59 protein-coding genes (1 of these 59 running past the window's edge) are annotated in these 57,671 nt (G+C 46.6%); 32 read left to right on the forward strand and 27 right to left on the reverse strand.

Annotated elements, in window-relative coordinates:
* Nucleotides 1-11: 11 nt before the first annotated feature.
* The 5 genes from DU481_RS08815 (at nt 12) to xth (ending at nt 5,245) form a co-directional block, all read left to right on the forward strand.
* On the forward strand, nt 12-197 hold the full coding sequence (locus DU481_RS08815) for an integrase core domain-containing protein (protein WP_350133951.1): 186 nt from the start codon (nt 12-14) through the stop codon (nt 195-197).
* 38 nt (nt 198-235) lie between these two features.
* Entirely contained in the window at nt 236-610 is a 375-nt protein-coding gene (locus DU481_RS08820) for an allophanate hydrolase-related protein (RefSeq protein WP_502889931.1), read from the forward strand.
* A 197-nt stretch (nt 611-807) separates the two neighbouring features.
* Nucleotides 808-2,730, forward strand: coding sequence for a DNA repair helicase YoaA (gene yoaA / locus DU481_RS08825; RefSeq protein ID WP_350133845.1), 1,923 nt, complete (start codon nt 808-810; stop codon nt 2,728-2,730).
* A gap of 59 nt (nt 2,731-2,789) precedes the next feature.
* A complete protein-coding gene (locus DU481_RS08830; protein WP_350133847.1) occupies nt 2,790-4,475 on the forward strand; it encodes a hypothetical protein in 1,686 nt (561 codons plus the stop codon).
* Nucleotides 4,476-4,477: 2 nt separating this feature from the next.
* Complete coding sequence (gene xth, locus DU481_RS08835; RefSeq protein WP_350133849.1) at nt 4,478-5,245, forward strand: exodeoxyribonuclease III; 768 nt, start codon at nt 4,478-4,480, stop codon at nt 5,243-5,245.
* A 7-nt stretch (nt 5,246-5,252) separates the two neighbouring features.
* On the opposite strand, the gene DU481_RS08840 is transcribed toward xth, so the two are convergent.
* The 3 genes from DU481_RS08840 to glnA form a co-directional block, all read right to left on the reverse strand.
* Entirely contained in the window at nt 5,253-5,702 is a 450-nt protein-coding gene (locus DU481_RS08840; RefSeq protein WP_350133851.1) for a DUF4124 domain-containing protein, read from the reverse strand.
* Between the two features lie 37 nt (nt 5,703-5,739).
* Entirely contained in the window at nt 5,740-6,189 is a 450-nt protein-coding gene (locus tag DU481_RS08845) for a DUF4124 domain-containing protein (protein ID WP_350133853.1), read from the reverse strand.
* A gap of 172 nt (nt 6,190-6,361) precedes the next feature.
* Entirely contained in the window at nt 6,362-7,771 is a 1,410-nt protein-coding gene (gene glnA / locus DU481_RS08850) for a type I glutamate--ammonia ligase (RefSeq protein ID WP_090316785.1), read from the reverse strand.
* A 303-nt stretch (nt 7,772-8,074) separates the two neighbouring features.
* Between glnA and recQ the strand changes: the two genes are divergently transcribed.
* Together recQ and DU481_RS08860 are read left to right on the forward strand one after the other, a co-directional pair.
* A complete protein-coding gene (gene recQ / locus DU481_RS08855; RefSeq protein WP_350133855.1) occupies nt 8,075-9,895 on the forward strand; it encodes a DNA helicase RecQ in 1,821 nt (606 codons plus the stop codon).
* Between the two features lie 86 nt (nt 9,896-9,981).
* Nucleotides 9,982-10,167, forward strand: coding sequence for a membrane lipoprotein lipid attachment site-containing protein (locus DU481_RS08860; RefSeq protein WP_350133857.1), 186 nt, complete (start codon nt 9,982-9,984; stop codon nt 10,165-10,167).
* A 93-nt stretch (nt 10,168-10,260) separates the two neighbouring features.
* Here DU481_RS08860 and DU481_RS08865 read toward each other — a convergent pair whose 3' ends face one another.
* Nucleotides 10,261-10,860, reverse strand: a complete 600-nt coding sequence (locus DU481_RS08865) for an FxDxF family PEP-CTERM protein (RefSeq protein WP_350133859.1) — start codon at nt 10,858-10,860, stop codon at nt 10,261-10,263.
* A 477-nt stretch (nt 10,861-11,337) separates the two neighbouring features.
* Here DU481_RS08865 and DU481_RS08870 point away from each other — a divergent pair, with 477 nt between their 5' ends.
* From DU481_RS08870 to DU481_RS08905, 8 genes are all read left to right on the forward strand, one after another.
* Nucleotides 11,338-11,781, forward strand: coding sequence for a hydrogenase maturation protease (locus tag DU481_RS08870; RefSeq protein ID WP_350133861.1), 444 nt, complete (start codon nt 11,338-11,340; stop codon nt 11,779-11,781).
* Nucleotides 11,778-12,380 (forward strand): HupE/UreJ family protein, encoded by a 603-nt coding sequence (locus tag DU481_RS08875; protein WP_350133863.1) that lies wholly within the window; start codon nt 11,778-11,780, stop codon nt 12,378-12,380. Before DU481_RS08870 ends, DU481_RS08875 begins: the two co-directional genes overlap by 4 nt.
* A 23-nt stretch (nt 12,381-12,403) precedes the next feature.
* Complete coding sequence (hypA, locus tag DU481_RS08880; protein WP_350133865.1) at nt 12,404-12,745, forward strand: hydrogenase maturation nickel metallochaperone HypA; 342 nt, start codon at nt 12,404-12,406, stop codon at nt 12,743-12,745.
* Nucleotides 12,746-12,757: 12 nt separating this feature from the next.
* A complete protein-coding gene (gene hypB / locus DU481_RS08885) occupies nt 12,758-13,678 on the forward strand; it encodes a hydrogenase nickel incorporation protein HypB (RefSeq protein ID WP_350133867.1) in 921 nt (306 codons plus the stop codon).
* Nucleotides 13,599-14,792: a Kae1-like domain-containing protein gene (locus DU481_RS08890; protein WP_350133869.1), complete on the forward strand. Its 1,194-nt coding sequence runs from the start codon at nt 13,599-13,601 to the stop codon at nt 14,790-14,792. Before hypB ends, DU481_RS08890 begins: the two co-directional genes overlap by 80 nt.
* A 30-nt stretch (nt 14,793-14,822) precedes the next feature.
* Nucleotides 14,823-15,677 (forward strand): Hsp33 family molecular chaperone HslO, encoded by an 855-nt coding sequence (hslO, locus tag DU481_RS08895; protein ID WP_350133871.1) that lies wholly within the window; start codon nt 14,823-14,825, stop codon nt 15,675-15,677.
* A gap of 173 nt (nt 15,678-15,850) precedes the next feature.
* Nucleotides 15,851-16,243, forward strand: coding sequence for a response regulator (locus DU481_RS08900; protein ID WP_350133873.1), 393 nt, complete (start codon nt 15,851-15,853; stop codon nt 16,241-16,243).
* Nucleotides 16,244-16,258: 15 nt separating this feature from the next.
* Nucleotides 16,259-17,695, forward strand: coding sequence for a sensor histidine kinase (locus DU481_RS08905; protein WP_350133875.1), 1,437 nt, complete (start codon nt 16,259-16,261; stop codon nt 17,693-17,695).
* Nucleotides 17,696-17,782: 87 nt separating this feature from the next.
* Here the strand turns inward: DU481_RS08905 and DU481_RS08910 are convergent, their stop codons facing one another.
* Complete coding sequence (locus DU481_RS08910) at nt 17,783-20,176, reverse strand: DNA internalization-related competence protein ComEC/Rec2 (protein WP_350133877.1); 2,394 nt, start codon at nt 20,174-20,176, stop codon at nt 17,783-17,785.
* A 238-nt stretch (nt 20,177-20,414) separates the two neighbouring features.
* Between DU481_RS08910 and DU481_RS08915 the strand changes: the two genes are divergently transcribed.
* From DU481_RS08915 to DU481_RS08925, 3 genes are all read left to right on the forward strand, one after another.
* Entirely contained in the window at nt 20,415-21,629 is a 1,215-nt protein-coding gene (locus DU481_RS08915) for an ATP-binding protein (protein ID WP_350133879.1), read from the forward strand.
* A complete protein-coding gene (locus DU481_RS08920; protein WP_350133881.1) occupies nt 21,598-22,245 on the forward strand; it encodes a response regulator in 648 nt (215 codons plus the stop codon). Before DU481_RS08915 ends, DU481_RS08920 begins: the two co-directional genes overlap by 32 nt.
* 136 nt (nt 22,246-22,381) lie before the next feature.
* Nucleotides 22,382-23,431: a class I fructose-bisphosphate aldolase gene (locus DU481_RS08925; RefSeq protein ID WP_350133883.1), complete on the forward strand. Its 1,050-nt coding sequence runs from the start codon at nt 22,382-22,384 to the stop codon at nt 23,429-23,431.
* Nucleotides 23,432-23,500: 69 nt separating this feature from the next.
* Here DU481_RS08925 and DU481_RS08930 read toward each other — a convergent pair whose 3' ends face one another.
* Together DU481_RS08930 and DU481_RS08935 are read right to left on the reverse strand one after the other, a co-directional pair.
* Nucleotides 23,501-24,175, reverse strand: coding sequence for a tetratricopeptide repeat protein (locus DU481_RS08930; protein WP_350133885.1), 675 nt, complete (start codon nt 24,173-24,175; stop codon nt 23,501-23,503).
* 83 nt (nt 24,176-24,258) lie between these two features.
* On the reverse strand, nt 24,259-25,008 hold the full coding sequence (locus tag DU481_RS08935) for an ankyrin repeat domain-containing protein (RefSeq protein ID WP_350133887.1): 750 nt from the start codon (nt 25,006-25,008) through the stop codon (nt 24,259-24,261).
* Between the two features lie 330 nt (nt 25,009-25,338).
* Between DU481_RS08935 and DU481_RS08940 the strand changes: the two genes are divergently transcribed.
* The 5 genes from DU481_RS08940 (at nt 25,339) to purD (ending at nt 30,826) form a co-directional block, all read left to right on the forward strand.
* Entirely contained in the window at nt 25,339-26,511 is a 1,173-nt protein-coding gene (locus DU481_RS08940) for an FAD-dependent monooxygenase (RefSeq protein ID WP_350133889.1), read from the forward strand.
* A 169-nt stretch (nt 26,512-26,680) separates the two neighbouring features.
* On the forward strand, nt 26,681-27,685 hold the full coding sequence (gene dusB, locus DU481_RS08945; protein ID WP_107802286.1) for a tRNA dihydrouridine synthase DusB: 1,005 nt from the start codon (nt 26,681-26,683) through the stop codon (nt 27,683-27,685).
* A 7-nt stretch (nt 27,686-27,692) separates the two neighbouring features.
* The gene (locus DU481_RS08950; protein WP_090316832.1) at nt 27,693-27,935 is read left to right on the forward strand and encodes a helix-turn-helix domain-containing protein; all 243 of its coding nucleotides are present in this window, start codon (nt 27,693-27,695) and stop codon (nt 27,933-27,935) included.
* Nucleotides 27,932-29,491 (forward strand): bifunctional phosphoribosylaminoimidazolecarboxamide formyltransferase/IMP cyclohydrolase, encoded by a 1,560-nt coding sequence (purH, locus tag DU481_RS08955; protein ID WP_350133892.1) that lies wholly within the window; start codon nt 27,932-27,934, stop codon nt 29,489-29,491. The genes DU481_RS08950 and purH overlap by 4 nt, the downstream gene beginning before the upstream one ends.
* Before the next feature lie 12 nt (nt 29,492-29,503).
* On the forward strand, nt 29,504-30,826 hold the full coding sequence (gene purD / locus DU481_RS08960; RefSeq protein WP_350133894.1) for a phosphoribosylamine--glycine ligase: 1,323 nt from the start codon (nt 29,504-29,506) through the stop codon (nt 30,824-30,826).
* Nucleotides 30,827-30,832: 6 nt separating this feature from the next.
* On the opposite strand, the gene flgL is transcribed toward purD, so the two are convergent.
* From flgL to flgB, 11 genes are all read right to left on the reverse strand, one after another.
* Entirely contained in the window at nt 30,833-32,044 is a 1,212-nt protein-coding gene (gene flgL / locus DU481_RS08965) for a flagellar hook-associated protein FlgL (protein WP_350133896.1), read from the reverse strand.
* A 24-nt stretch (nt 32,045-32,068) separates the two neighbouring features.
* Nucleotides 32,069-33,973: a flagellar hook-associated protein FlgK gene (flgK, locus tag DU481_RS08970; RefSeq protein WP_350133898.1), complete on the reverse strand. Its 1,905-nt coding sequence runs from the start codon at nt 33,971-33,973 to the stop codon at nt 32,069-32,071.
* A gap of 83 nt (nt 33,974-34,056) precedes the next feature.
* Nucleotides 34,057-35,064 (reverse strand): flagellar assembly peptidoglycan hydrolase FlgJ, encoded by a 1,008-nt coding sequence (flgJ, locus tag DU481_RS08975; RefSeq protein WP_350133900.1) that lies wholly within the window; start codon nt 35,062-35,064, stop codon nt 34,057-34,059.
* A 17-nt stretch (nt 35,065-35,081) separates the two neighbouring features.
* Nucleotides 35,082-36,191 (reverse strand): flagellar basal body P-ring protein FlgI, encoded by a 1,110-nt coding sequence (locus DU481_RS08980; RefSeq protein ID WP_350133902.1) that lies wholly within the window; start codon nt 36,189-36,191, stop codon nt 35,082-35,084.
* A gap of 51 nt (nt 36,192-36,242) precedes the next feature.
* Nucleotides 36,243-36,959 (reverse strand): flagellar basal body L-ring protein FlgH, encoded by a 717-nt coding sequence (locus DU481_RS08985; protein WP_350133904.1) that lies wholly within the window; start codon nt 36,957-36,959, stop codon nt 36,243-36,245.
* Between the two features lie 26 nt (nt 36,960-36,985).
* A complete protein-coding gene (gene flgG / locus DU481_RS08990) occupies nt 36,986-37,768 on the reverse strand; it encodes a flagellar basal-body rod protein FlgG (RefSeq protein WP_090316859.1) in 783 nt (260 codons plus the stop codon).
* A 30-nt stretch (nt 37,769-37,798) separates the two neighbouring features.
* Nucleotides 37,799-38,542, reverse strand: coding sequence for a flagellar basal-body rod protein FlgF (gene flgF / locus DU481_RS08995; RefSeq protein WP_350133906.1), 744 nt, complete (start codon nt 38,540-38,542; stop codon nt 37,799-37,801).
* Between the two features lie 50 nt (nt 38,543-38,592).
* The gene (gene flgE / locus DU481_RS09000; RefSeq protein WP_350133908.1) at nt 38,593-39,867 is read right to left on the reverse strand and encodes a flagellar hook protein FlgE; all 1,275 of its coding nucleotides are present in this window, start codon (nt 39,865-39,867) and stop codon (nt 38,593-38,595) included.
* A 12-nt stretch (nt 39,868-39,879) separates the two neighbouring features.
* Entirely contained in the window at nt 39,880-40,548 is a 669-nt protein-coding gene (locus tag DU481_RS09005) for a flagellar hook assembly protein FlgD (protein ID WP_350133910.1), read from the reverse strand.
* Nucleotides 40,549-40,559: 11 nt separating this feature from the next.
* On the reverse strand, nt 40,560-40,964 hold the full coding sequence (flgC, locus tag DU481_RS09010; protein ID WP_350133912.1) for a flagellar basal body rod protein FlgC: 405 nt from the start codon (nt 40,962-40,964) through the stop codon (nt 40,560-40,562).
* Nucleotides 40,965-40,967: 3 nt separating this feature from the next.
* Nucleotides 40,968-41,378: a flagellar basal body rod protein FlgB gene (gene flgB / locus DU481_RS09015; protein WP_350133914.1), complete on the reverse strand. Its 411-nt coding sequence runs from the start codon at nt 41,376-41,378 to the stop codon at nt 40,968-40,970.
* 228 nt (nt 41,379-41,606) lie between these two features.
* Between flgB and flgA the strand changes: the two genes are divergently transcribed.
* From flgA to pbpG, 5 genes are all read left to right on the forward strand, one after another.
* Nucleotides 41,607-42,302, forward strand: coding sequence for a flagellar basal body P-ring formation chaperone FlgA (gene flgA / locus DU481_RS09020; protein WP_350133916.1), 696 nt, complete (start codon nt 41,607-41,609; stop codon nt 42,300-42,302).
* A gap of 143 nt (nt 42,303-42,445) precedes the next feature.
* Nucleotides 42,446-42,724: an acyl carrier protein gene (locus DU481_RS09025; RefSeq protein ID WP_350133918.1), complete on the forward strand. Its 279-nt coding sequence runs from the start codon at nt 42,446-42,448 to the stop codon at nt 42,722-42,724.
* 126 nt (nt 42,725-42,850) lie between these two features.
* Nucleotides 42,851-43,219, forward strand: coding sequence for an Mth938-like domain-containing protein (locus tag DU481_RS09030; RefSeq protein ID WP_350133920.1), 369 nt, complete (start codon nt 42,851-42,853; stop codon nt 43,217-43,219).
* A gap of 203 nt (nt 43,220-43,422) precedes the next feature.
* Complete coding sequence (locus DU481_RS09035; protein ID WP_090316886.1) at nt 43,423-43,650, forward strand: hypothetical protein; 228 nt, start codon at nt 43,423-43,425, stop codon at nt 43,648-43,650.
* Between the two features lie 485 nt (nt 43,651-44,135).
* Entirely contained in the window at nt 44,136-44,963 is an 828-nt protein-coding gene (pbpG, locus tag DU481_RS09040) for a D-alanyl-D-alanine endopeptidase (protein WP_350133922.1), read from the forward strand.
* A 12-nt stretch (nt 44,964-44,975) separates the two neighbouring features.
* Here the strand turns inward: pbpG and DU481_RS09045 are convergent, their stop codons facing one another.
* Nucleotides 44,976-46,481 (reverse strand): carboxypeptidase M32, encoded by a 1,506-nt coding sequence (locus tag DU481_RS09045; RefSeq protein WP_350133924.1) that lies wholly within the window; start codon nt 46,479-46,481, stop codon nt 44,976-44,978.
* 120 nt (nt 46,482-46,601) lie between these two features.
* Here DU481_RS09045 and DU481_RS09050 point away from each other — a divergent pair, with 120 nt between their 5' ends.
* Nucleotides 46,602-47,039 (forward strand): CopD family protein, encoded by a 438-nt coding sequence (locus tag DU481_RS09050; protein WP_292669571.1) that lies wholly within the window; start codon nt 46,602-46,604, stop codon nt 47,037-47,039.
* A 238-nt stretch (nt 47,040-47,277) separates the two neighbouring features.
* On the opposite strand, the gene DU481_RS09055 is transcribed toward DU481_RS09050, so the two are convergent.
* The 7 genes from DU481_RS09055 to msrB form a co-directional block, all read right to left on the reverse strand.
* Nucleotides 47,278-48,006 (reverse strand): PEP-CTERM sorting domain-containing protein, encoded by a 729-nt coding sequence (locus DU481_RS09055; RefSeq protein ID WP_350133926.1) that lies wholly within the window; start codon nt 48,004-48,006, stop codon nt 47,278-47,280.
* A 316-nt stretch (nt 48,007-48,322) separates the two neighbouring features.
* Nucleotides 48,323-48,940, reverse strand: a complete 618-nt coding sequence (locus tag DU481_RS09060; protein WP_350133928.1) for a PEP-CTERM sorting domain-containing protein — start codon at nt 48,938-48,940, stop codon at nt 48,323-48,325.
* Nucleotides 48,941-49,253: 313 nt separating this feature from the next.
* Nucleotides 49,254-50,189 (reverse strand): response regulator transcription factor, encoded by a 936-nt coding sequence (locus DU481_RS09065; RefSeq protein ID WP_350133930.1) that lies wholly within the window; start codon nt 50,187-50,189, stop codon nt 49,254-49,256.
* Nucleotides 50,190-50,339: 150 nt separating this feature from the next.
* The gene (locus tag DU481_RS09070; protein ID WP_350133932.1) at nt 50,340-50,960 is read right to left on the reverse strand and encodes a PEP-CTERM sorting domain-containing protein; all 621 of its coding nucleotides are present in this window, start codon (nt 50,958-50,960) and stop codon (nt 50,340-50,342) included.
* A 270-nt stretch (nt 50,961-51,230) separates the two neighbouring features.
* A complete protein-coding gene (locus tag DU481_RS09075) occupies nt 51,231-51,626 on the reverse strand; it encodes a lysophosphatidic acid receptor (protein WP_350133934.1) in 396 nt (131 codons plus the stop codon).
* 2 nt (nt 51,627-51,628) lie between these two features.
* Nucleotides 51,629-53,065 (reverse strand): Na+/H+ antiporter NhaC, encoded by a 1,437-nt coding sequence (nhaC, locus tag DU481_RS09080; protein ID WP_350133936.1) that lies wholly within the window; start codon nt 53,063-53,065, stop codon nt 51,629-51,631.
* 7 nt (nt 53,066-53,072) lie between these two features.
* A complete protein-coding gene (gene msrB, locus DU481_RS09085) occupies nt 53,073-53,540 on the reverse strand; it encodes a peptide-methionine (R)-S-oxide reductase MsrB (RefSeq protein ID WP_350133938.1) in 468 nt (155 codons plus the stop codon).
* A 41-nt stretch (nt 53,541-53,581) separates the two neighbouring features.
* Here msrB and DU481_RS09090 point away from each other — a divergent pair, with 41 nt between their 5' ends.
* A complete protein-coding gene (locus tag DU481_RS09090; protein WP_350133940.1) occupies nt 53,582-54,733 on the forward strand; it encodes a class I SAM-dependent RNA methyltransferase in 1,152 nt (383 codons plus the stop codon).
* Between the two features lie 106 nt (nt 54,734-54,839).
* Here the strand turns inward: DU481_RS09090 and DU481_RS09095 are convergent, their stop codons facing one another.
* The gene (locus DU481_RS09095) at nt 54,840-55,085 is read right to left on the reverse strand and encodes a hypothetical protein (protein WP_350133942.1); all 246 of its coding nucleotides are present in this window, start codon (nt 55,083-55,085) and stop codon (nt 54,840-54,842) included.
* 625 nt (nt 55,086-55,710) lie between these two features.
* On the opposite strand from DU481_RS09095, the gene DU481_RS09100 reads away from it, so the two are divergent.
* Together DU481_RS09100 and DU481_RS09105 are read left to right on the forward strand one after the other, a co-directional pair.
* Nucleotides 55,711-57,183 carry a complex I subunit 4 family protein gene (locus tag DU481_RS09100; protein ID WP_350133944.1) on the forward strand — a complete coding sequence of 491 codons (1,473 nt, stop codon included), beginning with the start codon at nt 55,711-55,713 and terminating at the stop codon, nt 57,181-57,183.
* 10 nt (nt 57,184-57,193) lie between these two features.
* A protein-coding gene (locus DU481_RS09105) for a DUF2309 domain-containing protein (RefSeq protein WP_121164843.1) crosses the window boundary here: on the forward strand, nt 57,194-57,671 show its start. The gene runs 2,795 nt beyond the window's last position; the window shows 478 of its 3,273 coding nt (coding positions 1-478); the start codon lies at nt 57,194-57,196; its stop codon lies beyond the right edge, outside the window.

Raw genomic sequence — 57,671 nt, forward strand, 5'->3', positions numbered from 1 at the left:
CTGAGCGGGTTATCCGCACACTGATGGATATGTGGCACAGCAAGATTCACTTTAAAGACTGCGCCGATCGACGCATTCAGCTTCTCCGTTTCATTAATTTCTACAATACCGTTAAGCCTCATAAGAGTTTGAATAATGCCACCCCTTATGAAATACTCAACGCTTATTTCAATCAACCTCTCTGTAAACAACCCTGAGATTTCTTACAACTTAAGATATTAATAATCTAATAATTATGCAAATTAAGCTTGCCGTAAACGGTACGTTAATGAGAGGTTTGGCGTTAAACCACAATCTGCTGGAGTTGGGCGGTGCATTTGTGGAAGAAGCGCTAACCGCGCCTCTCTACCGTCTTTGGTCGATTAACGATCAGCATCCCGCCATGCAACGTTGCGCCAGCGGCGGGCAAATATCATTGGAAATATGGTCTATAGATTCATCCCATATCGGTGAATTATTAAGCCGTGAACCGGCCGGACTCTCGGTTGGAAAAATTCTCTTGGCTGACAACCGGGAAGTATTAGGAATCCTTGGAGAATCCTATCTTTGCGAAGGGATGCAAGAGATAACTCAATTTGGAGGATGGCGGGAATACAAGGGATTGCGTTAATTTCACTCTACGCAGACCTTGAATGATTCATCCTATTTGCATTATCTCCTTCATACTTCACGGCAAAACGAACATCGATCGCTAACCCGTGTGCATCGCAGTATAATGCGTTAAGTTTTTCTTGATCCATTCCCGAGAGTGGCGGTTCCATCAAAGCAGACTGCAAACTGATTCCGGATAGCCATTTTTCTGATTTTATGCTTGATATCAATGCCATTTTTGCGCCCGGCGGCGTGCTCTCCCAACACATTGCAGGTTTCCGCACGCGCACGCAGCAAGTGGAAATGGCGCAGGCGATCGCGGATACGATCGCCAAGCATCAAATTCTGGTGGCCGAAGCAGGAACCGGTACGGGCAAGACGTTCGCTTATCTCGCACCTGCATTACTGGCGGGCGGCAAGGTGATTATTTCGACCGGCACTAAAACATTGCAGGACCAATTATTCAACCGCGATATTCCGACCGTACGCGCGGCGCTGGGAATACCGGTCACAGTGGCTTTGCTGAAAGGGCGAGCAAATTATGTGTGCCACTACCATTTGGAAAGAAGCTTACAGGATACCCACCTCAGCTTTATCAACCGCGATGAAATTCACTATCTGCAACTGATCGAGCGTTATGCCAGCCGCAGTCAGAGCGGCGATAAAAGCGGTTTGAGCGAAGTGCCCGAAAATGCAGCGATCTGGCAAAACGTCACATCCACGCGCGACAGTTGCCTGGGCTCGGAATGTCCCAGTTACAAAAAATGTTTTGTCATGGAAGCACGCAAGCAAGCACTGACGGCGGATATCGTGGTGGTAAATCATCACTTGTTCTTCGCGGATGTGATGCTGCGAGATGAAGGATTGTCCGAGCTGCTGCCTGCCTGTAATACGGTTATTTTTGACGAGGCGCATCAATTGCCTGAAACCGCCAGTTTGTTTTTTGGCGAATCGATCAGTACCGGCCAATTGCTCGATTTGGCCCGCGATGCCAAAGTAGAAGCGGTTCAAGCCGCCGGGGATTTTACCGGATTGCCCGACGCGATCGCGGCAATGGAAAAAGCCGTGCGCGATTTACGCTTGACGATTGCGGAAGAAAATACGCGCTTGTCGCTGGCGGCCGCCATGCAAAATAGCGGTTTTAGTCAAGCGCTGGGCAATATGCTGGAAAAACTGACCACGCTGGTCAAGTTACTGGAAAGCCAGGCGGAGCGATCCGAAGGATTGGAGAATTGCCGCCAGCGCGCGGCGGCGCACTTGTATCTGCTGCAGCGCTGGCGCGATGAAACGGAAATGCAGGAGCATGTGCGCTGGGTCGAAGTCTATCACCACGCTTTACAGCTGAACGCCACGCCATTGTCGATCGCGGAAATTTTCCAAAGACAAATGGCTGCATCGCCGCGCGCTTGGATTTTTACTTCCGCGACTTTGTCAGTAAAAAAGGATTTCAGCCATTACAATAACGAAATGGGACTGACCGCGGCGCAAACGGCGTGCTGGGAAAGTCCGTTCGATTTCGCACAGCAGGCGTTATTGTACGTGCCGCCCGGCCTGCCGGAACCGCAGCAGAGGAATTACACCGATCAAGTGGTTCAGGCGGCGCTGCCGGTATTACGCGCGAGCCGTGGACGGGCCTTTTTCCTTTGCACCAGTTTACGTGCCATGCAGCGTGTGCACGAGTTGTTGCAAGCCACCGAGGATTTCGATTTCCCGTTGCTGCTGCAAGGACAAGGTTCCCGCTCCAATATGCTGGAGCGTTTTCGCGCATTGAAAAATGCGGTGCTCATTGGCAGTCAATCGTTCTGGGAAGGTATCGATGTACGCGGCGAAGCGTTGTCGCTGGTCATCATCGATAAACTGCCGTTTGCGCCGCCGGACGATCCGGTGTTGGCTGCGCGGATTGATAAAATGAACAATGAAGGACGCAATGCATTTATGGAATACCAATTGCCGCGCGCGGTCATTAATCTGAAACAAGGCGCCGGCCGGTTGATCCGCGATGAAGCGGACCGAGGGGTGCTGATGATTTGCGATCCGCGCTTGACTACGAAAGCCTATGGCAAACAAATATGGCAAAGTCTGCCGCCGATGAAACGTACACGCGATCTGGCGGAAGTCGAACGTTTCTTTGCTGTCTGAGATGCCTTCCCACGGCTGTTGCGCTGATTATCAAAATCCAATTATTGATTCGATTAAATATGAAAATTAATTTTGCCTTACGTTGGTTTGTTTTCTTTTTACTGGCACTGGTGCTTTCCGGCGCCAGCGCGAGCACATTGGAGATCCCATTGATTGCTACCGAAAGGGAGCTGCAAAAAGAACTGGCTGTTGAGAAGCTCAATGACATTATCAGCAGCATCAAACTGCGAAAAGATCAGGCGGAAGCAATGTCGAAGGCGTTGACGAAAGCCCGGACGGAGCAGGAGAAAAACAGAATTCAGGCGGAATTGACTGGATTAAACAATGCCATCGCGGAGCAGAAATCGTCATTCGAAATGATTCTGACGGCGGGCTTGGAGCTGAGCAAAGAAGAAGCGTCAGAAAAAAGAGAATTCGATTGGCAGAAAGATTTACTGGAAATCGTCCAACCGATCATGAGCGAATTGCGTCAATTGACCGAGAATAAGCGTAAAACGGATAGCCTGCAAAAGAAAATCGATTTCTATAAATCGCAAATCCGTGTCATCAATGAAGTACTTAAACATATTGGGGAAATCAATAAAGCCGGTTTTGAAAAAGAGGCTTTAACCGAGTTTGAGCGCATCAGCAAAAAATGGAACGATCAATTGCTGGAAAACCAGCATCTTCTGGAAGTTGCGCAATTACAACTCGAGGAGATGATTAAATCGCAATCCGCTAAAGAAATATCCTTGGGTGAGCATGTACAGCAATTTGCGGCGGGACGTGGCGCCACCTTGTTGATGGCGCTGACTGCTTTTATTTCCGTGTATTTCTCGATGCTATCGTTGCAGAAGCTGCTGCACTGGCTGAATCATCGCAAGAAAGAAGAAAGAAGAACCTATTATCAGCGCATCAGCACATTGTTTTATCATTTTCTGATGGCGGCGTTGTCGATCACAGCGGTGTTTTATGTGCTGAGTGTGCGTAACGACCAGGTGTTAATCGGTATTACCGTGTTACTGCTGCTGAGTATCATTTGGCTGCTGAAGAGTTCTATTCCAAGTTATATCAATGAGCTAAGGATACTATTGAATACCGGATCAGTCAGGGAAGGCGAATGCATCAACTATAATGGCATCCCGCTGCTGGTGGAAAGTTTGAATTATTACAGTAAGTTGACCAATCCCATGTTACCCGGATTGGAGCTGCGGCTCACTTTGGCGGAACTGGCCAATTATGTTTCGCGTCCGTACTCGGCAGACGAGCCCTGGTTTCCGTGCCAAAGGGGCGATTTCGTGATGCTTTCCGATAACACCTTTGCCATGGTGAAGTGCATTACTCTGGAAAGCATTGTGCTATCGCAGCCAAATGGCGTAATGCCGATTACGTATAGTATTGCCGATTTCTTGGCCGAGCAGCCTAAGAATTTTTCCCTGGGGTTTACTGTGATTAGCGATTTCGGTATCGATTACCAGCATCAATCGCAATGCACCACCGTAATCCCGGAAATATTATGTGCCGGTATCCACCGCGGCTTGCTGCTGGAATCCTTTGGTCATTCACTGAATAATTTAGTGGTGCATTTCGCTCATGCCAATACGTCGTCGCTGGATTACAAAATTGCCGCTACTTTCGATGGCACAGCCGCGGGAGATCTGTTCGCCATTAAGCGGGCGCTACAACGTTATGCGGTTGAAGTTTGCAATCAACAGCAGTGGGTCATACCGTTTAACCAGCTGGTTATTCATAACGCTAAGGATTAATCATGAAATTAGCAACCTGGAATGTAAATTCGCTCAAAGTAAGGCTGCCGCAGGTAATCGATTGGCTGCAAACGAACCAGCCGGATATGCTTTGTTTGCAGGAAACCAAATTATCCGATGAAAATTTTCCGGCTGCAGAAATTGCTGCGATCGGCTATGAATCGGTTTTTATTGGGCAGAAGACCTATAACGGAGTCGCGATTCTCAGCAAGCAAAAAGGAAGCGAAATTATTACCGCAATACCCGGGTTTGAAGACAAGCAGAAGCGCGTGGTGGCGGCAACCTATGGCGATGTGCGCGTCATTTCCGTGTATGTGCCGAACGGCGACACGGTCGAATCGGAAAAATATCAATACAAATTACGCTGGCTGCCCGCCTTGACCGGATGGTTACGACAGGAACTGAAGGATCATCAAAAACTGGCCATCCTGGGCGATTTTAATATCGCGCCGGAAGATCGCGATGTTTACGACCCGCAATTGTGGCAAGGTAAAGTATTGTGCAGCCAGCCCGAACGCGTGGCTTTCGGTGATCTGTTGCAACTGGGATTGACGGATAGCTTCCGTTTGTTTGAACAAGCGGAAAAATCGTATACCTGGTGGGATTACCGCATGATGGCTTTTCGCCTGAACCGGGGACTGCGCATCGACCATATTCTACTCAGCAATGCGCTCGCAAGTATCTGTACAAGCTGCACGGTTGATAAAGCGATACGCAAGCTGGAACGTCCTTCGGATCACGCGCCCGTTGTGGCCGAATTAACCGCCTGAGCCGGAATTACGGATTGTTGCGGGATACTTCCTGGAGTCCTTTTTTTAATGTCTCCAGATTCTTTTCCCGTGCGTCGATTTCTTCACGCATCCGCTCGACCCGGTTGAGATAGCGCTGGTAATTACGCTCGCTGCCCAAGCGATCCGGAGCGCCGTCTTTGTAATCGCTTTTTAATTCGCCCAAGCGTTTCTCTTCTTCCGTGATTCTGCTTTGTATTTTCTCGCGCTGTTCCTCGAGTTTCATCGCTTCGCGGCGTTTTGCGATTCTTTCTTCGACATCGCCGGAATCGACCGAAGGCACGACCACAATCGGCGGTAAGTCAATTTTTTTAGCGCTGCTCGATGGTACGTTGGAATAAGTCACGTTGCCACGCTCATCGACATGCTTATAAACACCGGCTTGTATCGAATAAGAAAAGAAAGCCAGAACAATCAACAAGAAATTATTTATTTTCATGCATCACCCTATGGACCGGTTGTGATTTTTAGAGCAGTTACAGCCTGGCGAGTTCTTTCTTTAAAGCGGTGATGTTTCTTTGATGCTGGAATAATTTATTTCTTAGCTGCACAACTTTTTCATGAGGATTACTTGCTTCAGCGGCATCGCCGAATTGATCGAGATGCGTTTGCGTATCGACGAAATGCTTTTCTTCGGCCGACAATTCCTTTTGCAGAATCTGGCGGCGTACCGTATCGCGTTCCTTTTGCGTTGTATCTTTTACACGGGGCGCATTTCCACTGGATTGTGACTTGGCCGGACCGGGTTCGGAATTTCTCGAATACGACGCAATGGATATTTTTTCCGAGTTAGGGATGCGGCGGTTGGTAAAAGTGATATTGCCGTCCTTATCAACATGCTTGTAGATGTTCGTTTCAGCAATGGCCTGCGATATAGAACTCAACAAAATAAGGGCGAATAGGATTAATAATGTTCCGGTTTTCATATTTTGCTAGAAGAATGTTGATCACAATTACCGCTACCCGATCAGTCTACCAATGATTTCTCTAACGAAAAGCAAAAAAAGAGCTAATAAATCCTGCTTATTGCGCTTTACGGTTCTATTTTTTCATGCCTACCGATTCCGTCACGATGGCCAAAATCAATTTCAATTAAATTTATAAGCTGTAATACATATCAAATTCAACCGGATGCGTCGTTGTGCGCAGCAAAATCACTTCGTCCATTTTCAGTTGAATATACGCATCAATGATGTCATTGGAGAAGACACCGCCGCGAATCAGAAAATCGCGGTCTTTATCCAGACAATCCAGCGCTTCATCCAATGACGCGCACACATTCGGCACTTTGGCGGCTTCTTCTGGCGGCAGATCGTACAGATTCTTATCCATCGGATCGCCCGGATGAATTTTGTTCTGAATGCCGTCGAGTCCAGCCATCATCAATGCGGTAAATGCCAGATACGGATTGGCAGTCGGATCGGGGAAACGGACTTCGATGCGCCGCCCCTTAGGGCTGCTGGTGTGCGGAATGCGAATAGAAGCCGAACGATTGCTGGCGGAATAAGCCAGGTTGACCGGTGCTTCATATCCGGCGACCAGGCGTTTGTATGAGTTGGTGCTGGGATTGCAAATGGCATTCAGCGCTTTGGCATGTTTCAGAATACCGCCGATGTAATACAGCGCGATCTCGGACAAGCCAGCGTAACCATTGCCGGAGAATAAATTCTTACCGTCTTTCCAGATGGATTGGTGCACATGCATGCCGGATCCGGCATCGCCCACGATCGGCTTGGGCATGAAAGTGGCTGTTTTGCCGTACGAATGCGCGACATTGTGAATGACATATTTGAGCACTTGATTCCAGTCCGCGCGTTTAACCAGGCTATTAAAGCGGGTGCCGATTTCACATTGACCGGCCGTGGCGACTTCATGATGATGCACTTCAACACCGATGCCCATGTCTTCCAATGTCAGGCACATTGCGGAACGGATGTCTTGCAGCGAATCGACCGGCGGTACGGGAAAGTAACCGCCTTTGATCGACGGGCGATGACCGATATTGCCGCTCTCGTATTTGATCGCAGAACTCCAGGCGGCTTCCTCGGATTCGATTTTGACCGAGCATCCCGACATGCCGGTATGCCAGCGCACCGAATCGAAAATAAAAAATTCCGGTTCCGGACCGAAATAAGCTACATCGCCGATACCGGTGGATTTTAAGTAAATTTCACCCCGCTTGGCCAATGAACGCGGATCGCGGCTATAGCCCTTGCCGTCTGCCGGCTCGACCACATCACAGGTCATCAGCAATGTCGGTTCATCCATGAAAGGATCCATATTGGCGGTATCCGGATCGGGGATCAGCAACATATCGGATGCTTGAATGCCTTTCCAGCCGCCTATCGATGAACCGTCAAAAGGATGGCCATCTTCAAATTTATCCGCATCGAAGGTATGCGCAGGTACGGTAACATGATGTTCTTTACCATTGGTATCGGTAAAGCGTAAATCAACAAATTTAACTTCATTGTCTTGAATCAATTTCAAAACATCATTTACCACCATTTTTTCTCTCCAGACTAGCGTGACAAATTGTATAAATAAAGATGCAATTAGATAGAATTATACCAGCACAATAACGCGAATGATTTGAAACGATGCACACGATTGCCATCAAACGGACTGACCCAGCAGAAACTTCCAAGTGTCAGGGTGTGCATTCTACTGTACTATCGCCGGTCAAGTCTTTACGATTCACACAACAGTAAGACGGAGCAATCGCTTAATTGTGCTGCTTATTCCCGTGAAATCAGAGAAATAGCGTTTCTTACCGAAGAAAATCAAGACCATGCAGTAGCCACACCCGGAATGTCCAACGCACTCAATATACTTAAAGAAGTTTTCGGCTATCCCGCATTTCGCGGGCAGCAAGCGGAAGTGATCGAACATATTGCCCATGGCGGTGATTGTTTGGTGCTGATGCCGACGGGCGGTGGTAAGTCGTTGTGTTACCAAATTCCGGCTTTATTGCGCGATGGCGTCGCCATCGTGGTGTCTCCGCTGATCGCTTTGATGCAAAATCAAGTAGCGGCGCTGCATGAATTAGGAGTGCGCGCGGCGGTTCTGAATTCCTCCTTATCGCAGCAAGCGGCTGCGGAAGTTGAACAAAAGCTTCTGGCGGGTGATTATGATTTGCTGTATGTCGCGCCGGAACGGTTGTTGACGGCGCGCTTTCTGAATCTGATCGCACGCATCCCAATCGCGTTGTTTGCCATCGACGAAGCGCATTGCGTTTCGCAATGGGGACATGATTTCCGTCCGGAATACATACAATTGTCGGTTTTGCACGAGCGTTTCCCGGAAGTGCCGCGCATTGCGCTAACCGCAACAGCCGACATGGATACCCGCAAGGAGATTATTGAGCGGCTGGGATTGGATGAAGCCAGGCTATTCGTTTCCAGCTTTGACCGCCAGAATATCCGCTATCAGATTATCGATAAAGCCAATAGCCGGGCACAACTACTGTCTTTTCTGCGCACGGAACATTCCGGCGATGCCGGTATCGTGTATTGCCTATCACGCAAAAAAGTCGAGGAAACAGCAGCGTGGCTGACCGCGCAGGGTTTGCGCGCGTTGCCATACCACGCCGGTATGGACATGCAAGAGCGCAGCCAGAATCAGGAAAGATTTCTGCGCGAAGAAGGTATTGTCATGGTTGCCACCATAGCTTTTGGCATGGGCATTGATAAGCCGGATGTGCGTTTCGTCGCGCACTTGGATTTGCCCAAAAGTATTGAAGGTTATTACCAGGAAACCGGCCGCGCCGGGCGCGACGGGCAAGCGGCCAATGCCTGGATGGTGTACGGTCTTGGCGATGTCATTCAGCAACGGCGCATGATCGAAGAGTCGGAAGCGCAGCTCAAATTTAAACAAGTTGCCGCACGCAAACTGGAAGCCATGCTGTCACTGTGCGAAACAACCACCTGCCGCCGCTTGCGTATGCTGAGTTATTTCGGTGAATCCACCGATGATATGGCGGCGTGCGGCAATTGCGATGTTTGTTTGAACCCGCCGCAAGTTTGGGATGCCACTGTAGAAGTGCAGAAAGCATTGTCGTGCGTTTACCGTGCCGGGCAAAATTTCGGCACGGGTCATTTGATCGATATTTTGCGCGGTAATCTGACCGAACGTGTCAAAGAATGGCATCACGACCGGTTGACTACGTTCGGCATCGGTAAAGAATTACCGGAAAAAACCTGGCGTGCGGTATTCCGTCAGATCATCGCACTGGGTCTGCTATCGGCAGACAGTGAAAGTCATGGCGCATTGCACCTGACTGAAGCAAGTCGCGCAGTGCTAAAGGGACAACAAACCGTGCAGTTGCGGCTGCAAACTCAGGCGGGACACGCATTTGAAAAACGGCCAAGCAGCGATTTGATGTTGCTGGATGCAACCGAACGGTATCTTTGGGAGCAGCTACGTGCATGGCGCGCGAAAATGGCTAAGGAGCATGGTGTGCCGGCGTATGTTATTTTTCACGATGCCACCTTGCGCGAACTGGCGCGGCAGTGTCCAAAAACGCAAGATGAATTACGTCAAGTCAGCGGTATCGGCGCGCGCAAGCTTGATAAATACGGCGGCTATCTGATTGAAATCCTTCGTAGTTGTGAGTCTGGGCTAAGACAGTAAACTACTTGTTTGAATATTTGGCGTTCTGTTATATACTCGAATCCCTAATTAAATTTGGGTATTTTAAAAAGAAAGGAACGATTAGAATGATGAAAAAATCAATTTTTGCTGCAACTTTATTAGTTTTCTTAGCTGCTTGTTCAAACGCAAATATGGGTGATCCTAATGCGAGCGCAGATGATTGTAAGTTTGGCGTGGGTGGTAATGGTGAATGCCTCAAAGAAGGACAAGATCCACGGCCTTTTGGTGGTACCAGCAAACCTGGGCACTAACCCTCAAGTATCAAAGCATCAAATAAAAAAACCGCCCGAAGTGGCGGTTTTTTTATGGCTAGGCAAACTGATGCACATCGTTCATCGGATACATCAAATTTGCTTGCGGCGCGCGTTATAACCTACTAGACCTAGCCCGACCAGTAATATCGCATAAGTATCAGGTTCTGGAACAGGGCTGATGGTATGGGAAAAAGAAGTGACCGAATGTGAATTGGGGCGTGGCGCTAGAGAACCCACCGAAAAAACCAGCTCACCCCGATTGAAATTAAGCCCCGCCCAATTCACATACAAATGGTTTGCATCAAAACTCAAGATGGGTGTGCCGCTTACCGCGGTATTTGAAACCAAGTTGAATGATCTAAACGGATTGATGCTCCCAGATACATCGCTAATAGCAAAGCCATTAAATGCAGTCGGCGAGAAATTACCGCCATGCGCGAAAGAAATCACAAATTTATCACCACTGAAGTCTATCGTACCGAAATCATCGACCACATTCGATATTTCCACACCGGTATCGACCAGATAATCACCATTTCCTGCCGAAGCATAGGGCGTACTCAAGTTCGGGAAATAGTACTGATAATTGACCGTGTGTCCATCAAAAACACCGGCATTAGCGATACTGGTAACTGAACCCAAACAAGCTGTAACAGAAACCGCTATCAATCGTAAATAACTCTGCATCATTTCACTCCTTTAAAATTTAACCTGCGCGCCAAACGATTCACTGATAAATCATGGTGCGTATGATGCAGTAAGCACTCTGAATTAAATAGGTAAAAGTGTCATGAAATTAATAAGATAAATGCACCAAAAGTGCCCTAGTCAGTTTGTAGTCGGGATTGACCGGGAGATGAGAGGCGGATGTCCCGGTTGGTAAAGCATTACAGCAAAGTTGAATTTGGTAAGTGACTTATTTATTACTGAAATCCGCAATGCTGAGAATAGAAGATGTACCGGTAAACAGGCTGCGTAATGAAGGTTTATTCATCCTGGGTGACACATCAATTTTGAGTAGAATCGGTAGTTGATCCACAGGTATCCAAAGAAAAATCATACTTTCTGTAAAACAGTGAATAAAATCACCATCACGGATCACAGGCAAGTTTTAATGAAACAATCTCACAGCAATAAAACCACTCAGCCAATGAACTCAAGCAGCACATGAATAAGCTATTGCTACTCGGCTATGGAAATCCAGGACGCGGGGACGATGCGTTAGGTCCCCTGTTGATCGAGCATATCGCTCAGTTACAATTGGCGGATGTCGCTTGCATCGTTGACATGCAATTGCTAATTGAGCATGCTGCCGATTTAACGGGCTTTGATCGGATTATATTTGTGGATGCGGATATGTCGTGCCAGGAACCTTTTGAGTTTTCAGCCGTAACTGCGGAAAAAGACGCCAGCTATACCAGCCATGCCTTAACACCGGCAGCAGTACTGTATGTTTACCAGCAAATCCATTCGCACGCCGCACCGTCTGCTTTTCTGCTGCGCATTCGCGGTTATCATTTTGAATTGGGTGATTATTTAAGCATTCAGGCCCATGAAAATCTGGCTGCCGCCATTTTAAAAATTCAGCAATGGATTCCACAGCAACAATGAAAAAACCGCTTCCGCCACTGAAATTTTTCCCGCTTTTATTGTTGATCGCACTATTGCTGATCACATCCCCACTGGTATTTGCACACACCGGCGATGGACCGCATAACGGCTGGTTACACGGATTCACGCATCCATTGAGCGGATTGGACCATATCCTGGCGATGGTTGCCATCGGTTTATGGGCCGCACAAGGGCATGGCCGTATTGTTTGGCTTTTTCCGCTGATTTTTGTCGTGGTGATGGGTTTAGGCGGTTTATTGGGCATGATTGCCCTGCCACTCGCTTTCGCGGAATACGGCATTATGTTTTCGCTGGTGATTCTGGGCGCACTACTCGCTTGGCGCAAACATTTATCCCTCAGTGTCAACGTGCTGCTGATCGGATTATTTGCGCTCAGCCATGGCTATGCGCATGGCAGCGAAATGCCATCCAGTATATCGCTGCCCTCCTACGCAGCGGGTTTTATGCTGGCGACGATGCTATTGCATCTATGCGGCATCGGCTTAGCCCTGTTGTGCAAAAAATTTGCCGGCACCCGGTGGATTCGCTTTAGCGGTATCATCATTGCCGGTTATGGCGGTTTTTTATTAATCCCGTAAGCCGCTGGATGATGAGGTAATACATGCATGAGCTATCGCTTGCCGAAAGTATCTTACAGCTCATCGAAGACGCCGCGATTGAACAAAAATTCACACAGGTCAAAACGGTATGGCTGGAAGTCGGCCAACTGGCTTGTGTCGAGCAGGAATCGCTGCGCTTCTTTTTTACTGTGGTAACGGAAGACAGTATCGTCCGGCAAGCCAAGCTGGAAATTATCGACATTGCAGGACAGGCTATATGTGATCAATGCCATCAAGTTATGATGATCACCACCTACCATCAGGTCTGTTCGCAGTGCGGCAGCTACGCGCTGCATGTCACGCAAGGGGATGGTATGCGCATCAAAGAACTGGAAGTGGAATAAAAGGAATCGATTATGTGTACAACTTGTGGTTGCGGCATCGGGCAGACGCGCATTAATGGTCAATCGATACAGCCGCGGCATCATTCAAATATCCGGCTTAACTATCGTCCGTTGCAATCCGCGCATGATCATGCGCATGAAAATGTAGCGGTACCCGTAACCGTGGATCACGCAGCGGATACGCTGCATTTTGGCACCGGCATCGCGGGTACGCACGCACCCGGGATGAGCCAATCCAGAATGGTTAAAATCGAACGCGACATTCTGACAAAAAATAACCAGTTTGCCGCCGGAAATCGCCAGTATTTAGCAGAGCACGGCATTTTCGCGCTGAATCTGGTGTCCAGTCCAGGTTCCGGCAAAACCACGTTGCTCGTTAAAACGATTGAAATGCTGCGCGACCGGTTCCCGATTGCTGTGATCGAAGGCGATCAGCAAACCGACCACGATGCCGCGCGTATCCGTGCAACCGGTGTTCCGGCATTGCAAATCAACACCGGCAAAGGCTGTCATTTGGATGCGCACATGATCGATCAAGCTTTGCAGCAACTGTCGATCCGGGATAACAGCCTGTTATTCATCGAGAATGTCGGCAATCTGGTGTGCCCATCCGGTTTTGATTTAGGCGAAGCGCACAAAGTGGTAATTCTGTCCGCCACTGAAGGTGAAGACAAACCGCTGAAATATCCCGATATGTTTCATGCCGCGGATTTGATGCTTCTGAATAAATGCGATTTGCTGCCCCACTTAACTTTTGACGTCGATCTGGCCATTGATTATGCGCACCGCGTTCATTCCGGATTACCCGTGATGCAAATTTCCGCCACGCAAGGCAGCGGCATGCAGGCATGGATTGATTGGATTTGCGCGTGGTGCCATCGCGCTGCAGCAGCAGGCCAATCTCTGCAACACATCGATCCCACGCTTGGTTAATCCACAGGGCACCACTATCGCGCTGGCCATTGGCGGCCCTTCCGTTCTAGCCTGTGGTGCCTGGCTAAAAAACACCATTTGTGTGACGCAAGGAAATAGCGCGCATCTCTCTCCGCTCATTGGCGACTTGGCAACGGTGGAAGCTCGTCAGCAATTGGATCGAACCGTGCAGCGCTTATGTCTGGATTATGCAATTCAACCGGAAATCGTTACGCACGACCTGCATCCGGATTTTTACAGCACACAATTTGCGCAAACATACGCCGGACAGCGGCATATTCCCGTATTGGCCGTGCAACATCATCATGCCCACATTGCCGCCATTTGCGCCGAACACCAATTGACCCAGCCGGTATTAGGTCTGGCGCTAGATGGTGTCGGCCTGGGAACGGACAACACACCTTGGGGCGGCGAGTTGCTATTGGTCGATGGCACTCGTTTTGACCGGCTGGGTCACCTAACGACTTTAGCTTTACCAGGTGGCGACCGCGCCGCACAGGAGCCGTGGCGCATGGCGGCGGCGGCATTATTCTGTCTAAATCGCGGCGCTGAAATTATCCCTCGTTTCCAGGATCAACCGGCAGCTGTAACGGTTGCGGCGATGCTGGCAAGAGATCTGAATTGCCCGCAAACGTCCAGCATGGGGCGTTTATTTGACGCAGCGGCCGGATTGCTGGGCGTTAATGCAATGCAATCGCACGAAGCGCAAGCCGCCATTCAATTGCAACAACTCGCTGAGCAACATGGAGAAACTGGTGTGCTGATGGATGGTTATCGCATCAGCGCTGATAATCAGCTGGATTTCTCGCCCTTACTGTCGGCACTGATCGATTGCCGTGATGCCGGACAAGATGTTACCTACGGCGCTGCGCTATTTCATGCCACACTGATTGCTGGATTGGCAGCGTGGATTGAATCAGCGGCCGAGCAACATAATATTGCACATGTGGCACTGGGCGGCGGGTGTTTTCATAACGCAATATTGCGGCACGGCTTGATCCGCCGCTTGACTGCATCGTCTCTGAAAATATTCAGCGCACGGCAAATGATGCCCGACGACAGCGCGATTGCGTTAGGTCAGGCATGGGTAGCATTGCAACACAACCGGTTATAATGACGGTTTCTTACAACTGAAGGCCTTAGAATGAGCAACTATGTACAACGCTTTCTTCTGGAAAACCTGGATATCCGCGGTGCCATAGTACGCCTCGACTCCGTCTGGACGGCGATGTTAACCGGGCGCAACTATCCGCAACCGGTAACCCGACTGCTCGGCGAGATGAGTGCCGTCACCTTACTGATGGGTGAAAACCTCAAGCAAACCGGCCGGCTGACCATCCAATTGAATGGCAACGGTCCGGTTCCGATGCTGGTTATCGACTGCACCGATACATTGCATATTCGCGGCATGGCGAAATGCGAGCAAAACATTACGGCGCAGTCAGCACCCGATCTACTCGGCCACGGCCGGTTATTGCTTACGCTGGATATGCCATCGATGCGCGAATGCTACCAAAGTATCGTACCGCTCGACGGCAACAATATCGCCGAAATCTTTGAACATTACTTCCGGCAATCCGAGCAATTGCCTTCGCGTTTATTCCTGATTACCACGGATACCGCTATTTTTGGCTTGCTGCTGCAAAAATTGCCCAATGCCGATCAACAGGATCCCGATGGTTGGACACGCGCCGAAGCGCTGGCAGCAACAGTGCATGACCATGCCTTATTCGATTTGACTGCGGAAGAAATACTGACTCGTCTGTTTTATCAGGAAATTATCCGTATTTTTGATGCGCAAACCATCCAATACGGTTGCCAGGAAGACCCTGCCAAGATTTTTTCCATGCTGCGCTCGCTCGGCCGGGAAGAAGTTGATTCAATTCTGAAAGAATTCGGCGAAGTCGTTGTCAACGATGACATCTGTAACCGTGAATACCGCTTGGATGCGATCGCTGTTGATGCAGTATTCCGCGAGGCAGGCTCAACGATTCATTGAGTTACTGCATATATTTTGCTAGAACTCAGATATTCTCAATATATGCCGTTTTGCACTTCACATATTTTTCACATTTGCTAAGATATGATCGGCTCAAGAATATCCCCGGTGAGCAAACGGTTTCTGTCTTGTAAGAAGCCCGACCGGGTTCACACGATGAAGTTAGGAGAATTATGATGGCACCACGAATAGCACATGTTGACGATGATTCGGATATCCGCGAAGCGGTTGAGCGGATTCTTTGCAAGAATGGATATGAAGTAAGCAGTTATCTGTCCATGCAAGAATTCATCGATTCACTGGAAGATGAAAGCAAACGCCCTGATCTGGCGATCCTTGATGTAATGGTGGAATCCATGGATTCCGGTTTGACTACCTATGCAAAGATTCACAAGCGATTTCCACAAATTCAGACCATTTTTCTCACTTCCTTGGGCGATATGATCAGACCTTATTTTGAAGATGGCTCGCACGAATGGGTGTGTATCATGGAAAAACCTGTTGAACCGGTAAGCTTATTGGCAACGATCAACGATCGATTAAAGCATACAGGAGAAGCTGCCTGACCGGACTATGTGAAAATGGCAACCACTGAATTTTCCTGGGATAAATCCAATAATCAAAATATTCTGCTTGAAATAAAAGGCGACAAACTCAAGCTCAGCGATGATGTATTAATTAGTAATATTCGCTGGTTTATTACTTTCCGCTGGGCATTGATTGTCTCGTTGGTTTTCTTCGAAATCTTGATGCTATCGGCGTCGAATGTATTGACGCAATTTGGCATCAGCGAACAGGAAAAATGGCCGGTCGCCATCATCATGGTGCTGGTTGTCGCTAATATTGCTTACATCTTTGCATTAGACCGTTGCAAACCGGGTAAATATAACTCCCCTTCGATCAATTTATGGGTGCAGATCATTGTCGACTTGATCTGTTTGTCCGTTGTTGTACATTATATTGGCAGCACAACTACGCCCATTTCATTTTTCTATGTTCTGCATATTGCGCTGGCCTGCATCTTTTTTTCTACCCGCGAAAGCCTGTATGTCACCATTTTAGTGTGTCTCATGGATACGATAGTTATCATTGTTGATAACTTTCTGATCACGCAAACGCCATTGTCAACATTAGTCAACAATCATCTTCTGTCAGAAAATGCGCGACAAGATGGTGCAATGTTATGGATGTTTTTTCTCGATATCTTATTTTTTATTGTTTGGTATGTGGTTTCGAGACTTTCCCTGATCGTTCGCGCGCATGAGCGTCACCTGCTGGATGCCTATAGGCAAATTAATCAGGCGCAAGTCGAAAAGGATCAATATGCTGTGCTCATGACGCACCAGCTTAAATCACCGCTGGATGCCATTCGCAGCAAAATCAATTTGATTAAGGGGGGGTATTGCGGAGATGCTTCAGACGGCGTAAATGAGGCGCTGGAAAAGATTGATAGCCGCGCGCAAAGCATGTCGGGTTTGATTCTGGACTTGCTCAGGCTCGAACGCTTGAAAGATACCTGCCTTAATACCGCAGTGTTCGAGACAGTCGACATTCAAACCACGCTGCAAAAATGTATTGAGAAATTAACGCTCGTTGCCAATGCCAAGCACATTACATTTAATCTATCGATTGAAAATTTCTATTGCAAGGTTATCCCCGATCAACTGGAAATACTTCTGGAAAATATTATTACCAATGCGATTACCTATTCGCATGATAATACAGCGGTAGAGATTACATCCGCCATTAATCAGCGGGACCGGAGTGCCAGTGTCACCATCACTGATCACGGCATAGGTATAGAGAATAAAGACTTACCCAACATATTCAACGAATATTTTTATTCGCCCAGAGCGGCGCTGCATAATAAGGCAACCAGCGGGATCGGACTGTCCATCGTGAGAATCGCGGCAGAAAACAATAAGCTAAAAATCAAAGTGACCAGTGAACCCGGTGCGGGTACTTCGTTCACCGTAGTGTTTAACGATATCGAATGGCCCGATGACGACGATCACTAGAAAAAACTTACTTACAACCTCCGATTATCGATATCAGCCCTATCCCTATTGATACTCAATACAGTTGTCCCATCATCGCAATCCAATCTATTCGATTGTGCTGTGATGCCAGTAGCGCCGGTTTAATTGTCTCCAACTCTCAGCCGACCAGCCATTACCGGTAAAACGCAGCAAGATCGCACCGTCTCTGTCACTACGCAGCAAGCGGCTGTTCAAGTTGAGATAACGTGTCATTACTTCTTCGCGCGGATGGCCATAGCGATTAAGGTAACCGACCGTAAAAACTGTCAATACCGGACTCACCTGCTGCACAAAATTCACTGTTGACGATGACAGGCTGCCATGATGCGGCGCGATCAGCACGGTCGCCGGAAGCTTCTCACTGGCGCGGTTAAGCAACGCTAATTCATCTTTCCCTTCAATATCCGCCGGTAATAATACGCTGCCATACATCGACGTGATCTTTAGCACGCAGCTGTTTGAATTGACTTTGCGTTGTGGATTTGCATAATCCTGCGGCAATGGATGCAACAATTCAAAATGCACGCCATCCCAATGCCATGACTGCCCGGCCTGGCATTGATCGTGATGCTTTGCAGTGCGCCGTATGGGATGTTGATCGCTCAAAGAGGACAGGAGCAACTCAACCGGAATTTCACCCATTATCGACAATGCACCGCCGCTATGGTCTGTATCCGAGTGCGATACGATCATGGCATCCAGTTTCCGTATGCCTTCACCACGCAAAAACGGCACGACAATGCGGCTGCCGCTATCGGTATCGCCAAAACCAGGTCCGGTATCAAACAACAGCGTATGATGCGCTGTACGCGCTACAACGGCTAATCCTTGACCGGCATCCAGGATCGTCAACCATAATTCACCGCTTTTGGGCTGCGCAGGCAATACCCAAAACACCGGCAATAACGCCACCACCCCTAGCCAGCGCGCTGGAAAACCTGCAAAAAATCCGCTTGCCAAACTTCCGGGCAACAGCATCCACAAAATTCCGCAAATTGCTGCCAAAATTGTCCACAGCGGCGGCGTATGCTGTTGCCATACAGCCTGTGGAAAATCACTCAGCGCGTGCAATATCGTCATGACGAAACTTAAAACTTCGTGTGCAAGCGGCAGAACAAAGTCAAACAGCGGTATCACTGCCAATAGAGTCAGCGGCACAACCACAAGACTTATCAGTGGAATGGCAATGGCATTGGCAAACGGCGATAACATCGGTATTTGCTGGAAGAAAACCAGTAACAGCGGGATCAACCCCAGGGTAATCGCCCACTGTACCCGCAGCCAATCGATTAACCAATGAACTCTGCCAATCCGCCCTATCGTTATCAGCATAATGAGCCCGATGGCACCGAACGACAGCCAGAATCCAGGCGCCATGACGGCCCAGGGATCGAGTAGAACCACCCAAAACAGCGCCCAAGCCAGCACTGTTGTTGCGGCAGATTGCCGCCCTCGCCATACTGCAATTGCCACAACGGCCAGCATATAGAGCGTCCGCTGCGCGGGAATTGCAAAACCGGACAGAACCGCATAAGCCAATGCCACAACCAGCCCAGCCGCAACAGCAGCCCGGCGTGCCGGTAAACGTAGCGTCAAATAAGCTGACCGGCGCCATAACCAGAAAACCAGTGCAAAGACCATGCTGGAAATCATCGTGATATGCAATCCGGAAATCGCCATCAAATGATTGGTGCCGGTCCGGGTGAAAATTTGCCATTGATCGCGCGGGATAGCGTGTTGATCGCCCATGGCCAGGGCCTGCAATACACCCACATACGAATGGCCGGATAAATGAGTGGCAAAGCGCTGCTGAATGTCCTCGCGAATATGCTCAATCCAGTATTTCGGCCTTGAAACCATTGGCTGCAGAAGTTCATTATCAGTTGATGGGCGCACGTATCCGGTTGCACGGATATTGCGCTCCAATGCCCAGGCTTCATAATCAAAGCCATGCGGATTCATGCTGCCATGCGGCTGCTTGAGCCGCACTGTAATACGCCAGCGTTCCCCCGCATGCAGGATTGGCCGCTCCAAAGGATGCGCTCCTGTTTGCCGCACTGTGAACCATGAAATTAGTAGATGTTGAGGTACAACCGCACCGGGCGTAATCACCTGCTCTACATCAAAACGGAAGCGGATACCGCGCTCATTGCTTTGCTGCACACTCGCTATTACGCCGGTTATTTGTATATCCTGCCGCTCCCAGATTTGCGGCAAGAAATCGGACAAACGCCACTGTGCCAAGGCCGCAGCCCAGAAAAACCCGATCCCCAAGAAAAACAGGTACAGTAAGATTCTGCGCAGCATGATCAACGCGCCCGATGAATAACGCGCAAGCAATCCGCTGGCGGCCAGGATCGACATTAAACCCCAAGCCCAATCGAGAGCGGGTAATTCAGCTTGCTGCTGCAGCAAACCGACGCCAAAAACAAAAGCCAGAATGTTTAATCGTACTGACAAACCGTTTCAACCTTCATCACGTGCAAATCAATGTTTAAAACATCAGTACGGCATCCACAACCTTCACTGTAATCTCCAGCCTCTTCGTTTGTAGGATTTTTCTCATAAAATTATAGCGTTATGATTTGCAATAATTTGGTACTATAACATTATGTATTCTTAGCAGATGAAATACAGTTATGCTTGAATCACCGGGCACAGCTCCAGCATACGCGCGGGATGAGTAATAGGAGATGGTATGACACAAAGTGAAGAGCAAAGAAGAAAAGATGACGATATAAAATTCAGCAAAACCGAGCTACTGAGCGAATTGCAGACTTCTCACTTTGAACTGGAAATGCAGTACCGGGAGCTTAAAGAAACACAGCAGCAATTAAGTGAATCTCACAGCCGCTTTGAAGATCTTTACGAATATGCACCCGTCGGTTACCTGACCTTAGACAAAACCGGGCATATTTTATCGCTCAATCTCAGAGGTGCGAAATTACTCAACAATGACCGGGAATCGTTGATTGGCAAATCTTTCATGGAATGTTTCTTTGATATCAACAAACAGGTCTTTACCGATTATTTGCAGAAAGTTTTCATTACCACAGGAAAAACCACAGTTGATCTAAAAATCAAGAACGCGGATGAGCATATCAACTATATCCGGCTGCAAAGCACAATCATGTGCGATAGCAACACTTGCCTCATGATCATGTCCGATATCAGTCAGCTTAAGAAAACCATCAATCTAAACCGTAACTTATTAAATGAAAATAGGCGGCTGATGAAAGAATTGTTTCAAGTGCAAGAAAAAGAACGGCGTTCACTCGCACGTGAATTGCACGATGAGTTAGGCCAATGGCTTACGGTGATACGCATCGAGAATGAAGTCATTCTGAATAACGCTCCGGCCGATTCGATGAGTTCTGCCAGTGCGCGCGCTATCGGCGACTGTACTCAGAAAATGAACGAAGTAATTCATGAAATGCTGCATAAATTGCGGCCCGTGTTACTGGATACGCTCGGATTGGTCGATGCCTTATTGGAACTGAAACGGCAATGGAGCACGCACCACCCGCAGATCATCCTTGAATTCAAAGTAAACGGCGAACTGGATAAATTGCATGAATCGGTCAATATCGCCATCTTTCGTATCATCCAAGAAGGTTTGAACAATATCTACAACCATTCCGAGGCCACCTGGGCACAAATAAGCCTCAGCCGTGAAAGCGATTTAGAATGCATGGAGGATTGTTTACTGCTCTCCATCGAAGACAACGGCAAGGGGTATAATATCAATCAACAATTTCGCGGATTAGGATTACTCGGTATGCGTGAGCGCGTCATTGCGATGGGTGGCACATTGTCAGTGCGCAGCGCATGCAATGAAGGCACAGAAATCAATATTAAACTGCCCATTGAACACTCAGATTATGACGAAACCAATCTCTATCCTGTTGATTGATGATCATCCCGTAGTACGTACCGGCTATCGCCGGTTGCTGGAGAGCACACCTGATATATGTGTCGTCGGGGAAGCCGACGATGGTGAGTCCGGCTACCAATACTACCTGGAATTTCAACCGGATGTGACGATTCTGGACTTGAACATGCCAGGCATTGGCGGACTGGAAACCATCCGGCGCATCAAAGCCAGAGATCCCGCAGCACACGTCCTGGTATTCAGCATGCTGAATAATGTCACGATGGCGCAGCGGTCATTAAAAGCCGGAGCCACCGGATTTCTCAGCAAACAAAGCGGAATTGGAGAAATGATTCAGGCGGTGCGGCAAGTCAATGCGGGAAAAATTTATATCGAATCGGAGTTAGCCGCAACGCTGGCGCTCAACGCAACACGCAAGGATACCTGCGAAAATCCCCTGGATATGCTCACCAAGCGGGAATTTCAAATATTCAAGCTGATCGCGGAAGGAAACTCCAGCACGCAAATAGCGGAAAAACTCGCCATCAGCCCAAAAACCGTCGGCGTTCATCATGTTAACCTGATGCGAAAATTGCAATTACAAAACACCACACAACTCATTCGCCTGGCGATTAACAACAACATCATTCAAACATAAAGACAGCGTAACTTAGTTGACGTGCATTGGAAATAAGCATAATGCTTATTTTCTCAACTTGATACATCGATTAAGATGGCTATCTCTAAACAGGCCAAAGTTACACCAAGCCATAGTCCCTTAATCAGGAGCAAAAATGACAAATATTTCCGCCGTTCTGGGCAGTGAAAGCGAGCTGCTGCTCAATCATGTCTGCCATACCATACCGAAGCAAAGCCTGCAGCTTCCCGGTGCTGATTTTGTCGATCGCGTCATGGCAATGAGCAATCGTAAATCCAGCGTACTACGCAATCTGCAAGCGCTTTATAATCAAGGGCGTTTAGCAGGTACCGGTTATTTGTCATTACTCCCCGTGGATCAGGGTGTTGAGCACTCGGCCGGCGCTTCATTTGCTCCCAATCCCATGTTTTTTGATCCCAAGAGTATTGTCGATTTGGCGATTGAAGGCGGATGCAATGGTGTCGCATCCACGCTGGGCGTGCTGGGCATCGTAGCGCGGCGCTATGCGCACAAAATTCCGATGATTCTTAAAATCAATCACAATGAACTGCTGACTTATCCCAATAAATACGATCAAACACTGTTTGCCAGCATCAATCAGGCATTTGATATGGGTGCGTGCGCCGTGGGCGCTACTGTTTTTTTTGGTTCGGACGAATCCCGCCGTCAAATCCAGGAAGTTTCAGCCGCGTTTGAACATGCGCATAACCTAGGTATGGTCACCATTTTGTGGGCTTACACCCGTAATGCTGCGTTCAAAACCGCTGAAAAGGATTATCACGTCAGCGCTGATCTGACCGGTCAAGCCAATCATCTGGCGGTAACCATCGGCGCCGACATCGTTAAGCAAAAAATGGCGACCAATAATGGCGGATACAACGCGATTAAATTCGGCAAAACTCACCCTAAAGTATACAGTGAACTGACAACGGAACACCCGATCGATCTGGTGCGATATCAAGTCGCCAATTGCTACATGGGACGGATCGGTATGATTAATTCAGGCGGTGAATCCGGCAGTGATGATTTGCATCAGGCGATCCGTACTGCGGTCATCAACAAACGGGCGGGCGGGATGGGGTTAATCTCAGGGCGCAAGGCATTTCAGAAACCTTTTGCCGAAGGCGTCAAATTGCTGCACGCCATTCAGGATGTGTATTTATCCAACGAAGTCAATATTGCTTAGAGAAACTGCATCCGGCCAAATAACAGCAAGCGGCCGTGCCATACAACGCACGGCCGGAAAACAGAGCCATTATTTTCTAGATGCTTTAATCGCATCGAGATTAGCTTGCGCATCTTCATTTCCTTGTGCGGCCGCCTTTTCAAACCACTTGATCGCTTTTTCCTCGTCCCTGTCTACGCCTTCTCCGGTGAAATACATTGCCCCCAGGTTATTCTGCGCATCGACATGACCTTGCTCGGCCGCACTCTTGAACAGTTCCGCCGCCTGCGCCAGGTCTTGCGGCACACCTTCGCCGTTTGCGTACATCAGTCCTAAATTAAACTGCGCATCGGCATAGCCTTGTTCGGCAGCACGGAAAAACCAACCGGCAGCCAATTCAGGATCAGTATTCAACACTTGGCCGGATAAGGTCTTAGATACGGCTTCTCCGGTGTAGTACATGACACCCAAGCTATTTTGCGCAGCCGGGTCGCCTGCTCTGGCATTGGCCATTAACGCTTTAAATTTCTCTTCGGCGGCTTTAACGTCACCAATACCTCCGGGCATAATCTGATCTCTTAACTCAGCTTTCTCTTCCTCTGTCAGTCCTTCGCCCATGATGGACGGAATCTCACCCAGTTTAGTGATCTCATTCAGCGGCGCGGATATTGAGCCCGCTTCTGATTTATCACTTTTCGGTTCACTCCCGCAGCCGGTAAGCAATGCAACAATCGCGGCAAGAAATAAAGCAGCCAAAACATTCATCTAGAATTTCCTCTATTCATTGGGTTATAACGATAACAGCATGTTTTCAAATCCGGACTGGCATTAAGATAGCATAGTAGTTACTACTTGGCCCCTGCCTTTACCAATAATTCAATCACTTCCTTATGATGATAAAGTTTGGCCAAAGTCAGTGCGGTCGCGCCATTGCTGGCTTTCAGATTAGGATTGGCGTTTGCCGCCAGCAATGTATGAACCGCGCCTAAATGGCCAAGCTGGGCCGCCAGCATCAGCGCTGTCGCGCCATTCTCCAGTTGATAATTGACATCGGCGCCGGCATTAATCAGTGTCTGAATGACTTGCCGATGACCTTGCTGCGCGGCCAGCGTCAGTGCTGTCATACTATCGGCGCGTTTTGCACTCACCTTGGCTTTTGCAGCCAACAACAAATCGATGACTTTTCTGCGGTCTTTCTCGGCCGCCATCATTAATGCCGTGCCATCTTCCGCAGCCGGGGCATTGACATCGGCGCCTGCAGCCAACAAGATTTCCACCGCTTGATCACGGCCATCGCGAGCTGACCGCATCAACGGGGTATAGTCATCATCCGCTCTTAAATTAACATCCACACCCGTTTGTATAAATCGCTCGATCACAGTCGCATGACCTTTTTTAACCGCTGCCAGGAAAGCGGCATTGAGTTCATTTTGCTCAATGCGCTGCGAATCCAGTATTTTTTTTACCAGTGGAAAGTTGCCCTTGTCCGCGGCATTGATCAATTCGCTATCCACATTCACTGACCAGACTTCAGTGGAAATAATCGCAAGTAAACATATTATCCATCCTGCCAATTTATTTTCAAAAAATCTCATCATGCAAAATTCCTTCTTATCCTCTTATTCACACAGAAAATTCTCAAATTATCACCGCAGTATCGCTTTCATGAAACCGGCTGCATCCATTTCAAATCAATAACCGCTACAATTATACAGTTTAAGCCGCTTTCTTGCCTGCGCATCATGGCAGACTCACCCAATCGCACATTCCACGACTCGTTGCAATATGCTATTCTCCTGCCGTATTCAACACGCAGCAATCATGACTCCAACCGGAATGCATGGGTTGCCGCCGGAGTTCCCGGATAAAATATGGCATCCGGTCTATAAACTACACATGAATATTCTGCAAAAATTTCAAGAAATACTATGATCACCGATCATTACGACATCGTTATCATTGGCGGCGGACCGGTGGGCATGGCTTTGGCGCTTGCACTGCAGGATACCGGTATTTCAAGTCTACTGCTGGAAGCACGCGGCGTACCGGAAAAAGATGAAGATCCACGCCCGCTGGCATTATCGCATGGCAGCCACTTAATCTTGCATCGTTTGGGTGTATGGAACAAGCTGGCAAAAAAAACACCGATCACGACAATTCATATTTCCAATCGCGGCAGCTTCGGCCTGACTGTTTTAACACCAGAGGATGCCGGTGTCCCTGCATTAGGATTCGTGGTCAACTATCACGATCTTTTTTGCTCGATGCATCAACGCTTGACTACTAGCAGCGCCGGTTACATTGCCGGTGCGATAGTCACCCAGCTAGAGACCACTGAAAACCTAGGCACGGTGCATTTTAATTACCAGGGACAAGAACGGACAGTAACTGCCCAGTTGCTTGTCCTAGCCGATGGCGGCAAACTGGCCCAACAATTACCTGATATCACCTACCAGACGCACGATTACCATCAATACGCCGTTGTCGCGAATATCAAAGCGCAGAAAAAACAGACCGGTATTGCATATGAACGCTTTACTGCCGATGGCCCCGTCGCATTGCTACCCAATGATGAAGATTTCGCATTGGTTTGGACGGTAAGCCCTGAAGCAGTTCAAGAGATCACCTCGTTAGGCGATAGTGATTTTCTGCTTCGCTTGCACCGGCATTTTGGCGATCGGCTTGGAAAATTCATGCACGCCGGAAAAAGATCGGCATTCCCGCTCACACTTAAACACGCAATTTCCACTACCTCGCAACGCACGGCATTGATCGGCAATGCTGCTCAGACATTACATCCCGTCGCAGGACAAGGATTTAATTTGGGACTGAGAGACGCATACGAATTAGCATGCGAGGCCATCAATACTCAAAGCGCATCGCGGGAAATCGGCACAGCAGCGATGCTGTCCGGCTACCAGCAAAAAAGACGAATAGACAGCAGTGGCGGCAGAATTTTTACCGACTCACTCATTAAGCTTTTTTCCAATGACAATGGAATACTCAAACATGCGTGTGGAATCGGTTTAAGCACACTGGATTGTATGCCGCCGCTGAAACGATTTGTCGCCCGCCGCATGATATTCGGCGCGCGTGGATAATTTCATTCTCTATCCACTATCTGCCTGACAAAACAAAAGCTATAATTCGCCATTGTGCGTTGCAGGAATTATATAAATATTTCCATGCGGCGATTTAGACGCCAGTCATTCGGATTAAAGCTTCCCAGTAATTAAATCACTGCTTACTTAACCCACACACACCGCTTACATGCAAATTGGCACACACATTCTGAAAAACAAACTCATTGTCGCGCCAATGGCGGGAGTTACCGACCGCCCCTTCAGGCAATTGTGCAAAACGATGGGCGCGGGCATGGCGGTGTCAGAAATGGTATCCAGTAACTCGTTGTTGTGGGGCTCCAAGAAAACACAACGGCGCGCCGACCATGAAGGTGAGGTTTCGCCGATTTCCGTGCAAATTGCAGGTGCTGATCCGCAAATGCTAGCGGCTGCAGCGCGTTACAATGTCGATAATGGCGCCCAGATCATCGATATTAATATGGGTTGCCCGGCCAAAAAAATCTGTAATGTCATGGCCGGTTCCGCGCTCTTGCAAGACGAGCAATTAGTGGGAAAAATTTTGGACGCCGTGGTTAAAGCCGTCGATATTCCGGTAACGCTCAAGATACGCACTGGCTGGGATAAACAACACAAAAACGCCCTCTCCATTGCACATATCGCTGAGAATTCCGGTATTCAAGCGCTCGCAATCCACGGCCGCACACGTGCCTGCGCATACACCGGCACTGCGGAGTACGACACCATCGCAGCGGTTAAAGCCGCAATTAAGATTCCTGTCATCGCCAATGGCGATATCACAACGCCGGAAAAAGCCCGCCATATTCTTGCCTACACCAATGCAGACGCGATTATGATAGGCCGCGCTGCGCAAGGCAGGCCATGGATATTCCGTGAAATCAATCACTACCTCGCCACCGGTCAACATTTACAAGCACCCGAAGTATCTGAAATTCACCATGTGCTCATTAATCATTTGCATGATTTATATGAATTTTATGGTGAGTATTCCGGTGTCCGCATCGCACGCAAGCATATCTCCTGGTATACCAAGGGACTCGTTGGATCTGCCAGCTTTCGTCAGTCAATGAATCAGTTACAAACCAGCGATCAGCAAATTTATGAAACCAATAAGTTTTTCTCTACATTAGCTGAGAAAGGTCAACGATTGAGTTATATCAAAGAGGGGGAGTAGTCAGTTTATGAATGCAATCAAGGAAAATGAAATTGCATCTTGCATACGCAAAGCTATCAGCGGATATCTCAATGACCTGGACGGGGAAAAACCATGCCCTATTTACAATATGGTCATGCATAGCGTTGAAAAGCCTTTAATTGAAATCGCTATCCAATATACCAAAGGAAATCAGACTCAGGCCGCCGAATTACTGGGGATAAACCGCAATACGCTACGTCAAAAAATGAAACAATATCAAATTAAATGACCATTAAATACGCACTCATCAGTGTTTCGGATAAAACCGGAATTATAGAACTGGCCCAAAAATTGATTCAGCATGGCATCACCATCCTGTCCACTGGCGGTACCGCCAAATTATTGCATCAAGCCAGAATCAACGTGATCGAAGTGGGCGACTATACCGGTTTCCCGGAAATGCTGGACGGCCGGGTCAAAACGCTGCACCCTAAAATTCATGCCGGCATACTGGCGCGTAACGATTTACCCGATCATCAACTGGCGCTCGAACAAGCATCGATTCCCAATATCGAACTGGTCATCGTGAATCTCTACCCCTTCAAACAAACGATCGCAAACCCGGATTGCAGCTTTGAGGATGCCATTGAGAATATCGATATCGGTGGTCCCACCATGGTGCGCGCAGCCGCCAAAAATTACCGGAAAGTTGCCATTGTCACCGATCCCCAGGATTATTTACCGCTCAGCCAGGAGCTGGCGGAAAATAGTGGCTCCATCAGCTTGGCCACACGTTTCCAACTGGCGCAAAAAGCGTTTACGCACACTGCTTCTTACGACAGTGCCATCAGTAATTATTTGACCGCACTGGATAGCGATTACCAGCACAAAGATTTTCCCGATTCGCTGAATCTGAATTTCACTATCGCACAGCCTTTACGGTACGGCGAAAACCCGCATCAAAAAGCAGCCTTCTACCGGGACGAAACCCCCACACCCGGCAGTCTGGCGAATTACCAACAGTTACAAGGCAAAGAGCTATCGTACAATAATATCGCCGATACCGACGCTGCGTGGGAATGTGTTAAAACTTTCGACAACCCCGCTTGTGTGATTGTCAAACACGCCAATCCATGCGGCATAGCCATTGCGGAAACCACGCTGCGCGCTTATCAACTGGCGTTTGCGACCGACCCCGTCTCTGCATTCGGCGGCATCATCGCATTTAACCGGAGCATTGGCGAAGACACCGCTGAAGCGATTCTAAAACAATTCGTTGAAGTCATTATCGCACCTGAAATCACACCGGAAGCGCAGCAGCTTCTGGCACAGAAAAACAATATCCGGGTACTGGTTTTGCCGTTACAGGCAGGAAACAATACGTACGATCTGAAGCGGATTGGCGGCGGTCTTCTGGTACAAACGCCGGATATTCAAAATATCACTGTTTCCGATTTAAAAATCGTTACGCAATTAAAACCCACACCGCAGCAGCTAGATGATCTACTGTTTGCCTGGCGCGCCGCAAAATTTGTTAAATCCAACGCGATTGTATTTTGCCGTAATGGCCAAACAATGGGTATCGGTGCCGGGCAAATGAGCCGTGTCGATAGCGCACGCATTGCATCTATCAAAGCACAGCAAGCCGGTTTGACACTTGCAGAATCCGTTGTCGCATCGGATGCATTCTTCCCGTTCCGCGATGGTCTGGATGTAGTCGTTCAAGCGGGCGCTACAGCCGTTATTCAACCGGGCGGCAGTATCCGTGATCAGGAAGTGATTGCAGCGGCTGATGAACAAGGGATCACCATGGTATTTACCGGTGTCCGCCATTTCAGGCACTAGTTACCCGCTATCATGAAACTATTAGTGATCGGCGGCGGTGGCAGAGAACATGCCTTAGCGTGGAAGTTATGCCTTTCTCCGCGTGTGCATAAAGTATTTGTGGCACCCGGCAATGCAGGCACCGCATTAGAGCCCGGACTAGAAAATATTTCAATTACCGCCATACCCGAATTAATCGAGTTTGCAACCAAAGAATCGATTGCAATCACGATAGTCGGCCCCGAGATTCCACTGGCTGCCGGTATCGTCGATGCATTCCGGGCGGCTGGTCTGAAAATCTTTGGCCCAACCCGGCAAGCCGCGCAACTTGAAACTTCAAAAATCTTTGCCAAGGAATTCATGCAACGGCATCACATACCGACTGCTGCCTATGCAAGATTTACAAATCCAGAATTAGCGCACGCCTACATCGAGCAACACTCGGTCCCTCTTGTCATCAAAGCCGATGGTCTGGCAGCGGGGAAAGGTGTCGTCGTCGCGCAATCCCGAGAAGAAGCGCATTCCGCTGTAAGTGCACTGTTAGTGGAAAAGCATCTTGGCAGCGCGGGACAAGAAATTATTATCGAAGAATTTCTTCAAGGTATAGAAGTCAGTTTTATCGTCATGACGGATGGTAATTATATTCTGCCGTTAGTAACCAGCCAGGATCATAAGCGGCTTAATGATGGCGATCTAGGCCCCAATACAGGCGGAATGGGAGCATATTCCCCGGCACCTTTTGTTTCTCCCAGCCTGCACGCGCAAATCATGCGCAATATTATTGATCCAGTGATTAATGGACTGAAACAGGATGGCATCCGCTATACCGGATTTCTTTATGCCGGTTTGATGATTACAGCCGGAGACCAGGCAAAAGTATTGGAATTTAATTGCCGCTTAGGTGACCCGGAAACGCAACCGATTATGCTGCGTTTGAAAAGCGATCTTTTACCGCTTATCGAGCACGCTGTTAATGGCACACTCGATCAGGCGGATATTGAATGGGACCGGCGTACCGCACTCGGTGTTGTGATGGCTGCGCAAGGTTATCCGGAAAACCCGAGAAAGAATGATGTAATTTACGGTTTACAAGACTTGATCACAGAACAGGAAAATACCGGCAACTTTCATATTTTTCATGCCGGAACGTCGATGGGCGGGAAGAACGGAAATGAAATTGTGACAGCAGGCGGACGCGTTTTATGCGTAACGGTATTGGGCGATAGTGTAAAGATGGCGCATCAGGCGGCATATAAATTGGTTGAAAACATCCGTTTTGATGGCGCTCAGGTTCGTCACGATATCGGCCATCAAGGCATAAACTACCAGCGCGGCACTAGCGAAAAGCGCAGCTGAGTGGCTCTAAATATAATTGAACAGAGACAGTCCGGAAATTTTAATGTATGACTGCTGCGCAGCTTGAAGATAAAGCTGCTGCCGTTGCAAATCCGACGTTGCTTGCGCAAAGTCAACATCTTGTAGTTGTGAAAGCATTTGCTCAAATTGAATATTTTGATCACTGCCAACACTTTCCAGAGTATCGATCTCTTGCAGCCGCGCTCCGATAGAAGCTTGTTTCGACAGCACATGCTCCAAACTGTTATTAATATTTTGTAATGTTGATTTTAAATCGTTCGCCAGCCGGGTACCGCCAGTTTGTCCGCTTGCTGGCGTTTCCAATGCAGTAATCAAGTCTTCCACTGTTTTGAAAATGCTTTGATTGCTGCTTGGAGATACTGTAAATTTATCTCCATTAGCCGGATTTCCTTTAATACTCAATTGCATTCCATCAAAACTGACTGTATTGTTACTCACATAAGGATTAGCCGATGAAACAGTCGATCCTGTTGTGGTGTTAACGATATCGTAGGTTGTAACACCAGTTGCCGACACAGCAAATGTAATCTCATAATTACCACCGGTAAGGCTTGAAGGAGTTATCACCGATCCCCCATCAATCACACCACTACCAATATTTGACGAACTAGCGGCGGTAGCAAAAACGCCGTTTCCATTCTTAATGCGCTCGAAAACATCCGTGCCGGAATCACTGACTGCCAGTTGACGCGCAGGACCCACTTGGTTTAAGCGTTGCCCTTGATCTCCAACGTACTGCACAGTTAATCCAGTTTGCGCGAAAGGTTTGGTATTAGCTTGAAACCCTGAGAATAAAAACTGCCCTTTCTCATCGGTTGTATTGGCTAAACCAACGAGTGACTCCAGTTTACTGCGCAATTCGGTAGCAAGTGTCTTTCTGTCAGCATCGGTCAGTGTCGCATTCCCCGCATACACAGTTGAGCTATGCACATCCTGCAGGATTCCGTTAACTTGCCTCAGCACATTTTCTTCCAGTTGAAGCGAGGAACCCGCACTGGATCGGTTCACCGAATATTGCTCATTGAGCGCTGCTGATTGAGAAATATTTAATACTTGCGCCGCCGAGATTGGATCATCCGAAGGTGTTAAAATTCGCCGTCCGGTAGACAATTGTTGTTGTGTATTAATTAGTTTCTCTTGTTGCCGGAGCATTAAATTAGTTCCAGTTTCGTAAATTGTGCCTGTACTAACTCGCATATGAAGTTACCTCTATTCTATTTTTCAACCAAAACGAAGAATTGAGTCAAATAAAGTACTGCTCATTTCAATGATTTTACTGGAAGCTTGATAAGCTTGCTGGAAACGCAGCAGATTCGCGGCTTCTTCATCCAGATTCACACCGGATACCGATTGAATAGATTGTTGAGTTTGTGCCAGCAAATTAGCTTGCGCTTTACTCGTTACCTCTAACTCGCGTGTTTTGTTACCAACCTGACTGACAAGCTGCCCGTAAGCAGTTTGATAATTGGCTGTACCATTCTCCAGCGTATTCGTTGCTTGCAATGCACCTAGCAGCAACATATTGCGATTATCGGCAACACCGTTATTGTTAGGGGTGACAGTAAAAACATCCCCGGCAGCAGGACTACCGCTAATCTGAAATGTATAGCCATTGAAACTGATATCCGCGCCCGCTGTATACGTCTGATTAGTAGCAGGTAGCCCGGTCCCAGTTCCTGCGACATCAAATTCCCCATTGTAAGGCGTATGAAACGTAATGGTAAGTGGTTGCTGAAGATTGGAATCGAGCGGTAACGGATTTACAGTCCCAGCACTGATGGTGCCAGTACCTTTATTGGTTGATGCGGCATTGGTCCGGTTAGGGCCTGCCGCAGCTATCTTAGTTGTGTCATTAATATTGACCGCAATATCCTTTGCGCCATTGATCGTAGGTTGGATGCGGAATCTTTCACTCGCCAGCATCGTGGCACTTGTCACCGATATGCCATCCAGTGTTAGCGGCAAACTGCTCGATGGTGTAGCCGATACGTTATCGGATAATCTGGTCAATGTATAGTTTGTCCCATCGTAAGAAAGCTCGTAATCACTGGTTGTCAACGCACTATAATCAGTAATTGAGGTCGAGATATTGGATGCTAAGTTATTAGTAGATGCAGAGATCACGTTAGGTGCCGGTAACGCGAAGAAATTCGTTCCCATAGCGCCATTCAAATCCATACCAAGCTGATGTTGAGCATTGAAAGTCTGAGCCAAGGTGATTGCGACTCTTCCAAGCGAATTTTGTGCATTATCAAGCGTATTACTGCGAAAAGAAAAAATACCGCCTAAGGTACCACCGGTGATCTGATCCTCGGGAAGCTGAATAGTGCTGTTACCATTAACCAGCCCAATCGTTAAATTATTCGGACTATCCGGTGTTTTAATCGCTTCCAAGGAAAGGGTTTGCGCACCAACCACCAATGCCTGCCCATTCCCAATATATACATTCATCGTACCATCGCTTTGACGCACTGTATCGGTATTAACCAATTTGTTCAATTGATTAATAAGCTCATCGCGTTGATCCAGCATATCGTTAGCAGGCTGCCCTCCGGCTGAACCTTCCGCCCATATTATCTGCTTATTGATCTCTCCAATTTGCTTGGCCAGTGAATTGATATGAACAACCGTGCTGCTGACTTGTGTATTTATCCCTTCCCTTATTTGCGACATGCGTTGATCCATACTATGAAAACGTGCAACTAAGGCATCAGCATTGCTCAGCATCGATTGTCGCGAAGGAATGACGCCGGGATTTGTGGCAACATCGTGTATGGCACTGAAAAAATTTTGTAATGTGGGTGAAAGTCCCGATGTAGCCTCAGCAAACATGTTGTCCAGCTGTTTTATCTCAGTATAGTTACTGTCAAGTGACTGGCTCTGTGTTTGTATCTGTAGCGACTGAGTAGTAAGAAATTGACTGTATATCCGCTGCACCGTAGAAGAGTGAACGCCGCGCCCGATAAACCCTGCACCACCGGATTGCGGTGTATTTGTGCTGAGCAAGACTTGCTGGCGATTAAAACCAGGCGTGCCAGCATTGCTAATATTATGACTGGTCGTCAATAATTGGTTTTGCGCAGTTGCTAAACCAGTAACTGCAATATCAAGAATTCCATTTCCCATAATGTTCTTTCAGTTCTTGATCTTAAAAAATATATAACGACAATATCGGCATACTGGTCAAAGAATTAAAGAAAAATTCCGTATTAGATAAATTCGCGATTTTGTAATTTCTCACTATTCAGAATACGCATTAATTTCTCAGCGTACATAGGATCAGTAGCATACCCAGCGCGTTGAAGGCCATTGGCAAATGTCGCGGCATCCGTCGAATTCAATACTTTGGCATAGCGTGGGTTATCCATGAGCAACTTGGCATAATCATTGAATCCCTCTGCGTACGAGCTATAAGCACGAAATTTTTCAATCGCTTTCTGTGGCACACCATTGATATATTCAGTCGTTGTTTTTTCCACAACGTCCCCTTTCCAATTAGCACCAGCTTTGATGCCAAAAAGATTATGGGTTGGACTATTATCCGCATGACGAATCTCATGTTTACCCCATCCACTTTCCAACGCAGCCTGTGCCAGCATGAAATTAGGTGGAATACCGGTTGATTCGGATGCTGTTTTGGCATGCGGTAAAAGCCTATCGATAAAATTTGCCGGTTGGCTAGGAGCGCTTTTCTTCTGCATGTCCCCCTGAATCGGCGCAGTGAGTCCTTCAATTGCAGAATCGATTTTTCCTGCTGACATCACCGCATTGGATGGGGACCGATAGACTGACCACAGTTGCCCTGATTTATCATTTGGATGCATACCTTCTATCAATGGCGCTTGTTGATTGGAGTTAATCGTTGACAAAATGGCATTTGTTTGGCTGATCGAAGTCTGTGGTTCGATCGATTTATTATTTCGAGATAATTGCTGAACCATCATGTCAGCAATGCCAATTCCTTTGGTGGATATCTTTTGCGCAAGCTGTTGGTCATGCATCTGGGTAAAAAACTGCGTTTGCTGGCTATCAAATATCCCATCCTTAGGTGTCGCCTCGCGCATGCTTTTAAGCAACATGTTCATAAATAATGCTTCAAACTGTTGCGCAACTTTTTGTAACGCTTCGTCTGGATTTTTTTTGGCCATTAAATGCAAGTCATCAACACTTTTGGCATCAACGGCAAGTTTGCTTGAAATATCCGGTGAAATAACCATTCTTAATATCCAGTAAGTTAAATAATTTCCAAATCCGCGCGCAACGAACCGGCAGCTTTCAGCGCCTGAAGAATAGATAGCAAATCCTGGGTGGTAGCGCCGATCGCCGTTAAAGCTTTCACAACTTCACCAAGATCCGCACCATTCGGCAATAACATTAAATTTCCTTCATCGGTACGGATTTCGACCTGTGATCGCTGTGTAACCACTGTTTCACCGCGCTGTGCGAATGCACCAGGCTGACTGATCACCGGCTCGGTATTAATGATTATGGACAGATTGCCATGCGCAACCGCACTTGACTCAAGCGTTACCGCCTGATTCATGACCACTGAACCAGTACGTGAATTAACAATTACTTTTGCCGATGCTCTCGCCGGTTTGACATCCAGACTTTCAATCTGAGAAATAAACATAATTCGCTGGCTATTGTCTACCGGCGCTTTCACCTGCACTACTCTGCCATCCACTGCCGATGCCGCTGTGGGATAAAGTCCATTGATCGCGTCAACAATACGGTTTACTGTCGTGAAATCGGTTGTATTTAACTCAAGATTGATAAAATCACCCTGCCCAACCGTCGTTGGAATCTCGCGTTCTACGATACCGCCACTTGTAACACGTCCGACACTGAGATGATTCACTTGCACACTGCTACCGCCAGCTGCGGCTCCGATACCGCCGACCAAAATATTTCCTTGAGCCATGGCATATACTTGATTATCGGCTCCTTTCAATGGAGTCAGCAGCAGCGTTCCACCCCTTAAGCTTTTGGCATTGCCCATGGAAGAAACTGTGATATCGATATGTTGACCGGGCTTGGCAAACGCCGGCATGGTCGCTGTCACCATGACAGCGGCAACGTTGCGTAACTGCAGGTTAGTGCCAGGCGGCAGATTAACACCTAATTGGCCCAGCATATTGATGACACTCTGAACTGTAAATGGCGTTTGCGTTGTCATATCGCCACTACCATCCAAACCCACTACCAATCCATAGCCGATCAATTGATTGTTGCGAACACCTTGAATCGATGCTAAATCCTTAATGCGATCAGCCAAGCTGATACCCGGCAGCAGCAAGCTCAACGTAAGTAAAGAAAGAATAATGATGTTTCTGATTTTCATAATCTTAAATACCGATTTCTGAAGTGTTTATCAATTTGAGCAATATCCCGCTTAGAAAGGCGTAACCGAAAGAAAGAATCGAGACAACCATCCCATCGTTTGCGCTTCGTCAATATAGCCATTGCTTCGATATTCAACACGCGCATCAGCAATTTGCGTTGAAGAAATCGTATTTCCCATGATGTGAGTCGGATTCACGATCCCGGACAATCGGATAAATTCCTGGCCTTGGTTGATACCGATCTGTTTCTCACCGCTCACGACCAGATTTCCATTCGGTAGCGCTTCAATGACCGTTACAGTAATGGTCCCTCTAAAATTATTTTTACTTGAGCTTTCACCGCTGCCATCAAATTTATTATTCGATTTAGCTTCAACCGTTGCGTGTTTCTTTAATAAACTTAACGGAATCCCCAGCAAACTCGGTACGGAAAAGTCAATGCTGCCAGAACGGCTCGCGTTACTTCCAGAGCTCTTACTGGCATTGGTTGTTTCGTTTAAAGTGACAATAATCGTATCGCCAATACTTCGCGCGCGCCGGTCTTCAAATAACGGTGTATATCGCACCCCGCCTGTTGTGCTGTGAACCATTTGCAAAATTGCGCCATTGGGTTGAGCTACTGCGGCTGCATGTTGCGGCGCACGTAATGTATTGGGCTGGTAAGTCGTGGTGGAAGGGGTCATAGCACAACCGGTTGCCAGTGTGCCAAGCACAAGCATGAAAAAATACCGGCTGAAATTGTTTAACACTCGATTGCCATTCACCATCACACTACTCCCGGTAACCCTATCAATCAAAGTTGTGCCAATCGTTGCAACATTTGGTCCGAAGTTTCAATTGATTTGGAATTCATTTCATAGGCGCGCTGAGTCTGAATCATATTCACCAGCTCTTCCACCACGTTTACATTTGAAGTTTCTACAAAATTCTGTTCCAGCAACCCCAATCCATTCGTACCCGGCGCATTCTGATTGGGAGCTCCGCTCGATGCGGTTTCCTGATACAAATTCTCACCCATCTTTAACAATCCGCCTTGATTAACGAAGCTTGCCAATTGAATATTGCCGACTTGAATAGGCGCAACCGCCCCCGGAACTGTTGCAGTTACCGTACCATCGCGCGCTATCGTGACACCCAGCGCATTCGGTGGAACGGTAATCGCAGGTTGAACGGCGTAACCGCTGGAAGTTACAAGTTGGCCATTCAGATCGGATTGAAATGCCCCATCACGGGTATAAGCCGTTGTACCGTCCGGCAGCAAAACTTGAAAAAAACCTACACCACGTATGGCAACATCACGTTGGTTCTCGGTTTGTTGCAATCCACCCTGGGTAAATATGCTTTCGGTAGAAACCGGCTTAACACCCGTTCCTAACTGCAACCCGGAGGGTAATTGCGTTTGTTGCGATGATTGAGCACCGGGCTGACGTATTGTTTGGTACAGCAAGTCCTCAAAAACAGCACGGGCCCGTTTAAATCCATTGGTGCTGACGTTCGCTAAGTTATTAGAAATCACATCCATTTTGGTTTGTTGCGCATCAAGCCCTGTTTTAGCGATCCATAACGAACGTATCATATGATTTACCTATTAAAATTTATTATCGGATTAAACTCTTACTAGCATTATTTCGCTGGCTTTCTGAGCATTATTCTGCGCGCTATCCAGCATTTTCATTTGCATATCAAATTGTCTGGCCAAGTCGATCATGTTGACCATTTCATGAACCACATTCACGTTGCTCTCTTCCAATGTGCCGTCGACCAGCTTAACTCTGGCATCTACAGGCGCTTCACCGCCATCCTTGAGCCGGAACAAGCCATCCGTGCCTTTTACAAGCTTATCTTCCGGAGGATTTACCAGCTTGATCCTGCCTACCTGCGCTACGGTATTGGGTTGAGGCGTAATCGGCACGGATGAGACGGTTCCATCAATCCCGATAGTGATGCGAGTGTCGGGTGGTAGAGTAATAATGCCCGTATCGCCTTTCACTTTATGTCCGCCATTTGTCTGCAAAATGCCATTGGGACTGACTTGCAAGCTGCCATTACGCGTATAAGCTTCCTTGCCATCATCCAATTGAATCGCAATCCATCCGGAACCACGAACCGCAACATCAAGATCACGGCCGGTAGTTTGCATTGCACCGGGGGTAAAATCGGCACCGGTTGTTGAATCAACGACAAAAGCGCGTGTAGGCAGACCATCACCGAATACCGGCACTGCACGAAATGCATTGCTTTCAGCGCGATACCCGGTCGTTGATGCATTAGCAAGATTCTGAGCGACGGTCGCTTTCTGATTCAGCGTATGGTTTGCTCCGGTCATCGAGGTATAAATCAACCGATCCATTTCTTATTCCACAAATAATACGTAACCATATAATTTATCAATCAATAACCCTAAATTCTAGCGATTGTTTGTATAATTTCATCCTGAGCTTCGATTTGCTTTGCGTTAGCTTGATACATACGTTGTGCTTGAATTAACTTCACCAACTCTGCCGTCAAATCCACATTTGAATTTTCAACTGCATTAGATTGAAGCACACCCAAACTTCCAGTTTTAGGAGTTCCAACCAATGGTTCTCCTGAAGCTAGTGTCTCTACCCAGCGTCCATCACCGGTCGGCGTCAAGCCTTGTGGATTAACAAAGTTAGCCAGTACAATTTGGCCGAGTGTTTTTGTTTGGCTATTACTATAATTTCCGAGGATTATGCCATCTGGACTTATTGTGAAGCCTGCCATTCGACCAGAGGTATAACCATCTTGAGTAATGTCAGTAATCCCAGAAGCGGCACCATACTGGGTTGCTGTTGTCATATCAAGTCTGACTGTCTGAGGTGTGACTGCTCCAAGCGCTGGATTGATCGCACTAAAATCAATTTGCAGATCTAATGGAGCGGCAGTAGCGGTAGCAATAGTTAGTAATTTTCCATTCCCATCAAACACGATCGGTTGTGAAGGGCTTCCGCCTAAGGTAACACCAACAGGCATTCCGGAAGAATCCACCTTGCCATCCACTGTCGCATAGGTTGTCCAGTTATTCGCAGTCGCGGATTTCTGAAAGAAAACTGATAAAACATGCGAATTTCCAAGACTATCAACTACCGATCCCGATGTTGTCCAAGTATAGGTACTTGGATCTGTTGCATTAAAAGCTTTTGAAATTCCTGGCTTTCCCGCGTCTAGATTAAATCCCATATCAAATTTTGTGGTTTCCTTTGGGGAAACATCCGAAGTACTAAACTTCAAATTTGCCGGCACACCACTAGTTCTGATAACTCCATCCTCATCGGCTACAAAACCTGTCAGATTAGCACCTGATGCATCTACAATGAAACCAGATTTATCTACGTGAAACTGGCCATTTCTGCTATAGCTTATCGCACCATTATCGCTTAGGCGGTAGAAGCCTTGACCAGTAATAGCTATATCTAAAGGATTATTAGTCGACGTAATGCCTCCTTGATCAAATTGCTGCGCAATAGAAGAAATTTTTGCCCCAATCCCAATCTGGCTATTAGCAGATCCTTCCAGCGAATTCGCAAAAACATCGGAAAATTGGGCGATGGATTGTTTGAATCCGACAGTATTTGCATTGGCAACATTATTTCCAACTACATCAAGATTAGATGTGGCAATATTCAGTCCACTTAGGCCGTGTTGAAAAGTCATAATAATCTCCTATCAAAACACCTGTTTAATGTCAGACAAACCAACTAATCCCAATTTATCCCCCATATCCAGGTGCGTACCACCCTCCCCAGGCATTACACTATTTACCTTACCAAATGAGAGGGTATCGACTTTAATGTCATTACCGCCTTGTTTCGCACTTACCGCAAAGGTATAGTCTCCGTCCACCGCCTGAGTTCCACTATCAGTCTTACCATCCCAAGCGATCGTGCTGAGTCCTGTCGGTTGCGCGCCAAGCTCCATTGTGCGAATGGCAATTCCAGCACTATCCAGTATGGTGACTTTTAGCTGATCGACGGGCTGCGCCAATTCCATGCCGGCTATAGCACCATCCCCACTCAACTTGATCGATGTCCCAGGTACGAATGCTTGATGTCCGATTAGTCCCAGCGCTTCGACAGAACGATTATCTTCAGCGCTGGTAACCAATTGCTGTAGTGTCGAATTCAGCTTATCAATACCCGATACCGTACTGATTTGCGCCAGTTGACTGGTAACTTCGGCGTTATCCAAAGGTTTTAACGGATCTTGATTTTTCATTTGCGTAACTAAAAGCTTCAAAAACCGATCTTGGGAATTTTCAGTATCTTTCTTACTTTTAATACCCGTAGTTGCACCCGTTGCGGCTGTTTGTGAACTTGTTTGCTGAACTGCATCCATTACATGCTCCTTTATTGACCAATAGTCAGGGTTTTTTGTAACAAGGATTTGGTGGTATTCATCATATCGACGCTATTCTGATATGAACGCGACGCCGACATCATATTCACCATTTCATCGACAACATTGACATTCGGCATCGTCACGTAACCGTTTTTATCCGCAAGCGGATGCTTCGGTTCAAACAACTGCCTCATGGGCGATGGATCGTGAACGATACCGGCAACTTTAACGCCACTCGCACCATTCACATCCGCTTGCAAAGTACTGAAAACCACTTGTCTGCCACGATAGGGCTCACCGGTCGAACTGGTTACACTGTCGGCATTGGAAAGATTACTGGCAACCACATTCAAACGCTGGGATTGTGCGGACATGGCTGAACTTGCGATACCAAATACATTAAATAGTGACATTTTCTATCTCTCCATCATTGCCGATGTTAAGTTTCTAAATTCGTTGTTAATAAATGTAATACTGGCATCATATTTAATGGCATTATCTGCAAATCGAGTCCGCTCCATATCCATATCCACCGTGTTTCCATCCGCGCTGGGTTGCAAAGGAACCCGGTACAAAACGCTATCGCCGAATATTCCAGATCCAGCAGAATTAATATGCATTGATGATGTCGTATTCATATTTACCTTTTTCAGACTAGGCGTCGATGACAGTCTTTCCTGAAGCATGCTGGCAAAATCGATATCCTTCGCCTTAAAATTTGGCGTATCGGCATTAGCCACATTGCTGGAAAGTAACTCTTGCCTTCCGACTCTCAAACTGAGGGCGTTGTGGTGATAATTTAATTCTTTATCAAGTTTGTTAATCATCGTCTCTACCACCTGATTGAAATTTTTTTCTATTCATCAATTAGCATTTAGCATGCCAGCAATAATATATGCACAAGTTAATCAACCAATCCGCAAATAAGACATGAAAGCGGTGCTATCTTTGCACTTGGATTTTTTCATGCTCATTTAATATAGCGTCGGGTAGCGGCAATAATTGCCGGATACGGCAAAAATGAATAGTGAGATCAATCTATGATACGTTGCTTAATGACGATACTCTGTTTACCAGTGCTTGTTTCTTCTGCGCTGGCCTCACAGCACAACGCTACAGTGGCACATCAAGATATTCCTCTGATCAAAAATGCCATTGAGAATTTTCTTTACAACAATACAGCCTTACTGCCAGGATTGGTGCAGATCAATGTCGGCCAAATTGACAAGCATTTAACCCTGCCCAAGTGCCCTCAGTTAGAACCTTTTGTTCCGGCAGGCGGACGTTTATGGGGAAAAACCTCTATAGGCGTTCGTTGTAACAGTGAATTTGCAGCTTGGACTATTTATGTGCAGACTGAGATCAATGTCATGGCGGATGTTTTACATATCGCACGCCCCGTATCAACCGGACAAACATTGAGTTATGAAGATATCGCACCGCAGAATGTCAATCTGACGCAGATGCCGGATGGCATACTCACAGATGCGGCTCAAATTGTCGGTAAAGTGGCTGCCACCAACTTGCCCGCCGGTCAACCGATACGTCCGCAAATGCTGCGGGCACCCTACGTGATTATGCGCGGCCAGACAGTGAATTTAGTGGCCCAAGGGCGTGGATTCAGTATTCGATCGGAAGGTCAGGCGTTGGCCAACGCAGCGGAAGGACAAGTCATTCAGGTTCGTAATAAATCAGGCCGGATCCTCAGTGGACTTGCACGTGCAAATTCAATTGTGGAAATTCAGCCGTAACATACTGAGCGTATTCATCTTTTACGCCAGAAGTCATTGGGAATTTTCTGCAAGCACTGCGTAATCCCGCAATCATAATCTTCAATCAGCTTTATAATAAGCGCTAGATTTCTTTAATACTGATAATAATCAAGCGCCTCATTGTGACAAACACAAGCCATACTACTGAAATAAAAAAGATTCTGGCTGATATCTTGGAACTGGGTAACCGGATCGATGCAATAGAACCTGACACAATATTACTCGGCAATATTCCTGAACTCGACTCCGTCGCAGTTGTAACGATCATTCTGGCTTTGGAAAAAAATTTTTCCATCGCAATAACAGATGATGAGATCAGTGCGAAAACATTTGCGACACTCGGTACCTTAGTTGATTTTGTAGAACAGAAAATAGCAAACCGTGATAAACAATGCGTGTAAAACACGCGCAAGTATAAAAGGCCAATCACCACCGAACAGGTGAAACTTTTGTGGCACCGATTGTTTTTTGATCGGAATCATGCATAATCGCTCAGGATAGAATCGCAAACACGAGGAAATAAATCAGTGAAGCTTCATCTCGCAAATTTCGCACAGCAATATATTTTCACGGGTTATGGTGAAGGATATGTATTGATTAATCAAACGCGCTACGAAAAAAACTTGATTGTGCTACCTGATCATTTGATTGAGGATTGGCCTGTACTATCCGTTCAAGAGCTCCAGGTTCAGCATTTTGAAGGCTTGTTGCCGCACTCACCCGAAATCATTCTCCTCGGTACCGGCGCTCAGCATAAATTCCCCAGTCACACAATGCTCAGTCAACTGACAAAATTAGGAATCGGAATTGAGATAATGGATACAAAAGCTTGTTGCCGCACTTATAATATCCTGGTTGAGGAAGGGCGTCGTGTCGCTGCGGCTCTTTTGATTTAGCGTTTCAATAAAGAAACAGATCTCTTTCTGTGCCGCTGAATTTCAGCTTGATCAGCTACAGTTAAAATATAAAAATTCGCTTCTTCAATACACAAGATTTTAAAAAGAAATGGCCTGACAGTTATGATTGTGATAAATTCATGGTTGGTAAGTCAGGTATATTAAAATTGGCTTCCTTCATAACATTAATATAGGAGTGGAAAATGAACAAATTTCTTATCGCTGCAGTTGGTTTGGTTTTTTTGATGGGTTCTTCTGTCACCATGGCAAGTGGAAACAAGGAATCTAAAATGCCACCAATGGCTGCTCAAGATATTCTGAACAAATTGTCTTGCGAAGGTAAAAAAGACGGCGAAAAGATTAGAGATCGTACCGACGGTGAAATGATTACCTGTCCTGCTAAAATCAAACAACCAAATTTTGGCAAGTAATAATAAGTCAGTTTTATAGTAACTGGCGAATAGGTCAAGTTAGATAAACAGGCTGATTTTTGCTACATTCGATATAGAAGCAGATTGAATTGAGAGAAATATTCAGCAAATATCGACTTGGCCTATCTTTTTTGCTCAGAAACAAAATGCCTTTCAGCTTTACGCGCAAATCTCAGCAACACGCACTTACCCGTGGATTGTCTGTAATATCACACACTTTGGTTCTCAATTGCTAATGAAATTAAGTTATTTAATATCATTACATTATACAGCACTCTGCAATTTAACTACCAACAAGATCTCTTAACTTTTTGCAAATAAAGAATTTATTTGCAATTTTTTATAAAAATATAGATCAAGATATAGTAAAATTAGGCGCAAAGCATACAAAACAAAAAACTTTAAATTTGCACTATCCTCGTTCATAAAAATATTTCGATGAATTCATAAGAACCTGTAATTTTTGTCAATCGGAGAGAAAAAGAATGAAATGGGGAATTTTTTTAATTTGTGTTCTGTCTTTTTTAACCAGCAATGCTTCAGCACAAAAAAACAATCCGGATATCAAATCTCAAGCTGCACTCGTATTTAATGCGAAAAATGATCGTGTTATTTATGACAAAAATGCTGACAAAGTAATGCCCATTGCTTCCATTACCAAGCTAATGACTGCCATGGTTACCCTTGATGCGCGTCTGTCACCGCATGAAAAAATCACGATCACGAATGCCGATGTCGATAAGTTAAAACACTCATCGTCACGTTTGCCCGTTGGCAGCACTTATCCACGGCAAGAGCTATTACGATTGGCATTGATGTCATCCGAAAATCGCGCTGCAGCGGCGCTTGGCCGCACTTATCCGGGCGGTGCCAAAGCATTTGTGAGTGCCATGAATGCCAAGGCCAAGAAATTGGGCATGAGCAACTCCCGATTTGTCGATTCTACCGGCTTGAATAGCGGCAATGTTGCAACCGCACGCGATCTGGCCAAAATGGTTGCAGCTTCAAATAACTATGCCGCTATTCGTGAATTCTCCACCACATCGCAACATTCCGTATCACCTGGAAACAAACGCGGTCAATTGCAGTATGTCAACTCCAACAGTCTGGTGCGCAATCAAGGCTGGGACATCAATGTTTCTAAAACTGGTTATCTGAGCGAAGCCGGACGTTGTTTGGTGATGCAAGCGAAAATTTCCGGGCAACCGATGGTGATTGTGTTGCTCAATTCCTGGGGTAAAAACACCCGTATCGGCGACGCCAATCGCGTCAAAAAATGGATCGAGAGCAATCAAGGTCGTCGGCAAGCATAAGCCGGTGAGCGCTCAGGCTAATCGATAAATTTCACTGTACTTGTTTTTTAGATACTCGACGAAATAATCCGGATTCAGCGGTTCACCAGTAACACGCTCAACTAACTGTTGCGGTGTGTATAGTTTACCCTGGCGATGGATTTTTTCGTTTAACCAATTTTTAATGGGTGCAAAATTTCCTGTGGCGATGTTTTGTCCGGTACCGGGTTGCTCGCGCAGCAACGTGTTATAAAACTGGCACGCATACATCGCACCCAGCGTGTACGAAGGAAAGTATCCAAACGCCCCGCCGCTCCAATGTGAATCCTGCAACACTCCCAGCGTATCAGTCGGCGGTTTAATTCCCAAGTATTTTTGCATTAACTCATTCCAGATTTCCGGCAAATCATCGACGTTCATCGCCCCGTCAAACAACCCTTTTTCAATTTCATAACGCAAAATAACATGTAGGGGATACGTCACTTCATCCGCTTCCACTCGGATAAAATCCGGCTTGCACGTATTGATCGCGCGATAAAAAGAATCCACAGTCGCGGATTGCAGATTTTCCGGAAACGCCGTGCGGATCGTTTCAAAATAATGCGCGCAAAATGATTTGCTCTGTGCGATCATGCGCTCCCAGAACAGCGACTGGGATTCATGGATTCCCATCGTCAATGATTCCGTAACTGGTAGATCACCCAGCTCATGCGGGCGCCCCTGCTCATATAGCGCATGGCCGGTCTCATGGATCACCGAATACAAGGATTCGATAAAATTACTGTCTTTATAGCGCGTGGTAATGCGCACATCGGTCGGATGACTGCCGCCGCAAAACGGATGCACCGACACATCAATACGTCCCTGCTCAATATTAAAACCCATGTCCTGGCTGATTTTTCGCGCCAATATTTCCTGCTTGTCCAGCGCAAACCTGCCCTGCAAGAACGACGTATCCGGCTGAACAGGGTGGCTTTGAATGGCAGCAATCAGCGGTATCAATTCCTGCTTCAGACGCTCAAAGATCGGCGTGATCACTTTCATCGTCGTACCGCGTTCAAACAGATCGATATTCGCATTGTAAGGCTCTAAATCCGGCGACACACACTGCGCCCACTCGATCTTCAACTGCAAAAAACGCTTCAGCACCGGAGCAAAATCGGCAAATTTATTCTCCTGGCGCGCTGTTACCCATGCGCCATGCCCGCGTGAACCCAGTTCGGCCAGCTCTTGCACTAGCCGTTTCGGCACCTTCGTTTCCAGTTCATAACTGTACAACGCCTCGCGGATATTGCAGCGCTCCATCTCACCCAGAGCAGCAAACTCCTTCTCCTTGAGCTCGTGCAAACACTCGCCCAACGCCGGATCAGTCATACGCTCATGAATCACCCCTGCTAGCGCCACAATCTGCTTGGCCCGCGCATCGCTGGCACCCGTCGGCATCATCACCTCCTGATCCCAGCCCAACGTGCTCATGACGCCGTTCAAGTGCGTAATCTCTTCCAGTTTCTGAACTAAATTCTGATAGTGCTGATTCATCGTAATCTCGCTTCTCATTTCAATTTTAAACAGTATGCAGGTTCCAGCGATTCCAAGGGATGGCGCGAACATCGCAAGCCCAGTATCATACCAACTTTAACACTAATCAATCGTACTGCTATGCTTTGGATAAAATCACTGCACATCATTTTCATGGTCACCTGGTTTGCAGGGCTTTTCTACCTGCCACGCTTATTCGTCTATCATGCCATGTGCGAAGATGCGCCGGGCAAGGAACGCTTCAAGATCATGGAGCGCAAACTGTATTACGGCATCATGACTCCCGGTGCAGTGCTGACCGTGGTGTTCGGTGTGTGGCTGTGGGTGGGTTATGGCTTTTCCGGCGATTGGCTGTATGCCAAAGTAGCGCTGGTTTTGATATTGATTTACTACCACTATTACTGCGGAAAATACGTCAAAGCGTTTAAAAACGACGCAAACCAGCATGGCCACGTGTTTTACCGCTGGTTTAACGAATTTCCGGTTCTGGTTCTGTTTGCGGTAGTGATATTGGTAGTGGTAAAGCCGGATTTATTAGCGATAATTTCAGAGCTCTAAGATTGCTCATGTCCGCTCGGAACGACAGCGCTGGCATGATTCTCAATTCAAGTGTAGCTGATCTCCTGGCATTGTGAATTTTTCTGCGCCCTGTTCTTCCCTCAGTCTGGAAGCTTCTCTGGCTTACGGAAGCTCAAAATAAAAAAAGAGAGATTCAACTCAAAACGCTTGAATCTCTCTTAAGTGTTTCTTCTTTAGCTTACGCTAGAAAGAAACAGATTCTTTATCTTTATTTTAATTATCCCTTCTTATTGCGTAATGAGAAGCCTACCAAACCCAATCCGATCAACAGCATCGCATAAGTCTCCGGCTCTGGAACTGCCGATACCGTCATTGAGCTGATATAAAATTGATCTGCTTTGCTACCGCCACCGAATCTGAAGTAAAAGTCATGTCCGGTGTGACTCAAAGCAAATTGGCCTACATCTTTTGGTAGTAATCCTGTAGTCCAAGTTGAATTGTCGAAACTGTATTGGAAAGTCGCATTAGCGATCCAGCCCGTCGTATTATGCCCTTCCGCACGAAAACCGACTGAAGACAATGAAACATTCTGGTCGAAATGCAGCCAGATTGCTTCTTTTTCAGTGATGTTATCGTCACTGGTATCATCTTTCTTGTGATAAACACCCAAACCAGCGCCGATTGCATCTTTTCCAGAAAGTTTTCCGTTGTAGCCATTGTCATGATCTTGAACAACAGCTGCTTTGGAACCAAAGTCGCCACCTTTGTACGAGCCTTGGGCATGTACAGTAAGCCCGCCATTGGTGAAACTTAGATCACCGCTGAGTGACGATGCAATGTTTGAACTACATAGATCGCCGCCACTGCAAGAAATACCATCGGTTGGCAGAAAACCAGTATTAATACCGCCGCTATACTTAAGATTGGCAAAGTCAAAAACTACAGGCGCCGCTACTACTGGGCCGCTTAGCAAGGTGAATAGTGATACAACAGATAAAACACGCATTTTAAATGCTCCTATAAGAATATTTAATTTTGATTTTTATTATTTTAGATAGAAATAAATTCCATCATTGGTAGTAACAATAACTTCAAGAGTAATCTAATACAATAGATCGATGCTCCTGATTTATTAGGACTTTTGTCCTAGCAGAAACTCACACTTGTAATTACTGCAATAAGTATGAAAAAACTTTACTGTAATTAACAGTCATAAAAAAATAAAAGAGATTCAATCAGAATCATTGAATCTCTCGTAAAGTTTCTTTTCTAGTTCGTGCTAAAAAAGAAAATAGTTATTTTTATGTTTATTAGATTATCAATCACAAACTTCTTTGGTGACGCAGTGTAAATCCAATTAATCCCAATCCAATCAGCAACATAGCATAAGTTTCCGGCTCTGGAATCGCACTCACACCGATAACAAAGTCATCCCAATCACCTAAGTGCTTAGTTCCAGCGCTATCATTGTATCCAAGCACATAAGCGTAAGTGGTGGATCCGACCAGCATGTTGGTTCCAATTAATCCAATCGACGTATCTTTATCCCAAACACCGCCGTTGATAGCAAACCTGCCAGAGTCACCTTCAAATTTAAAGCTGAGCGGCCCGACCGCGCTCACAACCGAACTGACTGATGTACCGACCGGGTCAGATTCAAGCAAACTAGTTCCACCTAACGTGTCATAAAATTTATCGATAAACCCAGACTCCTGACCAAGGTAAGTATAGGTGACTGTTTGTGATCCTGGGCCGGTAAAATCGAGATGTCCGAGGCTCACTGTCGAACCAGCGGGTAGTGTAGCGAATCCAACGATATTAAAATCTTCAGTGCGCGTTGCTGAATCGGTAGCTACAAACGATAAAGCCGCATGCGCAGTTCCTCCGCCAATCAATAGCATTGACGCAATGATTGTTTGTTGCATAGATTTTTTATTCATTTTTTTATGACTTCCTTTTATAAAAATATACAGTACTCGCATAATCCGCTGTCTTGCAGCGCAATAAATAAATATAGACAGAAATTAAGACTATCTCCTATTTTTTACGGCATATGCTAAAAGTATTTCTTCTAAAGTTTAAGAAGAATCCCTTCTACCTACCTGTCTATATTCCTACACTAGGATTAAAATTAATATTCCCTAAATGGGTACCATGCCAAGCAGAAAAATTACTGTAGATCAAATAGTCAGTTGCCAAACCCAAGTAGACAAACACATTCCTTCAATAACATTATGTGTAACAAGCACTCCGTTAATTGGAATCGTTTGTTTTGAAAAAATAACCGGATACTAATTGACTGCGATTACGAACACCGGTTTTGATAAAAACCGATTTTAAATGTTTCTTCACCGTTTCCGGGCTTACAGTAAGCTGTTGCGCAATCTGCTTGTTGGTCAACCCTTTTGTTACCAATTTTATGATCCCTTGTTCACTTTTAGTCAGCACAATATCTCTTGGCGGAATAACACATGAAGTATTGTGCCATCCAGACAACACATCAAATATCCGCCGCACCACGTGATGAGGAAACCACAGTTCTTCCCGGTGAACGATGACCTGTATCGCTTTCTCGAATATTTTATGATCGGTACCAACCGGTAAAAACCCGGATATACGAAACTCGATAATCTCATCGATAAAATCCGGCGGATTTTGCTCGTAAAGCAGGATTATCTTAACGGATGCCATCTTTTTTCTGATCATCCGCAACTGCTCGACCACTTTGTCAGCTGCTAGCCGCATATCGATCAGGATGGCATCCGGACATATTTCGCCTAATTTGGCACTGGCGGCCTCAGCTTCTTTGATGCTGTACTGATTGATACAAATATAAGGTAAATTATCCGAGTAACTGTTCAGATGACTATTTAAATCTGCTTGCTCGGTAATGGTCCATATACGAAGCAATTCAGCGCGATAACCTGCTGCCGTAGAAAAAAGCGGTGTTAGCCCCGCACTCACTAATTCTGCGCGCATAGTGAGCGGCTGCTTATGCAGCATGGATAAATCGCGCCGATCATTCCGGCGCCGGTCATAGCGTGCTTGTCCGCATAAAATCGAGATATTGCGCCGGTCAAATTGCTGCCGCCGCCGATCCAGCAAACGTCGATTCAAAGCAGCGGAATCAGAATATTCCTGCCGTTTCTTATCAGCTTTCAAGCATTGAATATCGATAAATGATTTCAATTTCGTATGATTCCGGTATCGTTCATCGTATTAAATACGGCGTTACTTCTTATTACCGTTCTTTTCTATATGAGTTTTCATTAATTAAACTCGTTCACCCTAGCGCCGTTTTACCGCTGAAAATATCAAAAAACAAGCGGCATCGATACGTTATCTTTGTCTCTGCTTACTTAATGAGAATCCCACCAAACCCAGTCCGACCAGCAACATTGCATAGGTTTCCGGCTCAGGAACAGCGCTTACACCGACCACGAAGTCGTCCCAATCTCCCAGATGCTTAGTGCCTGCGCTGTCATTGTAGCCAAGCACATAAGCATAGGTTGTAGATCCGACCAGCATGTTTGTGCCAATCAATCCGATCGATGTGCCTTTGTCCCAGTGTCCGCCGTTAATGGCAAATCTACCAACATCGCCTTCAAATTTGAAGCTCAACGGCCCAGTCGTACTCACAACCGAGCTGATTGAAGTTCCAATCGCATTGGATTCGAGCAGCTTGGCTCCGCTTAATGTGTTATAAAATTTGTCAATAAAACCGGATTCCTGGCCCAGATAGGTATAAGTAACTGTTTGCGCCCCAGGCCCGGTGTAATCGAGATGCCCAAGGCTAACTGCCGAGCCTGTCGGTAATGTAGCGAATCCTGCGATGTTAAATGCTTCGGTTCGAGTGGCTGTATCGGTTACCACAAACGAAAGCCCGGCGTGCGCAGCCCCTCCAGTCATCAACATCATCGCCGCAATCATGGTATTTTGTAGATAAAATGGTTTACTCATTTCTTACTCCCGCAAATATTAATAAAGCAAAAATTAAATGGATATCGCTTGAATTTCACTACCCTAATTTGTTCAGTGGACTCAGTGCATGAATTCATGACGAATGGCATGTTAATCTGCAGGATAACTTAAATCTATAGTCCGTTAATCCTTATTTAATAATAAGTTACTAGTATATTATGCCTAAGATAACCAGGAATTCTGTCCCGGGAATGTCATTACCCTAACCCATTTAGGCAGAAAAAAGCGACTTGCTTGCAGAAGAAAAAATCAATATGAAACAACATCTTTTGATGAATTTACCGAAGATTCCTGAGACAACTTCCCCCAATAGCAACCGGCACAGATTCCGATCAACCAACCGGTCACGATCAGTATTGTCATTAAGTGCGAACCGTTTGTATCACGAAACTGCATGATCAATAGTCCAAGCGGCGCGGCGCCAATGCCGATAAAAGCACACAACCCTATCCCCCCCCTGCTCCAGCGCAATATGCCGTAGGATAAAAGCAAAAATGGCAGAATCATGATTAACTGAGTATGCCAAGGGATACCGCTCCACAGTAAGCCAAAGCCAAGAAACGACAATAAAAATCCGCCTAATAGAGCGGCCAAAATAATGCGTATGGTTTTCCAATGACTGCGTTGATTCGATATTTCTTTCATCTCTATTCCTTATGCGGTCGCGATGTATTTTTCTCGTGCAACAAGCCAATTCCAACGATGGCCATTGCAATGGAAACAAAAGGATTCAATAAATTCAGCAACGCATAGGGCGCATAATCCAATGTTGGAACGCCCAGTGTCGCCACATAAAAAGTACCCGCTGTTGTCCACGGAATGAGTCCGGTAGTCAAGGTAGCGCCTTCTTCAACTGAGCGGGACAGCACTGCCCTATCGACCTTCCTCTCAAGATATGCGCTCTTGAACAGCTGGCAATTGAGAATAATCGAGATATAAGCTTCACCCATCGCAATGTTGCCGATCAATCCGGACAGGATGGTAGTCGCGATCAATGTGCTGACGCGCCGAATGCGTGCGATGATATGCGTGAGCAGCACTTGCAGAAACCCGGCATGATGCATCACGCCGCCGAGCGCCAGCGCCATGATGGACAGTAATAGCGTCCACGCCATGCTATACAATCCACCGCGCCCGAGTAAATCGTCGATGTTCTCAATTCCGGTAGTACCCGGCGAATTTACCCACAATGCATTCAACACATCAACGCCATCCCTGCCTTGATAAGCAATGGCAATCACCATGGCCAGTATGATACTGCACGACATGCTCACTTCGGCGGCATAGCGCTTGATACTCAAGCCAAACATCAGCAGCAGCGGCAGCAATGTCACCCAGCCATTTAATTGATAAGCACCTGCCAAAGCGGTACGGATTTCATCAATATGCGCGCGCGGCAAGGCATTATCACTGTAGTGCTCTCCGATGATAATGAAGATCACCAGAACAATCAGTAACGTCGGTGCCGTTGTGTATAGCATGGAGCCAATATGCCGGTACAAGCTCGTTCCGGCGCTCATGGCCGCCAGATTGGTGGTGTCCGAGATGGGCGATAATTTATCGCCGAAAGTAGCACCGGAAATGATCATGCCGGCCACGAGCGGCAGCGGAATGCTCATCGCTTCACCGATACCGATCAACACCACCCCAATGGTTCCAACCGTACCCCAGGAAGTGCCGGTAGCAACCGACATGAAACAGCATAAAATCAACCCTGCCGCCAGAAATGTACCCGGACTCAACAAATCCAATCCGTAATAAAGCAGGCTCACGATGGTGCCGCTCTGCATGAAACTGGCAATGACCATACCGATCAATAGAAAAATATAGATCGCTGGCAGCGCTTTGATGATGCCATCATCCATCATGCGCCGGATATCGAGAAAGGAATGATTCAGCCAGCGCGCTTGCAGACATACCCAGATCAGCGCCAGAAAAATAACGGCATGAATGCTGATCGCAAATACGAACATACCGAGCGAAATCAACAGAAACACACCGGCAAAGCAAACAAGCGCTTGTAACAGGGTTGGCAGACGTTGTGTAGTCAATAATTCTTCAATGGGTGACTTGGTTTCTGTCATTACGAGCCTATTTTCTTTCTTCATCCGCAAACAATGCGATCAACTCGCCGTAGCCTTTTGCTTGCAAATCCTCTTTTCTGATGAACTTCAATGCGGCAGAGTTGATGCAATAACGCAAGCCCGTTGGTGGCGGACCGTCATTGAAAACGTGCCCCAGATGACTATCCGCATAACGGCTACGGGCTTCCGTGCACGGCATCCACAGCGCGTAATCGCTCTTAAGCCGGATATACTGCTCATTTATCGGCCGGTAAAAACTAGGCCAGCCGGTGCCCGAATCAAATTTATGAATTGACGCAAACAACGGTTCACCCGATACAATATCAACATAAATCCCGGCAGCTTTGTGATCCCAATATTCGTTCTGGAATGGCGGTTCGGTGCCGGCATTTTGCGTCACTTGATACTGCAACGGTGACAAATCGGCTTTCAATAATTCAGGATCTTTAGCAAAATTTTCATAGTGATTCGCCATAACGGATTTTCCTTTTCAATAAATATAACTGACTCTTCATCATGAAATTCACAGGAACGGTAACGCATTTATCGCAAAAGGGCTTGGGTGTTGTCAAAAACACCGAGAATAACATTTCTTATTTTGTTTATGGCACTTGGCCAGGAGATAGCGGCGAGTTTGAAACCATCGACAAGCCGCTGAATAATAAAAAATTTGCCTATGCCAAATTGATCCAGCTCATGCATCCTTCTGCACAAAGACAAATACCCCCATGCCCTTTTGTCAGTTTGGAAGAAAATGCCTGTACCGGTTGCTCCTGGATGATCGCTGATTATACAAGCCAGCTCGAGCAAAAACGAAATCGCTTCCTCTATGCCATGCAGCGGGCCGGTTTTGATCCGGCTCAGTTGAACGTCAACGCTATTCAACCAGCGCCGCAAATTTATGGCTACCGCAACCGCTGCCAAATCAAAACGGACGGAATAAAGCTCGGTTTCGTATCCGAAAACTCGCAGCAAATTGCACCGGTGAATGATTGTTTGGTACTCAATGAACGCTGCCGGAGTCTGCTGCAAACGGCAATTCAGCAGTTACCCAATAAAACTTGGCAGGAAAACTCCGGAGACAATTGGCTGTTTATTGAGCTGGATGACGACATGCAACCGGACGAAATCCGTACAAACCGGAAACGCCTGTTCAAACAGGGTAACACGCAGCAAAATCAATGGATGCAACAGTGGTTGCGGAATACACTCGCTCGCAACCCCCAGATAGGAAAAGCGGTGGAATTATTTTGCGGTTCGGGGAATTTCACACAAATCATTGCGGAATCAAACTGCACCGCACTGCTCGCTTACGAATCCGATCCGGATGCCATTCAAGTATTGAAAAACAAAGCTCTGTCCAAAGTGACTCCACAAGTTGCGGATCTTTTCAGTCCGTCAATTTGGAGGAACATACAAAAAACGGTATGCGATGCAGCAACTTTGGTTTTAGACCCACCACGCGCCGGGCTAAAAAAGCATCAGGGCTTTTTTTCCTGCTTCGCAGCGTTAAAAACGATTATCTATATCTCCTGTAACCCGGAAACTTTCGCGCGCGATGCCTGGTTCTTTCAACAAAACAACTGGCAAATAAACGAGATTCAACTGATTGACTTGTTTCCGCACACTCCGCATATTGAAATACTGGCGGAATTTCGAAAGATTTGAGACCCTTATGGGCTTATAGATTGAAAGTAAATCGAAGAAGAATAAAAAAGGAGTCAATACTTACGGCGGATTGTTAACACTGACTCCTTGTAAAGATAATAAGGGATTAAGCTGTAACTTTTACTGAAGAAAAACGCGCTTTATTTTTTGACACAAAATACAACATTGCAACAGCAAGATAGCTCAGAAACAGAATTGATCCACTCATCACTTCCAATCCCACCCAACCTACAACAGAGTGTATTTGTGGAAATGCCGGGAGAGCGCCAAATAAAATAACGCTGACCAAGGGAATAATACCGAACACTACAAAGCAGATTTTTATTGCTGTCACAAAAATAAATTGGCTCATTTTCATAAAGCCTCCTATAGAAGAGTTTGCAAATTTACCTATTCAGACGCATTCCGATTAATTCAGAATCTCAAAAACGGCAAACTTCACATAAATTTTACAACATTCTCACAAAATATTCACAATCTTTTCAATCAAAATTGGATATCTAAAACCAATTAAATTTTATACACAGTAACTTATCCGGTTTCAGCGAAATTCATGATCGGATACTGATTTCACATCCTTTCATTTTTTGTTGTAGGCGAAAAAAATTTCTGCACTTCCACTTCCGAATCACTACAAAAAACTCAGAATTTTGCTTAATCAAAAACCGCTAGAACACCACGAATTCGATTCCCAGCAATCAGACAACCGGTTTCAGAAAGTTTTTTCACACCTCTCTACCTTCACCTTTTATTCACACCCATTTCACTTTTTATTCACATTTATTGTGTTAGCTTACCTTTACGGTATCAGGGATTTAATGATTTCTGATAGTGCAGCTTTTCTGACATCAAAGCAGTTTTGGTTCGGTTCATTCATCAGATTTAGGTTCACTTAAAAATTTAAAACTAATATATTGAATTATATATAAATATTTTTAATAAAAACATAATCTTACAACAAAAGGATAAATCGCTCGATGGGAATACTCAGTACATTACTTCTAACACCAGTATTAGGTATTCTGATACTTGCGTTAATTCCGAGTAAGAACACAAACCAAATCCGTTTCACCGCTAATCTAACTGCACTTCTGGCGTTTCTCTTGAGTTTCTGGTTGGTTCTTAATTACGATCAATCGGATGGTCAGATACAGTTCTATGAGTATTTTGTTTTTAATCCTAAGCTTAATACTGCACTTGCATTAGGCGTCGATGGATTATCACTGCCCATGGTGGTACTGGCCGCATTGCTCACTGTGATTGCACTACTCGCTTCTTTCAACATTGCGCGTAATATCAAAAGCTACTATGTCAGTATCTTGCTGCTGGAACTTGGTATGTTGGGTGTCTTCCTTTCGCAAGATTGGTCATTATTCTATATTTTCTGGGAGTTGACCTTAGCGCCGCTGTTTCTGCTGATTGACCGCTGGGGAGGCACACACCGTCATATCGCCAGTTTAAATTTTGTGCTCTATACAATGGGCGGCTCAATTTTCATGCTGATCAGTTTATTGGCGATCAGTCAATATATGCCGCCGCATGGTGGCACTTTGATGTCTGCGATGACCGTCGCGGCACAGAGCATGCCGAGGGATGAACAAATTTGGGTTTTAATCGGTTTTCTCATCGGCTTCGGCGTTAAGATGCCTATTTTTCCATTACACGGCTGGTTACCGTTAGCGCACGTACAGGCACCAAGCCCGGTCAGTATCCTGCTATCCGGGATTCTTCTCAAGATGGGCGCTTACGGCATGATAAGAGTGATTGTCATGCTGCCGGAAGCCACGCAAATGCTGCAAACGCTCTTAATAACCCTGGCACTGATCGGAATGATTTATGGCGGTGTTCTGGCGTGGCGGCAAACGGATATGAAAGCGATGGTGGCTTATTCTTCGGTCAGTCATATGGGGATCATCCTGCTCGATATTGCCACTATGAATAAAACGGGCCTGATTGGCGCTGTTTTACAGATGACCGCACATGGTCTGGTAGCGGGAGCAATGTTCTTGCTGGTCGGTTTGCTGTACGAGCGCACCCATACCCGCAATATTCTAGATTACAGCTCTTTGGTAAGAGTTATGCCGCGCTTCGCTTTGTTCATGACGATCACATTATTTGCTGCCATGGGGTTGCCGGGTACTGTCGGCTTTATTGCCGAGCTGCACGCAATTGTCGGTGGCTTCCAGCAATGGGGCAACCTCATGATCCTGCTTGGAGTCAGCATCATGATCGGATCAGCCTATGCCATGCGCACCATCGGTATGTTGTTCACTGGTCCAGTAAAACCTCAGATGCGTAATATCGAGGATTTAAAGCTATACGAACTCATTGCGGCTGGCTTCTTGGTTGTATTAATCGTTATGTTCGGTTTGTGGCCAGCGCCTTTGATTGACCTTTCCATGGCAACCATGAACCAAATGAATGGCACCATCATTCAAAGTATTCAATAGGATAACTGATATGACTTCTGAATCTCACGATTTGCGTCACCACATTCTTGAAACAATTGATCACTTGGATCATATTCTCCCAGGGCAACGCCCGCTGCACAAATTTGTGCATCACAACACGATTCATGGCTTTCAACACCTCCCGTTTGAAGAAGGCTTGGCAGAGTATGAAAAATTAACCGGTGTTTATGGTTATCTGCCGGATGCGAAGAACCGCGAACTTTATCAGCAAGGGCGGATTACCGATACGGATCTTTCGGCTGCATTCGAACATACCAAAAACTTGCAATCCGAACAGGTTGTATTTCATGCCAACGATCTGACAATCCGGCGTAAGGATATTTATCAAGTTGCGTTATTGCACGAGCTGCCCACCCTGTCGATCAGTCAATTGAACTGGCAGATTGAAGAGATGAATGTGTTGCATACCATTCAACCGGATGTCTCTAAAGAAGCCCGTGCGCGAATGCTCAGCTGTATTTCGGATC

The sequence above is a fragment of the Nitrosomonas sp. genome (assembly GCF_040240425.1).
Lineage (GTDB): Bacteria > Pseudomonadota > Gammaproteobacteria > Burkholderiales > Nitrosomonadaceae > Nitrosomonas.

Excerpts from the sequence above, each read along its gene's own strand:
- DU481_RS08820 (WP_502889931.1), top strand. The coding sequence starts at position 236 with ATGCAAATTAAGCTTGCCGTAAACGGTACGTTAATGAGAGGTTTGGCG.
- yoaA (WP_350133845.1), top strand. The coding sequence starts at position 808 with ATGCTTGATATCAATGCCATTTTTGCGCCCGGCGGCGTGCTCTCCCAA.
- DU481_RS08830 (WP_350133847.1), top strand. The coding sequence starts at position 2,790 with ATGAAAATTAATTTTGCCTTACGTTGGTTTGTTTTCTTTTTACTGGCA.
- xth (WP_350133849.1), top strand. The coding sequence starts at position 4,478 with ATGAAATTAGCAACCTGGAATGTAAATTCGCTCAAAGTAAGGCTGCCG.
- DU481_RS08840 (WP_350133851.1), bottom strand. The coding sequence starts at position 5,702 with ATGAAAATAAATAATTTCTTGTTGATTGTTCTGGCTTTCTTTTCTTAT.
- DU481_RS08845 (WP_350133853.1), bottom strand. The coding sequence starts at position 6,189 with ATGAAAACCGGAACATTATTAATCCTATTCGCCCTTATTTTGTTGAGT.
- glnA (WP_090316785.1), bottom strand. The coding sequence starts at position 7,771 with ATGGTGGTAAATGATGTTTTGAAATTGATTCAAGACAATGAAGTTAAA.
- recQ (WP_350133855.1), top strand. The coding sequence starts at position 8,075 with ATGTCCAACGCACTCAATATACTTAAAGAAGTTTTCGGCTATCCCGCA.
- DU481_RS08860 (WP_350133857.1), top strand. The coding sequence starts at position 9,982 with ATGATGAAAAAATCAATTTTTGCTGCAACTTTATTAGTTTTCTTAGCT.
- DU481_RS08865 (WP_350133859.1), bottom strand. The coding sequence starts at position 10,860 with ATGATGCAGAGTTATTTACGATTGATAGCGGTTTCTGTTACAGCTTGT.
- DU481_RS08870 (WP_350133861.1), top strand. The coding sequence starts at position 11,338 with ATGAATAAGCTATTGCTACTCGGCTATGGAAATCCAGGACGCGGGGAC.
- DU481_RS08875 (WP_350133863.1), top strand. The coding sequence starts at position 11,778 with ATGAAAAAACCGCTTCCGCCACTGAAATTTTTCCCGCTTTTATTGTTG.
- hypA (WP_350133865.1), top strand. The coding sequence starts at position 12,404 with ATGCATGAGCTATCGCTTGCCGAAAGTATCTTACAGCTCATCGAAGAC.
- hypB (WP_350133867.1), top strand. The coding sequence starts at position 12,758 with ATGTGTACAACTTGTGGTTGCGGCATCGGGCAGACGCGCATTAATGGT.
- hslO (WP_350133871.1), top strand. The coding sequence starts at position 14,823 with ATGAGCAACTATGTACAACGCTTTCTTCTGGAAAACCTGGATATCCGC.
- DU481_RS08900 (WP_350133873.1), top strand. The coding sequence starts at position 15,851 with ATGATGGCACCACGAATAGCACATGTTGACGATGATTCGGATATCCGC.
- DU481_RS08905 (WP_350133875.1), top strand. The coding sequence starts at position 16,259 with ATGGCAACCACTGAATTTTCCTGGGATAAATCCAATAATCAAAATATT.
- DU481_RS08915 (WP_350133879.1), top strand. The coding sequence starts at position 20,415 with ATGACACAAAGTGAAGAGCAAAGAAGAAAAGATGACGATATAAAATTC.
- DU481_RS08920 (WP_350133881.1), top strand. The coding sequence starts at position 21,598 with ATGACGAAACCAATCTCTATCCTGTTGATTGATGATCATCCCGTAGTA.
- DU481_RS08925 (WP_350133883.1), top strand. The coding sequence starts at position 22,382 with ATGACAAATATTTCCGCCGTTCTGGGCAGTGAAAGCGAGCTGCTGCTC.
- DU481_RS08930 (WP_350133885.1), bottom strand. The coding sequence starts at position 24,175 with ATGAATGTTTTGGCTGCTTTATTTCTTGCCGCGATTGTTGCATTGCTT.
- DU481_RS08935 (WP_350133887.1), bottom strand. The coding sequence starts at position 25,008 with ATGATGAGATTTTTTGAAAATAAATTGGCAGGATGGATAATATGTTTA.
- DU481_RS08940 (WP_350133889.1), top strand. The coding sequence starts at position 25,339 with ATGATCACCGATCATTACGACATCGTTATCATTGGCGGCGGACCGGTG.
- dusB (WP_107802286.1), top strand. The coding sequence starts at position 26,681 with ATGCAAATTGGCACACACATTCTGAAAAACAAACTCATTGTCGCGCCA.
- DU481_RS08950 (WP_090316832.1), top strand. The coding sequence starts at position 27,693 with ATGAATGCAATCAAGGAAAATGAAATTGCATCTTGCATACGCAAAGCT.
- purH (WP_350133892.1), top strand. The coding sequence starts at position 27,932 with ATGACCATTAAATACGCACTCATCAGTGTTTCGGATAAAACCGGAATT.
- purD (WP_350133894.1), top strand. The coding sequence starts at position 29,504 with ATGAAACTATTAGTGATCGGCGGCGGTGGCAGAGAACATGCCTTAGCG.
- flgL (WP_350133896.1), bottom strand. The coding sequence starts at position 32,044 with ATGCGAGTTAGTACAGGCACAATTTACGAAACTGGAACTAATTTAATG.
- flgK (WP_350133898.1), bottom strand. The coding sequence starts at position 33,973 with ATGGGAAATGGAATTCTTGATATTGCAGTTACTGGTTTAGCAACTGCG.
- flgJ (WP_350133900.1), bottom strand. The coding sequence starts at position 35,064 with ATGGTTATTTCACCGGATATTTCAAGCAAACTTGCCGTTGATGCCAAA.
- DU481_RS08980 (WP_350133902.1), bottom strand. The coding sequence starts at position 36,191 with ATGAAAATCAGAAACATCATTATTCTTTCTTTACTTACGTTGAGCTTG.
- DU481_RS08985 (WP_350133904.1), bottom strand. The coding sequence starts at position 36,959 with ATGGTGAATGGCAATCGAGTGTTAAACAATTTCAGCCGGTATTTTTTC.
- flgG (WP_090316859.1), bottom strand. The coding sequence starts at position 37,768 with ATGATACGTTCGTTATGGATCGCTAAAACAGGGCTTGATGCGCAACAA.
- flgF (WP_350133906.1), bottom strand. The coding sequence starts at position 38,542 with ATGGATCGGTTGATTTATACCTCGATGACCGGAGCAAACCATACGCTG.
- flgE (WP_350133908.1), bottom strand. The coding sequence starts at position 39,867 with ATGACTTTTCAACACGGCCTAAGTGGACTGAATATTGCCACATCTAAT.
- DU481_RS09005 (WP_350133910.1), bottom strand. The coding sequence starts at position 40,548 with ATGGATGCAGTTCAGCAAACAAGTTCACAAACAGCCGCAACGGGTGCA.
- flgC (WP_350133912.1), bottom strand. The coding sequence starts at position 40,964 with ATGTCACTATTTAATGTATTTGGTATCGCAAGTTCAGCCATGTCCGCA.
- flgB (WP_350133914.1), bottom strand. The coding sequence starts at position 41,378 with ATGATTAACAAACTTGATAAAGAATTAAATTATCACCACAACGCCCTC.
- flgA (WP_350133916.1), top strand. The coding sequence starts at position 41,607 with ATGACGATACTCTGTTTACCAGTGCTTGTTTCTTCTGCGCTGGCCTCA.
- DU481_RS09035 (WP_090316886.1), top strand. The coding sequence starts at position 43,423 with ATGAACAAATTTCTTATCGCTGCAGTTGGTTTGGTTTTTTTGATGGGT.
- pbpG (WP_350133922.1), top strand. The coding sequence starts at position 44,136 with ATGAAATGGGGAATTTTTTTAATTTGTGTTCTGTCTTTTTTAACCAGC.
- DU481_RS09045 (WP_350133924.1), bottom strand. The coding sequence starts at position 46,481 with ATGAATCAGCACTATCAGAATTTAGTTCAGAAACTGGAAGAGATTACG.
- DU481_RS09050 (WP_292669571.1), top strand. The coding sequence starts at position 46,602 with ATGCTTTGGATAAAATCACTGCACATCATTTTCATGGTCACCTGGTTT.
- DU481_RS09055 (WP_350133926.1), bottom strand. The coding sequence starts at position 48,006 with ATGCGTGTTTTATCTGTTGTATCACTATTCACCTTGCTAAGCGGCCCA.
- DU481_RS09060 (WP_350133928.1), bottom strand. The coding sequence starts at position 48,940 with ATGAATAAAAAATCTATGCAACAAACAATCATTGCGTCAATGCTATTG.
- DU481_RS09070 (WP_350133932.1), bottom strand. The coding sequence starts at position 50,960 with ATGAGTAAACCATTTTATCTACAAAATACCATGATTGCGGCGATGATG.
- DU481_RS09075 (WP_350133934.1), bottom strand. The coding sequence starts at position 51,626 with ATGAAAGAAATATCGAATCAACGCAGTCATTGGAAAACCATACGCATT.
- nhaC (WP_350133936.1), bottom strand. The coding sequence starts at position 53,065 with ATGACAGAAACCAAGTCACCCATTGAAGAATTATTGACTACACAACGT.
- msrB (WP_350133938.1), bottom strand. The coding sequence starts at position 53,540 with ATGGCGAATCACTATGAAAATTTTGCTAAAGATCCTGAATTATTGAAA.
- DU481_RS09090 (WP_350133940.1), top strand. The coding sequence starts at position 53,582 with ATGAAATTCACAGGAACGGTAACGCATTTATCGCAAAAGGGCTTGGGT.
- DU481_RS09095 (WP_350133942.1), bottom strand. The coding sequence starts at position 55,085 with ATGAGCCAATTTATTTTTGTGACAGCAATAAAAATCTGCTTTGTAGTG.
- DU481_RS09100 (WP_350133944.1), top strand. The coding sequence starts at position 55,711 with ATGGGAATACTCAGTACATTACTTCTAACACCAGTATTAGGTATTCTG.